Source organism: Salmonella sp. SAL00653, from assembly GCF_046552515.1.
Lineage (GTDB): Bacteria > Pseudomonadota > Gammaproteobacteria > Enterobacterales > Enterobacteriaceae > Salmonella > Salmonella enterica.
This window is the reverse complement of sequence record NZ_JBGDTY010000010.1, coordinates 115344-173014: the sequence shown is the minus strand read 5'-3', so window position 1 is coordinate 173014 and position 57671 is coordinate 115344. Positions and strand designations below refer to the sequence as shown.

Genomic DNA, 57671 nt, shown 5'->3' with positions numbered 1-57671 from the left:
CTGAATTGAGATTAAGCAGCCATTTGTACAGGTTGTTCATATCGCCGATGCCAAGCGTTGGCAACATAATCAAGATAGCGACCAACACTAATGTCAGCAAATAACCGTTAACAGGCGTACCTGAAGCGTTAGTACGACATAAGCGCTGCGGGATATATTTAGTGTCTGCATCACCCAGTAAAACTTTCAGTGGCGCATCAATAGAAAACACCAGCGCGGCGATTTGCCCCAGAGTATTGGCAATGGCATAAATCACCATTAATGAATTACCCATATGGTAATACTCACCCAATTTCTGGAATGCATAATATTGCCCATTGGTCATTAAATCGTCAGGTATATGCCGGGAATCAAACATCATTCCCATCGCCAACGAACCGAGGATAGCGCAGACCGCAACCATGACGGCTAAAAAGAGCATCCCCTTCGGAAATTCTTTTCCTGGATTCCGCGTCTGGTTGACATAAGGCGAGATCTTCTCTGCCCCACCAACCGCAAAGACCAACATAGAGATGGTGGTGATATAGGTAAAATCGATATGAGGAATAAATGACTGCCAGGTGATGTTAGTGGTCGCAATTTCAACGTTTGTAATTGCTGGCGCGGTCACTGCCATCACAACATATAAAATTGACATGATAAACATGGCAATTCCGGCCACAGACCCAACAACCTTTAGCGATTTCATCCCCCGGGAAGCAACCCACATAAAGAAAACAAACAATGCCAGCGTCAGCCCCTGCAAGGCAACGACGGTATATTCTTTTATCAACGAGCCGTCGCCTTTTAAAGCCCATCCCAATGCAATGAGTATCGCCTGCGGCTTTTGCGCCAGGTAGGGAATATGCACGACCCAATAAGTCCATGCCGCAAGGTAAGCCAACCCCGGCCCCATCGTATGCTTAATCCAGGTACTGACGCCCCCTTTTCCCTCTTTGAAGGTTGAGCCCAGTTGCCCCACGATTAAGGCATAAGGAATAAAATAGAGCGCAAAAATAAACCCCCAGGAGAAGACAACCACTAACCCCTGGTTAGCATAGTTATTGACAACATTGCCGAATCCCCAAACGGTAATAAACGACATCAGGGCGATGTTGTACCATCGCAACTGTTTTTCCTGCACATTCGGCATAACGCGATCCTTCGTGAACACAATGCTATTACTATAAATGAAGCGGGGGATTATGCGCGGTAAAGACGAAGAGAGAAAATAGAGGAGCGCAAAATTATAACCTTCGGCACATTTTATTTTTCAGCAAAGCAAGAAAATTATGCAGGTCAATTATTTTACGTAAAACATAAACAAATAGTATGCAAGACTCACGTCCTGCATACGATTCAGAGAACAGTCAGATGTGGGCGACAGGATTAGGCGTCTGGCCGGCGTTACGTAACAGCATCAGCAGATAAATAAACGATACGCTGGCGATCATAATAAACAGCAGATTATCTGAATAATTCTGCATTAACATCGCAGCAAAAGACGGCCCCAACAGGCTCCCTACCGTATAACTTAACAACAGCGCCTGGTTCATTGCCACAAGCTGGTGATGTTCGACTTTTTCACAGGCCCAGGCCATTGCGACGGGATAAAGCGTAAAACCCGCCGCCCCCAGAATAAACAGAGCTGGCGCCATCGCCGCCTGGGTTAACATGGCAATACTACCGAGTATGACAACGAATACCTGTACGCGTAATACCAGCAAGCGACCAAATTTGTCCGCCAGACGTCCCATTGGCCATTGCCCCAAAATGCCGGCGCTCACCAGCACCGCCATCCAGAAACCGATGCTGGCGTTAGCCATCCCCTGATGCTTCAGATATAACGGCATCAGGCCATATAGTGAACCAAGAACAATGCCGGAAATAATGCAACCATTCACGCCAAGACGCGCCTGGCGTAGCTTCAGCATGGCGCTAATAGAAGAGGAATGACGTGTCTGTGTTTGCTGATTTACAATTCGGGTAAAGAGTAGCGGCAGAATTCCCGCCAGAATCATTCCGGTCACCCAGGGAAGGACGTGTAGCAATTCACCAGATACTTTACTGACCAATAATTGTCCAAGGAAGGTCCCCATGTAATAGACCATCATATAGGCAGCCAGCAGGCGCCCGCGATTATGCGAGGTTCCGCTGCACATCAACGCGCTTTCGACAACCACCCAAATCATGGCGCAGCCGATACCGGCAATAAAACGCCAGCTCATCCAGCTCCAGAACCCCACCATCACCCCCAATCCGACACAACCCGCGGCGAAGATCAGCGAGGCAAGATAATAGCTACGGTTAAACCCAATGCGTTTAATTAAATACCCGGTAAATAACGTCCCGACCAGATTGCCGGTAAAATAAGACGAGCTGACCATCCCCACCTGCCAGGTCGGAAGGTTTGCCTGAGCAAGCCACAGCGGCACAAGCGTATTCAGTACCGCAATGGCCAGAGTCAACAAAAGTAGCCCGCACAGCAAAAGCATGACGGGACGGGTATAGGTGGACATGAATAAAAACCGTGAGGAAGTTCAAATTTCATGCGCATCATGCCATCGCCAAAAACATTGTCAATCGGCTCCGCATGGGCGATCCGCAAGTTTTGAGACTATCGATTTGATTTACTTATTCTGCACGTGAATATATTGAAAGGCTAAAAATTCATCCCCTTGTTTTTATTGATCTAACCCGCAAAATCGGCGTTTTGTTCAGTCGAAAAATTTCATGGTTCCTTTAGCTTCGTTTTCTTCTCTATGGATTTATATGCGTCTTCCCCGCCCCGGTTATATTCCTTAGATTGATGGTGGCTAAAGGCGTATTCGGCCTGCACGTTCTGCAGGCCGAATGCGCGTCAACGCGTTAGCTGGCTACCGCCATGCCCACGGTCATATGCAGCCCATAGAATACGCCGCGGCCAATCAATTCCCCCGCCAGCATCAGAATGAAGGCGACAGAGAGTAACGGTACCGCAGGTTGATACCCTTTTAACTGTGGCACAATCCAGCAGCACAACGCCGCCGCAAGCAGCACCATACGCCAGGCCATCAGCGAACCATAATCCGGCACCAGAGCAGACGCCTGCTGAATGGAACTGTGAATCGTCGCCAGTTCCGCACCCTGCATGGCCACCATAATGGCAATAACCACCAGCGCCAGCACCGAAACCGCAGGTAACAGACGCATCGCCCAACCGTTCACGCCCGCGATGCGCAGCAGCAGATAACCCAGTAGCGGGCCACCCATAAAGAGCGTCAGGAAGAAGCCCAGCGGCGTCCAGACGCTATACCAGGTCGGTACTGTATCGATGCTGTTATAGACGCGTACCATCATCCAGACGAAGACGACGCCCAGTACCATCGTGATAATCAGCCAGAGTGTGCGCAGTGCCGGCGGCAGCTTTTTCAGTACCGCCAGCAGCCAGCCGATCCCGCCGACCGCAAAAAACACCGAGCCGCTGGCAATTTCATTGCTCAGTGCGGAAGCACCCACGCGGTTAAGCGAGTTAAACGCGCGCATCGGCGAGCCCAGATGCAGCATCGAGGCGATAAAGCCAATCCCCATCAGCACCCACAGACCAAACATACAGGCGATCACCCGCTGCTGCGTTTCCGCGCGCAGGTCGCCCTTCATCAGCGCCAGAGCCAGAACAATAAAACCACCGGCCACGCACTGACCAAAGACCGTGAAGATCATCAACGGCCATTCATGCCATCCACTTCCCATCTTATACCTCCTTCGGATTGGCCAGATAACCGGTGGTGTCCCCGGTCGGGCGGCTGTTGGCGTTGGGTTTAATCACAATATTCGGCTTCGTGAAATGCGCGCGCGGCAACGGCGCGACGGCAGCCAGCTCACCGTGTTTTTTGCGCAGTTCGTCTATCGGGCCGAAATCCAGCGCCCGCAGCGGACAGGATTCGACGCAGATCGGTTTCTTACCTTCCGCCACCCGGTCATAACAGCCATCGCACTTGGTCATATGACCTTTGGCCGCGTTGTACTGCGGCGCGCCGTACGGGCAGGCCATGTGGCAGTAGCGGCAACCGATACAGACCTCTTCGTTCACCACCACAAAACCGTCATCGCGCTTGTGCATCGCGCCGCTCGGGCAGACTTTGGTGCAGGCCGGGTCTTCGCAGTGGTTACAGGAGATGGAGAGATAGTAGGCAAAGACGTTCTGGTGCCAGACGCCGTTATCCTCCTGCCAGTCGCCACCTGCATACTCATAAATGCGACGGAAGCTGACATCCGGGGTCAAATCTTTGTAGTCCTTGCAGGCCAGTTCGCAGGTTTTGCAACCGGTGCAACGGCTGGAATCAATAAAAAATCCATACTGGGTTGTCATCGGTTACTCCTTACGCCTTTTCAACCTGAACGAGGTTCGTATGTGACGGGTTCCCCTTCGCCAGCGGAGAAGGACGTTGGGTCGTCAGTACGTTAATACATCCGCCCTGATCCACGCGTTTTGCATCCGGGTCATACCATGCGCCTTCTCCCAGAGCGACCACGCCCGGCATCATGCGCGGCGTCACTTTAGCCTCGATATGAACTTCGCCGCGATCGTTGAAGATGCGGACTTTATCGCCATTGTTGATACCGCGTTTCTGCGCATCCATTGGGTTAATCCACATTTCCTGGCGACAGGCGGCTTTCAGTACGTCTACGTTGCCATAAGTGGAATGCACACGCGCTTTATAGTGGAAACCCGTCAACTGCAGCGGGAATTTATCCGTTAGCGGATCGTTATAGTTTTCAAAACCTGGCGTGTAGATCGGTAATGGATCGATCACGTCGCCTTCCGGCAGCTCCCAGGTAGCGGCGATATCCGCCAACGCCTGTGAATAGATTTCAATCTTGCCCGATGGCGTTGTAAGTGGATTCGCTTGCGGATCTTCGCGGAAGTCTTTATAGGCGACATGGTGGCCTTCGGGGTCGCGCTGTTTGAAGATGCCTTGCTTACGGAACTCCTCAAAGGTGGGCAGATTCGGAATGGATTTACGCGACTGTTCGTACAGATGACGCATCCACTCTTCTTGCGTCCGTCCTTCGGTAAACTGTTGTTCCACGCCAAGACGTTTCGCCAGTTCGCTGGTCATCTCATAAATCGTCTTACACTCGAAGCGCGGTTTAATCGCCTGGTCAGTGAAGATAACGTAAGACATGTTCCCGCAGGAGGCATCCAGCGCAAAGTCCATCTGCTCAGAAGCAGTGCAATCCGGTAACAGAATATCGGCGTATTTTGCCGACGAGGTCATATGACAGTCGATAACGACGATCATTTCGCATTTCTTGTCATCCTGCAGGATTTCGTGGGTGCGGTTAATCTCAGAGTGCTGGTTAATCAAACAGTTGCCAGCATAGTTCCAGATCATTTTAATCGGCACGTCCAGCTTATCTTTCCCCCGCACGCCATCACGCAGCGCCGTCATTTCCGGGCCGCGTTCAATGGCATCGGTCCACATAAACATGGAGATGCTGGTTTCAACCGGGTTTTCTAACGTGGGCATACGTTCAAATGGCAGGGCATAAGACCCTTCGCGCGCGCCGCTGTTACCGCCGTTAATCCCAACATTACCCGTCAGGATCGCCAGCATCGAGATGGCGCGCGTGGCGATTTCTCCATTAGCATGACGTTGTGGTCCCCATCCCTGGCAAATATAGGCGGGTTTAGCGCTGCCGATTTCTCGCGCCAGCTTAATAATGCGATCCGCCGGGATACCGGTAATTTGCGCCGCCCACTCCGGCGTCTTCGCGATACCGTCTTTACCCTGGCCCAGAATATAGGCTTTGTAGTGACCGTTTTTCGGCGCGCTGGCAGGCAAGGTTTTTTCGTCATAACCAACGCAATATTTATCCAGGAACGGCTGATCGACCATGTTCTCGGTGATTAAGACATATGCCAGACCATTGACCAGCGCCGCATCGGTACCTGGACGAATCGGAATCCACTCATCTTCGCGACCAGCGCCAGTGTCGGTGTAACGAGGGTCGATAATGATCATCCGCGCGTTTGATTTCTGCCGCGCCTGTTCAAGATAATAGGTTACACCGCCCCCGCTCATGCGGGTTTCGCCAGGGTTATTACCAAACAACACCACCAGCTTACTGTTTTCAATGTCGGATGGACTATTGCCATCCGCCCAGCCGCCATAGGTGTAATTCAGACCCGCTGCGATTTGCGCGGAAGAGTAATCACCGTAGTGGTTCAGATAACCGCCACAGCAGTTCATCAGACGAGCGACCAGCGTTTTTCCTGGCGGCCATGAACGTGTCAAAGTGCCGCCCAGCGTACCCGTGCCATAGTTCAGATAAATGGACTCGTTGCCATACTCTTTGATAAGACGCTGCATATTGGTGGCAATGATATCGTAGGCTTCGTCCCAGCTAATACGCTCAAATTTACCTTCGCCGCGCGCGCCGACGCGCTTCATCGGATACTTGAGCCGATCCGGGTTATAGACGCGACGACGCATAGAACGACCGCGCAGGCAGGCGCGAACCTGATGCAAGCCATCGTAATCATCGTTTCCGGTATTATCCGTTTCTACATATTTGATTTCGCCATCCACAACATGCATACGTAGCGGACAACGGCTGCCACAGTTTACCGTACAGGCGCTCCAGACGACTTTCTCGTCGGTTTTCGTCGGGCTTATCGCCTCTGCGGCGTTAGCGATGCGGGTAAATGGCAGGGTAAATGCGCTACTGGCCATCGCCAGGCCGCCTATCGCGGTGGTTTTGACTAAACCACGACGGCTCACCTCGGCTGCCAGCACGGCATCAGGGATCTTAGTTTTCATAAGGGCTCACTCTGCTGCTCACAATAAAAAAGCAATAAAACGATGTATAGAATTTTATATAGCGACAACTTCGCTATAAAGTCTGATATATATCGAAAAAATAGAAAAATAGTGTTAAAAACTGACCTTCATTCGAAATCAGTATTACCCCTAATAGGGTAGGGATTATTGTCCGGTATCAAACTGGCATAAAAAAAGCGCCCGAAGGCGCTTTTTAGAAGAGGAGAAAGCGAGGATTAGCCGATATATTCCAGTCCGTTCATGTACGGACGTAATACTTCCGGCACTTCAATGCGGCCATCAGCCTGCTGATAGTTTTCCATCACAGCCACCAGGGTACGACCTACCGCCAGACCAGAACCATTCAGGGTATGGACCAGACGGGTCTTTTTGTCGGACTTGCTGCGACAACGTGCCTGCATACGACGCGCCTGGAAGTCCCAGACGTTAGAGCAGGAAGAGATCTCGCGGTAGGTATTCTGCGCCGGAACCCAGACTTCGAGGTCATAGGTTTTGCAGGCGCCGAAGCCCATATCGCCAGTGCACAGAATGATTTTACGGTACGGCAGTCCCAGTAGCTGGAGCACTTTTTCCGCGTGGCCGGTCATCTCTTCCAACGCAGCCATAGAATCTTCCGGGCGAACGATCTGCACCATCTCAACTTTGTCAAACTGATGCATACGAATCAGGCCACGGGTATCACGACCATAAGAACCTGCTTCAGAACGGAAACAAGGCGTATGCGCCGTCATTTTAATCGGCAGCTGATCTTCGTCGATGATTTCATCGCGTACCAGATTGGTCAGCGGAACCTCCGCCGTCGGGATCAAAGCATAATTGCTGCTGTCTGCTTCTTCTTCCAGCGGACGGGTATGGAACAAGTCGCCTGCGAATTTCGGCAGTTGACCGGTGCCATACAGCGTGTCGTGGTTAACCAGATACGGCACGTAGTTTTCGCTATAGCCGTGCTGTTCCGTATGCAGATCCAACATGAACTGCGACAATGCGCGATGCATACGCGCAATCTGTCCTTTCATCACCACAAAACGGGAGCCGGTCAGCTTAACCGCGGCGGCAAAGTCGAGGCCGGAGTGCATTTCCCCTAAGGTGACGTGATCGCGGATTTCAAAATCAAATTCACGCGGGGTACCCCAGCGGCTGACTTCAACGTTGTCGTTTTCATCTTTACCTACCGGCACTTCATCCGCAGGCAGGTTTGGGATGGTCAGCGCGATATCGCGGATCTCCGCCAGCAAGGTATCCAGCTCGGCTTTCGCCGCATCCAGCTCTTCGCCCAGTTTATTCACCTCCAGGCGTAAAGGCTCAATATCTTCCCCGCGCGCTTTCGCCTGGCCGATGGATTTCGATCGAGAATTACGCTCCGCCTGCAGGTTTTCCGTGTTGACCTGCAAAACTTTACGACGCTCTTCAAGAGCGCGCAGCTTATCTACATCCAGCTTAAAGCCCCGGCGTGCCAGTTTTTCAGCGACTGCGTCTGGCTCATTACGCAGCAGATTGGGATCGAGCATGCTTATCCTGTGCTTATCGAATAATAAAAGGAAACGCGATCAATTGATGATCGCCTCTGATTGTATTGATGAACGTAAACCGCGTTTACGTAATAGCGACGTTTTCGCCTTACCTGACCGACGACAGCAACAACGCATCCATTGCGCTATACCCGCAGATCTCATAAGCAACGTGCTATCAGGCATAACGAGGCTCATCATCAACGTCATGATACCTGGAGCATCATATTTAGAGATAACCTTACCGCAACGTTTACACTAGCGGTAGCGTTTTGTGGGGCTATTTTGATCCTGTTCAGCCAGCCAGGCGAGCTTTTCGCCAATCTTGCCTTCCAGACCACGATTTGTCGGATGATAATAGCGCGTTTGCGCGATTTCCGGCGGGAAGTACACTTCACCCGCAGCATAGGCATTGGGCTCATCGTGGGCATAGCGGTACTCCTGGCCATAGCCCATCTCTTTCATCAGTTTGGTTGGCGCATTACGCAGATGGACAGGAACGTCATAATCAGGACGTTCGCGCGCGTCGGCCAGCGCAGCCTTAAAGGCGGTATAGACGGCGTTGCTCTTCGGTGCGCAGGCGAGATAAACGATAGCCTGCGCGATCGCCCTTTCGCCTTCAGCCGGGCCAACGCGGGTGAAACAATCCCACGCGGCAATGGCGACCTGCATCGCGCGCGGATCGGCATTACCCACATCTTCCGAGGCAATCGCCAGGCAGCGACGCGCCACGTACAGCGGATCGCCTCCCGCGGTAATGATACGGGCATACCAATAGAGGGCGGCATCCGGCGCGCTGCCGCGCACTGATTTATGTAAGGCGGAAATAAGATCGTAGAAGCGATCGCCTTTGTTATCAAAACGCGCGCTGCGCTCGCCGGCGATCTCGGTCAACAAGGCGGGCAATAAAACGCGTTTGCCGCTGTCATCCGCCTCCGCCATATCAGCCATCATTTCCAGCGTATTTAAGGCGCGCCGCGCGTCGCCATTGACCAGCTCAGCAATCGCTCGCCGTGTCTCATTCGGTAACACGATATCCTGATCGCCGTAACCACGCGTTTTGTCCTGCATCGCCTGGTCCAGTACTTGCTCGATATCGTCAGTGGTCAACGATTTCAGCAGATAGACCCGCGCTCGCGACAATAGCGCCGAGTTCAGCTCAAAAGAGGGATTTTCCGTGGTCGCGCCTATAAAGGTGATAGTGCCATCTTCGATATGCGGTAAAAAGGCGTCCTGCTGGCTTTTGTTAAAGCGATGCACTTCATCGACAAACAGGATGGTACGGCGACCAGCATTACGATTCTGGCGGGCGCGCTCGATAGCTTCACGAATCTCTTTTACCCCAGAAGTGACGGCGGAAATACGCTCGACATCGGCGCTGGCGTAGCGGGCGATCACTTCAGCGAGCGTGGTTTTCCCCGTCCCTGGCGGCCCCCATAAAATCATGGAGTGCAGATGCCCGGCCTCAATAGCGCGAGGCAACGGCTTACCTGCGGCCAGCAAATGCTGCTGGCCGATATACTGCGCTAAATTTTCCGGCCGCATTCGCGCGGCCAGCGGTTGAAACGTATTATCAGAAAAATCGAGCGACAGATTGCTCACTCATCGCCTCTACTTACGTTGGTCGTCTATCGTTACCCCTTGTGGCGGAGTAAACGTAAATTTTGACGGATCAACAGCGCCGTTTTGCTGGGATTTTAGCTGATAGGCGCTACGCTGATCGTCTTGTTCTACGGCGCTAAACTGGTGGATAGTCCCGTCGCGTCCCACATTGATGGTGAACTGTTTCAGATTGCCGTTGCTGGCTTTCGGCGTCAGCACAAAATTATCGCCATCCTGCTTAATATTATACTGCTGCCAGTCGCTGGCCTGGTTGCGGGCAATCAGCATAAACGGTGTATTTCCGGTGGCATCTTTCAACCACGTGGCGGTAACCTGTTCTACAAACGGGTTATAGAACCATAACGTTTTGCCGTCAGAAACCAGAATACTCTCGTCAGGTTGCGTCATATGCCAGTTGAATAGATTTGGCCGCTTAACCCATAAATCACCCTGTCCCTCCTGCACCGCGGCATCGCTGCCATCGGTGACTTTTTGAGTAAAGGTGGCATGAAAGCTGCTCACTTTATCCAGACGGCTTTTCAGAGAGCTGGCGGCGTCAGCCCATACGCTGCTGGCTACAACGCTTGAAAGTAATGCACAGGCGATTGCCATTTTTTTCATCATTATTCCTCAGGTTTCGACACTCCCGACCAGGAGCTCCTTTTGCTTTCTATTCCAGGCCAAAAATCAGCATGAGGAAAGAAGAAAATACTGAATTTTGTTGCCGGATGGCAGCCTGCACAGCGCCATCCGGCTTACAGGTTTACTCAAAAGGCGGCGGAGCCAGCACTTCACGATTACCGTTATGCCCCTGAGCGCTGACAATACCCTGCGCTTCCATCTGTTCGATAATACGCGCCGCACGGTTATAGCCGATGCGGAACTGACGCTGAACGCCGGAAATGGACGCTTTACGCTTCTGGGTGACGAAATTAACGGCCTGATCGAATAGCGCATCTAATTCTTCGCCGCCGTCAAAACCGCCACCGCCACCTTCGCTTTCGCTGTCGGAGGTAATGCCATCCACATATTGCGGACGACCGCGCGCTTTCCAGTCCTGCACCACCGCATGGACTTCCTGGTCACGCACAAACGCCCCATGGACACGTACCGGCATGGTGGAGTTTGGTCCGGAATAGAGCATGTCCCCCATTCCCAATAGCGACTCAGCGCCACCCTGATCAAGAATGGTGCGGGAGTCGATCTTGCTGGATACGGTAAAAGCGATACGGGTTGGAATGTTGGCTTTAATTAAACCAGTAATCACATCGACCGACGGACGCTGCGTCGCCAGTACCAGGTGAATCCCCGCAGCGCGCGCTTTCTGCGCCAGACGCGCGATCAGCTCTTCAACTTTTTTACCGACGGTCATCATCAGGTCGGCAAATTCATCAACCAGTACCACGATATACGGCAGTTTTTCCAGAACCGGATGCTGAACATCCATACTGTCGCCCGGCTTCCAGTACGGGTCCGGAATCGGACGCCCCATGCGGGCCGCTTCGGCGATTTTCTCGTTATACCCAGCCAGATTACGCACGCCGAGCGCGGACATCAGCTTATAGCGACGCTCCATCTCATTGACGCTCCAGCGTAACGCGTTAGCCGCGTCTTTCATGTCGGTAACAACTTCTGTCAGCAGATGCGGTATACCTTCATAGACCGAGAGTTCTAACATTTTCGGGTCGATCATGATAAAGCGAACGTCTTCCGGCTGCGCTTTATACAGCATACTGAGGATCATGGCGTTAACCCCGACCGACTTACCGGAACCGGTCGTACCGGCCACCAGCAGGTGAGGCATTTTCGCCAGATCCGCCACTACCGGATCGCCCGCGATATCCTTACCTAACACCACGGTAAGCGGCGACGGATTCTCGCGGAATTTGGCGTTATCCAACACTTCGCGCAGATAAACGGTTTGCCGTTTCTTGTTCGGCAATTCCAACCCTACGTAAGGTTTGCCTGGAATGACTTCCACAACGCGTACGGCTACCGTTGACAATGAGCGCGCCAGATCCCGGGAAAGGTTGGAGATACGCGCCGCTTTAACGCCCGGGGCCAGATTCAGTTCAAAGCGAGTAATGACCGGGCCTGGCGAATAGTTCACCACATCAGCTTTAATGCGGAAATCCGCCAGACGCGCTTCAACCAGACGCGCCATTTGTTCCAGCGCAAAGGTATCTACCGGTTCAACTTCGCTCGGCGGCGGCGTCAGAAGATCTAACGAAGGCAGCGGCGTCGTCGGACGCTGTAATGGACGACTGTCGCCATTACGCATCAACAGCGGGTGGATCAAGCTGTCTTGCGGCGCTGTCGGCTGTTGCGGCTGCTGATACTGTGGCTGCGGCGCTACCGGCTGCTGCGGCTGCTGATACTGTGGCTGCAGCGCTACCGGCTGTTGCGGCTGCTGATACTGCGGCTGCGGCGCTACCGGCTGTTGCGGCTGCTGATACTGCGGCTGCGGCGCTACCGGCTGTTGCGGCTGCTGATACTGCGGCTGAGGCGCTACCGGCTGTTGCGGCTGCTGATACTGTGGCTGCGACGCTACCGGCTGCTGCGGCTGCTGATACTGCGGCTGCGGCGCTACAGGTTGCTGAACAGGCGTTGACTCGGGCATGACACCCGGCGTGAACAGCGGTTCGTGCGGACCTTCATCAACCAATACTTTCATTGGCGAGAAATCCAGATCGTCCAGTGAGAACGGCTGCGCGCCAGCGGGTTGCTCGCCGGAATAGCGCTGCTGTTGCGAAGCGGCAAACTGGCGGGCTAATTCAGCTTCCGCAGCGGTATCGTCATCTTCTGCCTGTTGCGTATCATGCTGATACGTCTCACCATAACGATGCTGCTGCGACTGCGCAAACTGACGGGCTAACTCGTCCTGATGCATTGCATCTATTTCTTCATCGGTTAGCTGCGCGCCCGTCTCGTACTGATTGCGCTCCGCCTCGCGGGCTTTTTCTTCTGCAATCCTCTGTGACGGCAGCTTAATACCGTACGATGCCAGTTCCCGTCGGGTCGGCACGCGAACGCGGTTCGGACGCGGCAGTTGCGGACCAATCCCCTCTTTCACCTGCGGACGCGGCGCGCCGCCGGTAGCCAGACTAAATGCAGGCGCAGCGGCCGCGGCGCCTGCTGCCAGGGCGCCACTCTTAATACCTGCGTCAAGCGACGCAGCGGCGGCTACCGCTTCCACTGGCGGTATGGACGGCGCGACAGATACCGTAGATTTGACCGGCACGTTCTCTTTTACCGGCTCCGGAATCGGTTGATACCATGCCGCCAGTTGTTCGCGCTCACGGGCGCGTTTCTCTTCCACCTCTTCAAAATAGTAAAGCGGAGGACGGGCGGGTCTGGTCTCTTCTGTGTTAGGTTCAGGCTCGGTGGCAACCGGCTGTTCGATAACCGGCGGCGGCATGTGGGAAGGTTCAGCCGCTATCGGCTCCGGCTGATAAACCGGCTCCGGCTGATGGGTCGGCTCCGGCTGCCAGTGTTGTTCGGCATCCGGCGCCTGCCATTGCGGCTGTGTTTCCTGCGGCGCAAGAGAGTCATATTCTGCTGCGGTCGCTGGCGTCGCGGCGTATTGCGGCGCGGAAGCGACAGGCACAGGTTGCTGCCACGGCGCACTTTGCGCCTCTTGCGGTTGAGCATATTGCGGATGCGGCTGATACCCCTCCGGCGCAGGCGCGATAACCGGTTCGCCGGTTTGCGGCCCCGGTACGGGCTGCCACTCCACGGTCGGTTGCGCGACAACCGGCTCAGCCCCAGGCATGGGCGGCGTTTGCATTATGGGATCGGCGGACGCTGCCCACGTCTGGGTGACGGCAGTTGCAGCCGCAGCGGCGGCGACCGGTTCGGTGACAGAATGGCCGTTTAACAGCGGATCATATTCATCATATTCCGGCTGCGTCGCACGGTTGCCCGAAAACAGAGCGTCGTCGGGATCGGCAGCGACGCCGCGCGCGCTATACTGAATGTCCTCGTCATCATCCATCCGTTTGCCGGAAAAGAGCGCGGCATCGGTCTGACGGCCCCGTGGATTGCTGAATTTTTCAGCCAGTCGCTTACGACGCGCCAACGCGCCGCGCAAAATACGCGCCCGGCGAGATTCACGCTGCACGCCGTCGGTTTCTTCATCGTATTCGTCATCATACTCTTCGTCGTCAACCCACGTATCATCACGCCGGGTACGGTTGCTGGCGAAGGTCAGTATATTAAGCAGCCAGCCGCCTAATTTTTCGGCGATACTGACCCAGGACCAGCCGGTAAAGAGCGTCAGCCCGGCAGCCCAAATACAGAGAAGCATTATCGTTCCGCCGCTACTATGCAACAACGGCTGCAGCGTGGTGCTTAACAGGCTACCAATTACGCCGCCGGAGGCGAAATACCAGATATCGTCGGCATTAATGGCCGCCAGACCGCAGGAAGTGAGAATCAGCGCCAGCACGCCGATAAGGCGTAGCGACACAGCAAAATAGTCGATGTAATCATCCGTAGACTGATGACGCCACGCAAACCAGCACCCGCCGACAATAATGACAGGGATGGTGTAGGCCATTACGCCAAAAATAAAGAACAGTGTATCGGCCAGCCACGCGCCCGGCGCGCCGCCTAAATTATGGATGGGTTCATGCCAGGCGGTTTGCGACCAACTGGGGTCCGAAGGGTTAAAGCTCAACAAGGCCGCCATCAACCAGACGGCAAAAAGGGCAATAAGTATCAACAACGCTTCCAGAAGTCGGCGCCCGCTGCTTAACTTCGTCAATGTGACGTCTTTGTCTTCAGTATATTCCTGGCTCAAAAAAGGCTCTCCAGGTTCCAGGCTTTTCCCGCCCGATGCTAAAACGGACAACAGCACCGGGTTGCCCCGGCACTGTTGCTGTATGGATTAACAGGAGTGTAATCAAACTACGGCGATTTTGCACCTGTTCCGTGTTAGCGTGTCTTAATAACCAGACGATTACTCTGTTTTACCTCTTCCATCACTACGTAAGTTCGGGTGTCGTTCACACCTGGCAAGCGCAGCAACGTCTCTCCCAATAGTTTTCGATACGCTGACATATCCGGTACACGGGTTTTCAACAGGTAGTCGAAATCGCCGGAAACCAAATGACACTCCTGAATCTCTTCAAGCTTTTGCACGGCGGCATTAAACTGTTCAAACACATCCGGCGCGCCGCGATTTAAGGTAATCTCAACGAATACCAGAAGTGACGCATCCAGATAATGTGGGTTCAGCAGCGCCGTATAGCCCTGGATAAACCCCTGTCGCTCCAGCCGACGCACACGCTCAAGGCAAGGTGTCGGCGAAAGTCCTACTCGTTTAGAAAGCTCGACGTTGGAAATACGCCCATCCTTTTGCAGTTCATTAAGAATGTTACGATCGATACGGTCGAGATCTTTGCCAGGGCGCTTCTTGCTATCTACCATTATTATTGTCTCTCTGTATTCCTTCCCTACTCCTGCCTGACTCTACTCACATCACTGTTCAGAGTCGCTGCCCATCACAATAGACCGAAACCCAGAGGGATTAACGGCGCGCAATGCCTGGTCTATGGTGAGAAGACCGTTGCCTCGCGGCAGCTATCGACATCACGAATGGCGTCTGTCCACGCCATGCGTAGATTTCACTAGCCCGGTAAACATGGTATTTACATGCATGATTATGCAGCACATACATAACACAGTTTTTTTCTTCCTCGAATGTTTTCGCAAAACAGCAGGTGATTGTCAAAGCAAAACATCGATTTTTAGTACAACATGCCAGTTATTCATTAGAGAGGGCGGTAAACTGTCATTTCGTCACCTTATAAGTTACCGATTTTAAGTAAAATTTGTGATGATAATGTCGCTGTCGCGGTCGTTCATCGGTTCATGCTATTACACATATTGTTAACAAAATCGTTATGCTCTTTTTTTACGTCTGTAAATTCCCTACAATTCTGCTCATTGTCTGCCAACAACTATGGGGATCTCATGGGCACGACCAAACACAGTAAGCTGCTTATTCTGGGCTCAGGACCGGCGGGATATACCGCGGCGGTGTATGCCGCGCGCGCAAATTTACAGCCAGTACTTATTACCGGTATGGAAAAAGGCGGTCAACTGACTACCACGACGGAAGTGGAAAACTGGCCCGGCGATCCAAACGATTTGACCGGCCCGCTGCTGATGGAACGCATGCATGAACATGCGGCAAAATTTGAAACCGAGATAATTTTTGATCACATCAACAACGTGGATCTGCAAAATCGTCCGTTCCGTCTGACAGGTGACAGCGCAGAGTACACTTGTGATGCGTTGATCATTGCGACCGGCGCTTCCGCGCGCTATCTGGGGCTGCCATCGGAAGAAGCCTTTAAAGGGCGCGGCGTTTCCGCCTGCGCAACCTGCGACGGTTTCTTCTACCGCAATCAGAAAGTGGCGGTGATCGGCGGCGGCAACACCGCGGTTGAAGAAGCGCTTTATCTGTCTAACATCGCTTCGGAAGTGCACCTTATCCATCGCCGTGACGGTTTCCGCGCTGAAAAAATCCTCATTAAGCGCCTGATGGATAAAGTTGAAAATGGCAATATCATTCTGCACACCAACCGGACGCTGGAAGAAGTGACCGGCGATCAGATGGGCGTCACCGGTCTGCGCCTTCGCGACACGCAGCAGAGCGATAATATCGAGACGCTGGACATCGCCGGACTTTTCGTAGCCATCGGTCATAGCCCAAACACGGCGCTCTTCGAAGGCCAGCTTGAGCTGGAAAATGGTTATATCAAAGTTCAGTCCGGCACCCATGGCAACGCCACACAAACCAGCATCCCTGGCGTATTCGCGGCGGGTGACGTCATGGATCATATTTACCGTCAGGCGATCACCTCTGCAGGCACGGGTTGTATGGCGGCGCTGGATGCTGAACGCTATCTCGATGGTCTGGCCGACGCGAGTAAATAGTTTTTACAAATCAGTAACAAAAGTAAAAAAGGCGACTATAAGTCGCCTTTATTTTTGCGTCGTTGTAACATTGCCCTGCCTGAAATTCCAATAACTCACCTGCTAAGCGTGCAATGAATAAAACCCGTCAAAAAGAGCTGACCCGCTGGTTAAAACAGCAAAGCGTAATCTCCCAACGGTGGTTGAATATTTCCCGCCTGTTGGGGTTCATGAGTGGCGTATTAATTGTCGCTCAGGCCTGGATCATGGCGCGTATCCTGCAACATATGATCATGGAGAACATTCCACGGGAAGCGCTGTTGCTCCCTTTTATCCTGCTGATACTGATCTTTGTCCTCCGCGCCTGGGTGGTGTGGTTGCGCGAGCGCGTCGGTTTTCATGCCGGACAACATATTCGCTTTGAGATCCGCCGTCAGGTGTTGGATCGTCTGCAGCAAGCCGGCCCAGCCTGGATTCAGGGCAAGCCCGCCGGTAGCTGGGCGACGCTGGTGTTAGAACAGATTGACGATATGCATGACTATTATGCGCGCTATCTGCCGCAAATGGCGCTTGCCGTTTGCGTACCGCTCTTAATCGTGGCGGCGATTTTCCCGTCAAATTGGGCGGCGGCGCTGATTCTGCTGGGCACCGCCCCGCTCATTCCCCTATTTATGGCAATGGTGGGGATGGGCGCGGCTGACGCCAACCGCCGCAATTTCCTGGCGCTTGCCCGGCTAAGCGGCCATTTTCTTGACCGTCTGCGCGGGATGGAAACGCTGCGAATTTTCGGTCGTGGAGAATCGGAAACCGAGAGCATTCGCGCAGCATCGCAGGATTTTCGTCAGCGCACGATGGAAGTACTGCGCCTCGCCTTTTTATCTTCCGGCGTGCTGGAATTTTTCACCTCGCTTTCTATTGCGCTGGTCGCCGTTTATTTTGGCTTCTCTTACCTGGGCGAGCTGAACTTTGGTCATTACGGTACCGGTGTGACGCTCGCCGCCGGGTTCCTCGCCTTGATCCTCGCGCCGGAGTTTTTCCAGCCATTACGCGACCTCGGCACGTTTTATCATGCTAAAGCGCAGGCGGTTGGCGCGGCGGATAGTCTGAAGACATTTCTGGAAACACCCCTCGCCCACCTGGCGCGCGGCGAAGTTGAGCTGGCGGAAAACGAACCTGTAACCATTGACGCAGTCAATCTTATTATCACCTCGCCAGAAGGCAAAACGCTTGCCGGGCCGCTGAATTTCTCATTAGCGGCAGGAGAACGCGCCGTCCTGGTAGGACGCAGCGGTTCCGGTAAAAGCTCTCTGTTGAATGTATTATCCGGTTTTCTCTCCTATCAGGGATCTTTGCGTATTAACGGTGTCGAGCTTCGCGATCTCTCGCCGGAATCCTGGCGCCAGCATCTCTCCTGGGTTGGGCAAAACCCGCAATTACCTGCGGCGACGCTACGCGAAAATGTATTACTGGCGCGCCCGGACGCCAGCGAGCAGGAACTTTATGCCGCGCTTGACGCCGCATGGGTAAGCGAGTTTTTACCGCTGCTGCCGCAGGGAGTAGACACCCCGCTCGGCAATCATGCCAGCAGACTTTCCGTCGGCCAGGCACAGCGTGTAGCGGTCGCCCGTGCGCTACTTAATCCCTGTCAACTGCTACTGCTGGATGAACCGGCGGCAAGCCTGGACGCTCACAGCGAGCAACGCGTCATGCAGGCGTTAAAAGCGGCGTCAAAACGCCAGACCACATTAATGGTGACGCATCAGTTGGAAGATCTCGCCGACTGGGACGCTATCTGGGTTATGCAAGATGGCGCGATTGTCGAACAAGGCAGTTATGCCGAACTCAGCGCCGCCAACGGCGCTTTTGCGACGTTATTGGCTCACCGTCAGGAGGATATTTAAATGCGCGCGCTACTCCCTTATCTGACGCTTTATAAACGCCATAAATGGATGCTAACGCTGGGAATTGCGCTGGCAATCCTGACCCTGCTTGCCAGTATCGGGCTGCTGACGCTTTCCGGCTGGTTCCTGTCCGCGTCCGCTATCGCAGGCTTCGCGGGAATTTACAGTTTTAACTATATGCTCCCGGCGGCCGGCGTGCGCGGCGCGGCCATTACCCGTACCGCCGGTCGTTATTTTGAACGTCTGGTAAGTCATGACGCCACGTTCCGCGTGCTGCAACATCTGCGTATTTATACCTTCAGCAAACTTTTACCGCTCTCCCCCGCGGGTCTGGCGCGTTATCAGCAAGGTGAACTGCTGAACCGCATCGTTGCCGACGTCGACACGCTGGATCATCTCTATTTGCGCGTCATCTCCCCGCTGGTCGGCGCTTTTGTAGTGATTATGATTGTCACCCTGGGGCTTAGCGTTCTCGACGTGACGCTGGCGATCACGCTGGGCGGCATTATGCTGTTGACGCTGTTTATTATGCCGCCGGTGTTTTATCGCGCCGGCAAAAATACCGGCCAAAATCTGACGCATCTACGAGGTCAGTATCGCCAGCAGCTCACGTCATGGTTACAGGGCCAGGCGGAACTCACCATTTTTGGCGCCAGCAAACGCTATCGGGCGCAAATGGAAGCCACCGAATTACAATGGCATGAGGCCCAACGCCGACAGTCTGAACTCACCGCCTTATCGCAGGCGTTAATGCTGCTGATTGGCGCGCTGGCGGTGATGTTAATGTTGTGGATGGCCTCCGGCGGCGTTGGCGGCAATACGCAGCCCGGCGCGCTCATCGCGCTGTTTGTCTTCTGCGCGCTGGCGGCTTTCGAGGCGCTTGCGCCCGTTACCGGCGCATTCCAGCATCTGGGGCAGGTTATCGCCTCTGCGCTTCGTATCACTGAATTAACGGAGCAAAAACCGGAGGTGACCTTTCCGCAGGCAGAAACTCCCGCGCCGGAAAAGGTCACACTCACCCTACGGGACATTTCGTTTCGTTATCCCGACCAGCCGATTAATGCGCTCAATGCCCTCTCATTACAGGCTAATCCTGGCGAGCATGTCGCTATTCTGGGGCGTACCGGCTGCGGAAAATCAACGCTGTTGCAGCTACTCACCCGCGCCTGGGACCCGCAACAAGGCGAAATTCTGCTCAACGATCTTCCGCTATCCTCGCTGAGCGAATCCGCCTTACGCCGGACTATCAGCGTGGTGCCGCAGCGTGTCCACCTGTTCAGCGCCACGCTGCGTGATAATTTATTACTGGCGGCGCCCAATGCCAGCGACGAAGCCCTTTCCGACATGCTGCGTCGCGTCGGCCTCGAAAATCTGCTCGAAGATAGTGGGCTTAATAGCTGGCTCGGCGAAGGCGGTCGCCTGCTATCCGGCGGCGAACTTCGTCGTCTGGCCATCGCCCGCGCGCTGTTGCACGATGCCCCGTTGATGCTGTTGGATGAGCCCACTGAGGGGCTGGATGCGACCACCGAGAGCGAAATGCTGGAATTACTTGCCGATGTGATGCGCGAGAAAACCGTCCTGATGGTGACGCACCGTTTGCGCGGCCTGGCCCGTTTTGATCAAATCATCGTAATGGACGACGGGCGCATCATTGAGCAAGGCACTCATGCAGAATTGTTAGCCGGACAAGGGCGCTATTATCAGTTTAAACAACGTCTGTAAGCTATTATTGAACGATCCGACTTGCGTACTGGAGTTTCGCCGTCATGCGTCTGGTTCAGCTTTCCCGACATTCTATCGCTTTCCCTTCGCCGGAAGGCGCTTTACGCGAGCCTAACGGTTTACTGGCGCTGGGCGGCGATCTCAGCCCTGCCCGGTTGTTAATGGCCTACCAGCACGGGATTTTCCCGTGGTTTTCGCCGGGCGACCCGATTCTGTGGTGGTCGCCCGATCCGCGCGCCGTGCTGTGGCCTGAAAAGTTTCACCTCAGTCGCAGCATGAAGCGCTTTCACAACGCATCCCCTTACCGCGTGACGCTCAATTACGCTTTCGATCGGGTCATTGATGGATGCGCCAATCACCGTGACGAAGGCACCTGGATAACGCGTGGTATTGAGGAAGCCTATCGCCGATTACATGAATTGGGCCACGCGCACTCCATTGAAGTGTGGCGCGATCGGGAACTGGTCGGCGGGATGTATGGCGTCTCGCAGGGGGCGCTATTTTGCGGCGAATCGATGTTTAGCCGCCAGGAGAATGCCTCCAAAACCGCACTGCTGGTTTTTTGCGCTGAATTTACCCGTCACGGCGGTAAACTTATTGATTGTCAGGTACTTAATAGTCATACCGCCTCGCTCGGCGCCATTGAAATTCCACGTCGTGACTACCTCGATCACCTCGCAGCCTTACGCCAACAGCCGCTGGCCTCCCGTTTTTGGGTGCCGCGGACATTATTTTTGCCCCGGAAGTGAATGTTTTCGGCACATTTTTTATTGGGGTGTTATAATTGCTGCCGCAGAATTGGTTTAGCTCATTATCCCGCAGCCCGTTGTCAGGTAACGCCCATCGTTTATTTCACCGTTCCCTTATATGTTGCGCTTATGTCGATACATCAGGCGGTAGTATCAGGGAAAAGGTGTATAACGCGGCGTTGTCGTGTGTCGCGGAATCATGTGCTAAACCTGGTTTGCTGTGTTTTAAACGCACAAATCTTTACTTATCAAAAGAAGTTCGGCATTATCTTGCCGGTTCAAATTATGGTAGTGATACCCCAGAGGATTAGATGGCCAAAGAAGACAATATTGAAATGCAAGGTACCGTTCTCGAAACGTTACCTAATACCATGTTCCGCGTAGAGTTAGAAAACGGTCACGTGGTTACTGCACACATCTCCGGTAAAATGCGTAAGAACTACATCCGCATCCTGACGGGCGACAAAGTGACCGTTGAGCTGACCCCGTACGACCTGAGCAAAGGCCGCATTGTCTTCCGTAGTCGCTAATTGTCTCCTCACGCCCTGAAGGGCGGCTGGATAAAAGGTCGGTTTAACCGGCCTTTTTTGCGTCCATTAAGTTGATGAATGACGAGCAGGTTACTCTTCCACCATTCGCGCATACTCTTCCGTCAAAAAATCGACCAACGCACGTACGGAAGGTAATAATCCTCGCCGGGATGGGAACACAGCATGAATAACCTCCCGCCGGGGCTCCCACTCTTCCAGCACCGCGACCAGTTCACCAGCGGCCAGTTGTTCTTTCACCATTAAGACAGGTAACTGCACAAGCCCCACGCCCGCCATCGCCGCCTCGCGTAGCGCCAACATGTCGGTGGTAATCATACGCGGGGTAAAATGGACTTCCGCACGTGCGCCCTGCGGGCCATAAAGTTCCCAGCGGTGAATATGCTTGCCGGATGCAAGACTTAGCCCTGGCCAATGGCTCAACTCCGCCGGCGCGGAGGGGATTCCCATCCGTGCGATAAGATCCGGGCTGGCAAACAGGCGATGCCCTCTGTCAGCCAGGACGCGCATCACCAGGTCGCTATCTTCAAACGGGCGCGGCCTGACGCGAATCGCCACATCCACCCCCTCCCCTACGACGTCCACCCGACGATTGGTCGCTTCAAGCTGTAGCGAAACATCAGGATAACGCGCCATAAACTTCGCCAGCATTGGGCCGATGTGTACATGCAGCAGCGTCACCGGGCAGGTCAGCTTCACGATACCGCGAGGTTCTACCTGCAATGCGGCAATGGCATCCTGCGCCGCCTGAGCTTCCACCAGCATCGCTTTACAGTGCTCATAGAATGTTTGTCCCACTTCGGTAACGTTAAACTGCCGGGTGGTTCGCTGAATCAATCGCACGCCCAGCCGTTCCTCCAGTTGCGCAATACGCCGGCTCAGTTTTGATTTTGGTTCATCAAGCGCACGCCCCGCCGCGGCAAACCCACCCTCTTCGACCACATGCACAAACCACGCAAAATCATTGAGATCCGTTTTTATCATTACATTGTCCTATTAATGGAACGGTATGAGCCATTTTAGCCACTACCGAACCTTTTGTCATGAATATAAGCTTATTCACATCAAGACAACGCCACTGAGGAGAACACCATGAAACAGATTACAGGCGTCTATACCGCACCTCGCCCGCACTGGGTTGGCGATGGATTTCCGGTTCGTTCACTCTTTTCTTATCAGTCACATGCGCAGCAGTTGAGTCCATTCCTGCTGCTGGATTATGCCGGGCCACACACCTTTACGCCGGGTAATGAAAAACGCGGCGTTGGAGAGCATCCACACCGCGGTTTCGAGACCGTGACGATTGTTTATAGTGGCGAAGTCGAGCACCGGGACTCTACCGGTCGCGGCGGCGTTATCGGCCCGGGCGACGTTCAGTGGATGACCGCAGGCGCAGGCATTTTGCATGAAGAGTTCCACTCCGACGCGTTTACCCGTCGGGGCGGCGAACTGGAAATGGTGCAGTTGTGGGTTAACCTTCCCATGAAGGACAAAATGACCACTCCGGGTTATCAAAGCATTACCCACGATGTTATCCCGACCGTTACGTTGCCGGATGACGCCGGAGTCGTGCGGGTCATCGCAGGGCGTTATGAAGAGACAAAAGGCCCAGCGCACACTTTCTCGCCGCTCAATGTCTGGGATATGCGCCTGCAACGCAATCGCCAGCTTACATTAGCACAGCCGGAAGGATGGAGCACCGCGCTGGTGGTACTGAAAGGCAATATCACGGTGAACGGCACGACGCCGGTCAACGAAGCGCAACTGGTGGTATTGAGCCAGCAAGGGAAAACGCTGCACCTTGAGGCCAGCAGCGACGCCAGCGTATTGCTGTTATCAGGCGAGCCGCTGAATGAACCGATTGTGGGTTACGGCCCATTTGTTATGAACACGAAACAAGAGATCGCAGAAGCAGTCCGCGATTTCAACTCCGGCCGTTTTGGCCAAATCTGAAAACATGAAGGAGAACACGATGTCAAGTCCTGCTAATTTTAATGGTTTGCGCCCGGTAATTGATGTTAACGATTCCGTGATGCTTTTAATCGATCATCAAAGCGGTCTTTTCCAGACCGTAGGCGATATGCCAATGCCGGAATTACGCGCTCGCGCCGCGGCGTTGGCGAAGATGGCGACGTTAGCTAAAATGCCGGTCATTACCACGGCATCCGTACCGCAAGGTCCGAACGGCCCGCTGATCCCGGAGATCCACGCTAATGCGCCACATGCGCAGTACATTGCGCGCAAAGGTGAAATTAACGCCTGGGATAACGAAGATTTCGTTAAGGCGGTAAAAGCGACGGGTCGTAAGACGCTGATCATTGCCGGGACGATTACCAGCGTGTGTATGGCATTCCCGGCCATTAGCGCGGTAGCGGAAGGTTATAAGGTATTTGCCGTGATCGACGCATCCGGCACCTACAGTAAGATGGCGCAGGAGATCACCCTGGCGCGTATCGTACAGGCTGGCGTCGTACCGATGGATACTGCCGCAGTCGCCTCTGAGCTGCAAGGCACCTGGAACCGTGAAGACGCCGCCGCGTGGGCCGACGTTTATACTCAGGTATTCCCGGCCTATCAACTGCTGATCGAAAGCTACAGCAAAGCGCAGGATGTGGTGAAAAACAACGAAATGTTGGATTCACAGCGCTAATTTGCCTCCCCGCGCCAGTTTGGGCGGGGATTATGTCTATTGCATGAGCAAACGACAGTGAATATGTAAATTCTGCTTGACCGTTTTAGCGCAACTCCCTATAGTAGCGCCCCGTTGCCCCCCAAGTGGTCAGGCAGCAATACAATATGGTGAGGTGTCCGAGTGGCTGAAGGAGCACGCCTGGAAAGTGTGTATACGGCAACGTATCGGGGGTTCGAATCCCCCCCTCACCGCCATATTTAAGTTGAGAGCCTGTACAGAAGTACGGGCTTTTTGCTTATATGTATCCCCCAAACCAAGGGGGGATGAGAACCACCGACCGGGGTTCGACAACTGGCGCAGCCAGTTGGACAGACCGGGCGCGCAGCGAACGGGCTGCCCGAAGGGCGAGCGCAGCGAGTCAATCCCCCCCTCACCGCCATATTCAAGTTGAGAGCCTGTACAGAAGTACGGGCTTTTTGCTTATATATATCCCCCAAACTAAGGGGGGATGAGAACCACCGACCGGGGTTCGACACAAAAACGCCGGGAGCGTTTTTGAACAGAGCTTGCTCTGGCCCCGAAGGGGCGAGGCCCAGGGATGGGCTGAGTAGCGGCGCAGCCAGTTGGACAGACGACGAGCCTGCGAGAAGACTGCCCGAAGGGGCGAGCAAAGCGAGTCAATCCCCCTCACCGCCATATTCAAGAAAGAGCTCGTACGAAAGTACGGGCTTTTGTATCTAAACTTCTTGTTTTTACTGTGATTTTCCTGATGAAAGGTTTGTTTTTGGACCTTTGGTTGCTACACCAAACTTACTATAGATTGTGTAAAACAGCCCTACTTCCCTACCTGAAACGCTTTAGAAAAGTTTGCATAAGTATCTCTCGGTAGTAAAAAAGCACCGAGTTCCTCTGTCTGATGCTGCTGTTGATTTGTTAAAAGATTTACCACGATTAAAAGATAACAATCATGTATTCCCTGCCCCTCGCGCTGAAACACTTTCTGATATGTCGTTATTGGCTGTATTGAAACGAATGGGATATATCGACTTAACGCAACATGGCTTCCGTTCTACTTTCCGTGAGTGGGCTGGTGAAGCAACGGATTATCAACGTGAGGTTATTGAACATGCGTTGGCGCACCAGTTGGCAGATAAGGCTGAAGCAGCGTATCAGCGTGGGACGTTATGGCCTAAACGGGTGGCGTTGATGGATGATTGGACGGGGTATAGCACTGCCAACAGCTAAGCTACCTGTACGAAAGCATTATCGTTGATAACAACGTAGAAAGTGTGATGCTAATAGCATTCGCTTTCGAAAATGTGATAAGTAATAATTTTATACTGAACTATTTCTTATATAATTATTATCATAATTTGCAAATTACATAACCCACTCAAGGAGAGGTTATGCCCGGACTGATAGGCTACTGGAAGCAACTTCCCACCAAAGATGAATATATTAAAAAACACAATATGAGCAAAATATCCTGCTACAGTTGTGGTCACGAGAAATTCAGCGATGTTGGTTTGATACAGGTATGGGATAATCACAGAAGAATTCTTTGTGCTAAGTGTAAGACTACTCTTTTCAGAGAAGAGGATTAGTTTTTTTGGCATTGGTAACAGCGGCTTCAGCATCCCTTTTCACGCAGCGGGTCGGGCTTTTTTTTCGCATTTGACCCGTCGATTACCGGATGATGACGCAATTTACAAGCGCCTTGTCCGCCTACCGCGAGCACAACGCCATCAGGCTAACTATTAGCCGGCGTAAAAAAACCGGGCGCTAAGGCCCGGTTTGTACGGCAGTGAAACGAAGATTAATGCGCGGCTTCCGGCTTGTGCTTTTGCGCACTCTGGAAGCCATACGTCAACGCATTTTTCTCTTTATCCAGCGCGACGGTGACCTGTCCGCCATCAACCAGCGATCCAAACAGCAACTCATTGGCCAGCGGTTTTTTCAGGTTATCCTGAATCACACGCGCCATCGGTCGTGCGCCCATCGCCCGGTCATAGCCCTTTTCCGCCAGCCAGTCGCGCGCTTCCTGACTGACTTCCAGAGAGACGCCTTTCTGATCCAACTGAGCCTGCAACTCGACGATAAACTTATCGACAACCTGATGAATCACCTCGCCAGACAGATGATCGAACCAAATAATGTTGTCGAGACGGTTACGGAACTCCGGCGTAAACACTTTCTTGATCTCGCCCATCGCATCGGTACTGTTGTCCTGATGAATAAGACCAATAGATTTACGTTCGGTTTCTCGCACGCCGGCGTTGGTGGTCATCACCAGCACCACGTTGCGGAAATCCGCCTTACGGCCGTTGTTATCGGTCAGCGTACCGTTATCCATCACCTGCAGCAGCAGGTTAAAGACATCCGGGTGCGCTTTTTCGATCTCATCCAGCAACAGCACCGCATGAGGATGCTTAATCACCGCATCTGTCAGCAGCCCGCCCTGGTCGAAACCGACGTATCCCGGAGGCGCGCCGATCAAACGGCTCACCGTATGGCGCTCCATATATTCGGACATATCGAAGCGCAACAACTCAATACCCAGCGCTTTTGAAAGCTGTACCGTAACTTCAGTTTTCCCTACGCCAGTTGGCCCGGCGAACAAGAATGAGCCGACAGGTTTATGCTCATGGCCCAACCCCGCACGACTCATCTTAATAGCTTCGGTCAGCGCCTCAATCGCGTTATCCTGGCCGAAGACCAGCATTTTCAGACGATCGCCCAGGTTCTTCAGCGTATCGCGATCGCTTTGCGAGACGCTCTTTTCAGGAATTCGCGCAATTCGCGCCACTACGGACTCAATATCCGCCACGTTGACCGTTTTCTTACGTTTGCTCACCGGCATCAGACGCGCCCGAGCGCCCGCTTCGTCAATCACGTCAATGGCTTTATCCGGCAGATGGCGGTCATTGATATATTTTACCGCCAACTCGACCGCCGCACGCACCGCTTTCGCGGTATAACGCACGTCGTGGTGCGCTTCGTACTTAGGTTTCAAGCCATTGATAATTTGCACCGTCTCTTCCACCGAAGGCTCGGTAATATCAATTTTCTGGAAACGGCGCGCTAATGCACGGTCTTTCTCAAAAATATTGCTGAATTCCTGATAGGTTGTTGAGCCGATCACCCGGATCTTACCGCTGGAAAGCAGCGGTTTAATCAGATTTGCCGCATCCACCTGTCCACCCGACGCCGCGCCAGCGCCGATAATGGTATGGATTTCATCGATAAACAGGATGCTGTTGGTATCCTGCTCAAGCTGTTTCAGCAACGCCTTAAACCGTTTTTCAAAATCGCCGCGGTATTTGGTGCCCGCCAGCAGCGAACCGATATCCAGAGAGTAAATGGTGCAATCGGCCATCACTTCCGGCACATCGCCCTGCACGATACGCCAGGCCAGCCCTTCGGCAATCGCCGTTTTGCCGACGCCGGATTCCCCTACCAGCAACGGGTTATTTTTACGGCGACGACACAAGACCTGGATCGCGCGTTCCAGTTCTTTTTCACGACCAATCAGCGGATCGATGCCGCCCACGCGAGCAAGTTGGTTAAGATTCGTCGTGAAGTTTTCCATACGTTCCTCCCCGCCAGCTTGTTCGTCGCCAGTTGGCTGATTGCCGAGATCGGAAGATTGGCTCGGTTCGTCTTTTCGCGTCCCGTGAGAAATAAAGTTCACGATATCCAGACGGCTCACTTCATGCTTGCGCAGCAGATAAGCCGCCTGTGATTCCTGTTCGCTAAAGATAGCCACCAGCACATTCGCGCCAGTCACTTCACTACGCCCGGAAGACTGAACATGGAAGACGGCACGTTGCAGGACACGCTGGAAACTTAACGTCGGCTGCGTATCACGCTCTTCTTCACTGGCAGGCAGTACGGGTGTGGTTTGTTCAATGAAGGCTTCGAGTTCCTGACGGAGCGCCACCAGATCCACGGAGCATGCTTCCAGCGCTTCGCGAGCCGATGGGTTGCTGAGCAGCGCCAGCAACAGATGCTCGACGGTCATAAACTCATGACGGTGCTCGCACGCTCTGGCGAAAGCCATGTTTAAACTGAGTTCCAGTTCTTGATTGAGCATAGGCACCTCCCCCAATTTTTATACCTGCATTCAGGCTTTTTCCAGCGTACACAGCAACGGATGCTCGTTCTCCCTTGCATACTTGTTCACCATCGCCACTTTGGTTTCCGCCACCTCGGCGGTGAACACGCCGCAGATGGCTTTGCCTTGATAGTGAACTGCAAGCATCAATTGCGTTGCACGTTCTACATCATAAGAAAAGAATTTTTGTAACACGTCAATAACAAACTCCATCGGAGTGTAGTCATCATTGACTAATATCACTTTATACATAGATGGCGGTTTTAGCGCGTCGCGCACGCTATCTTCCACCAACTGATCAAAATCCAGCCAATCGTTCGTCTTACCCATTGTCAGTCGTCATTATCGGTTACGGTTGTCGGCAGGAAAATCTGCCGCTGACCAGAGTCTATGCACACAATCAATCTACCTCAATTGATAGATAACTAACATCTATCAGTACCATCCGCGACATCTGTCACATTCCCGGCAATAGCGTTAACTGCTTCAAATTTTTGATTCATTTTTACCCGATCCCCCCTGCCTGATGCTTGACGCCTCGCCTGATTTCTCTAAATTGTAATGTCGAGAGTTGGTGAGGTTTTGAACAGCCCCCACTCCGTCACCGGTTCATTCCATCTTACTTATATAAGATTTACGAAGGATGTCGAAGCATGGAAACGGGTACTGTAAAGTGGTTCAACAATGCCAAAGGGTTTGGTTTCATCTGCCCTGAAGGCGGCGGCGAGGATATTTTCGCCCATTATTCCACCATTCAAATGGATGGTTACAGAACGCTTAAAGCCGGACAGTCTGTCCGGTTTGATGTCCACCAGGGGCCAAAAGGCAATCACGCCAGCGTCATCGTGCCCATCGAAGCAGAGGCCGTTGCATAGCTCCTCTGTCTCATTGTGTACATCCAGGAGGCAAAATGCCAGCCCGATCGGCTGGCATTTTTATTTAACGCCAGTGCCTGATAGCGACACTGTTGCATCTTATCAGGCCGACAAATGACGTCAGCGAGATTACTCCCTTGCCAGCGCATCCACCGGGTCCAGTCGCGCCGCGTTTCTCGCCGGTAGCCAGCCAAACAGTATCCCGGTAAACGTCGAACATAAAAACGCGCTCGCCAGCGCAGTCAGTGAAAAACCGATCTCCCAGCCGGGCAGGAAAAGCTGTAGCATAAATGCGATGAACATCGACAAGCTAATCCCCAGCGCTCCCCCAACCAGGCAAACCAGCACCGCTTCAATAAGAAACTGCTGTAGCACATCGCTGGCGCGCGCGCCTACCGCCATACGGATGCCGATTTCACGCGTTCGCTCGGTGACGGAAACCAGCATAATATTCATAACGCCAATGCCGCCGACAACCAGCGAAATGACGGCCACCAGCGTCAGAAATAACTGAAGAGTATAGGTGGTTTTTTCAGCCGTTTTCAGAACGCTGTCCATATTCCAGGTGAAGAAGTCTTTTTTACCGTGGCGTAAGGTGAGCAGGCGGGTAAGCTGCTGTTCAGCCTGATCGCTATCAACGCCATCTTTCACACGAACGGTGATCGAGTTAAGCCATGACTGACCCATTATGCGATCTGACATCGTGCTATAGGGCAACCAAACTTGCAACAGATTGCTATTGCCGTACATGGACGGTTTCTCTTCCGCCACGCCAATAACAATAACCGGCATATTACCCGCCAGCACCACTTCCCCTACGACATTCGCTTTATTTGGAAATAGCTGGCGTCGCGTGTTGGCATCCAGCACCACCACCTGCGCGCGATCCTGTTGCTGTACAGCATTGAAGGTGTTCCCCTCCCTAAAGGACATGCCGTAAACGTTAAAATAATCGCCACTGACGCCATTAGCATTTACGGCAATATCAATATTGCCATAGCGAAGACGTAAGCTCTTTGAAACGCTGGGCGTCGCAGAGTTAACCCACGGCTGTTTCTGAATAGCGACCAGATCGTCATATTTCAGCGCCTGTCGATACTGCGGGTTGTCGTCGCCGAAATCTTTGCCTGGATGAATATCAATCGTATTAGTGCCCATAGCGCGGATATCCGCCAGTACCATCTGTTTTGCGGCGTCGCCGACCACCACAATCGATACCACCGACGCAATACCGATAATAATTCCCAGCATGGTCAGTAAAGTACGCATTTTGTTAGCGGCCATCGCTAACCACGCCATTGACAGCGCTTCGCGAAAGCTGCTGGCAAATTGCCGCCAGCCGGGAGCCGTATTAACTACGGCAGCGTCAACGCCCTGTTCGCGTTTCTTTTCCTGCGCGGGCGGATTATGGACAATCTTGCCATCGTGAATTTCAATAATCCGCTCCGCCTGGGCGGCAATCAGCGGATCGTGCGTCACAATGATCACCGTATGTCCGCGATCGCGCAGTTGGCGCAAAATCGCCATCACCTCTTCGCCGGAATGGCTATCCAGCGCGCCAGTCGGCTCATCCGCCAGAATCACCTGTCCGCCGTTCATCAGCGCGCGGGCAATACTGACACGCTGCTGCTGTCCGCCAGAAAGCTGTGAAGGTGGGTAATCGACGCGATCGCTTAATCCCAGCCGCAAAAGCAACTCTCTGGCGCGCGTCTGGCGTTTTTTGCGTTCAATGCCGGCGTAGACGGCGGGGATTTCAACATTTTGCGCTGCCGTTAAATGCGACAACAGATGGTAGCGCTGAAAGATAAAGCCAAAATGCTCACGCCGCAGCTGCGCCAGCGCGTCCGGGTCCAGCGTCGAGACGTCCCGCCCCGCCACCCGATAAGTGCCGCTGGTCGGTTTATCCAGACACCCGAGGATATTCATCAGCGTTGATTTTCCAGAACCGGAAACGCCGACAATCGCCACCATCTCCCCGGCGTGGATTTGCAGGGAGATATCTTTCAACACCGCTACCTGCTCTTCTCCGGAGGGGTAGCTACGACTCACATTGCACAGTTCAAGCAATGCCGTCATGGCGTCGCTCCTGGCCTGCTTTCGCCGATGATCACCTCATCGCCCGCTTCCAGACCTTTAACCACTTCCACGTCTGTATCGTTACGCTCGCCAATGACCACTTCGCGCTCACGTTTTTCGCCGTTACGCAACAGCGCCACTTTATAACGATTGCCGCCCACCGGTTCGCCAAGCGCGGCGAGAGGAATAATCAGCACATTTTTGACATCCATGAGTTGAATATAAACCTGTGCGGTCATATCAAGACGCAAGATTCTTTTGGGATTCGGCACTTCAAACCGGGCGTAATAAAAAATAGCGTCGTTGATCTTTTCCGGCGTCGGCAGAATATCTTTTAAAACGCCTTCATAGCGCGTTTGCGGATCGCCTGCAATGGTGAACCATGCTTTCTGCCCCACCCGAAGATGGATCACGTCCGCTTCCGAGACCTGCGCTTTTACCAGCATAGTGCTCATATCCGCCAGCGTCAGAATATTGGGCGCCTGCTGAGCTGCAATCACCGTTTGTCCTTGCAGGGTAGTGATTTGCGTCACTTCCCCCGCCATGGGAGCAACAATACGGGTATATTCCAGGTTGGTTTTCGCGGTGTCCAACGAGGCCCGATTACGTTTGATCTGGGCATCTATGGTGCCAATACGCGCCTGTTTAACCGCCATCTCCGTCGCCACGGTATCCAGATCCTGTTGCGATACCGCCTGAGTCTTAGCTAACTGCTGCTGGCGCGCCAGCGTAACCCGCGCCAGCTTTAACTCAGCGGCTGCCTGCTGACGCTCCGCGTTCAGCTCCATCAGGGTGGCCTCGACCTCTTTTATCTGGTTCTCCGCCTGATCTGGGTCAATCACGCCGAGTAGCTGATCTTTTTTAACGTTATCGCCAATGGAGACCAGCAGCGTTTTCAACTGGCCGCTCACCTGCGCGCCGACATCCACTTTACGCAACGCGTCCAGTTTTCCAGTCGCCAGTACACTCTGTTCAAGATCGCCTGGCCGCACGATTAATGTCTGATAAGTTGGCAGCGGGGCATTTATCATTCGCCAGCCAGCCATCCCCCCCACTAAAAGAATTAAAATAATGACCAGATAACGCTTTTTAAATTTCTTTCCCTTAGCACGCATAGAAACCCTGACGGCAAAATTTTAACCAGAAAGTAAACCGTATATAAACAAACCTGACGCAATAAAGATAGCGCCGGCTGTATTGACGATTGGTTAATGTTTCCTGTGGTTCAATCTCGACAATCTTATGTCGCGGATTACGATCATGACACAGCTTACAGATAATACCTGGTACACTTCAGATTACATCTCTCCTTTACAATTATTTATTCGTCTGACGCGCGGGCAATTACAGCCAGGAAAATTCTGGCGTAAAGCCAGCTTTCGTCGCAAGTTTTTAATCCGCTCATTAGTCATGCCGCGTGCGACCAGCCAATTACTGACTAATCTCACCCAATGGCCGGAGTTAAATACGTTACTTGCTCGTCAGCCGCGTTTGCCTATTCGGCTACATCGTCCTTATATGGCTGTAAATATTAAACGCGATTTCGCCTTAGACGCTCTGTGTTTTCATTATCAACAGATGCGCCAACTTTTATCGCGGGAACAACAAGTTAGCTATTTAAGTCAGTATGGCCTGAATCTTGCTAAATTTGAAACTAAAACCGGCGAGTTGTTTCAACTTGATTTAGTCAGTCTGGTCTCACTGGATAAAGAAGGTGAAAGCACTATTGTTGTTCGCGACGCACAGTTACGTATTCTGGCAGAGATCACATTTACCCTGTGTCGCTTTAACCAACAACACACACTATTTATCGGCGGATTACAGGGCGCGGCAAACGACGTCCCTCACGAAATTATCCAGCAGGCGACCAAAGCCTGCCATGGTCTTTTTCCCAAACGCATCGTGATGGAGGCTCTCTGTCAGTTTGCGCAAGTCTTTCAGGCAGAAAAGATTATAGCCGTGAGTAACGATGCGCACGTTTATCGTAGCTGGCGATACATGGATAAAAAGACGCAAATGCATGCCGACTATGACGCGTTTTGGGAATCGTTAGGCGGTGAAAGAATTAAAGGAAATTACTATGCGCTACCGCTGGCGATCGCCCGAAAAAGCGAAGCGGAGATCGCCAGTAAGAAACGGGCCGAGTATCGCCGCCGCTATGCGTTACTCGATAGCGTCGTCGAACAGGTTCCGGCCACATTCAAACGTTAATCCGCCCGGCCCCGCGCCAGCCAAACCACGCGCGAGAACATCTTTCTGAACAGCGGCGGCACGGCGTCAATTCCCCGCCGCCCAGCTTCCATCGCGACTTCAATCGCCAAATCCGGCTTTGACGAGCGGTGGATAGCTTTAGTGATAATTTTCCGGGTATTCATCGGCACATTAGGCGGAAGCTGCGCAACCCGGTGAAAAACATCGGCAAAGCCCTGACGATACATAAAATGTTCCATATCCAGCGCAGGCAGCGCCGTGAGATGTTCGCGTTCTTCTTCCCGATCGTTATTAAGCAGACTGCGGACCGTCGCGGCATATTTTTTCCCCGCTTCGTCGCCATCCACCAGGACATGCCACTCGATTCCCATACGGCGGGCGAACTTCACCAGCGGTTTCAGGCCAGACTGAGCAAACTCAATGACTTTAATGCCCTCCGCATCAAAATGATGTCCACACTGACGCGCCAGCTCATTAATAACCCAGGTTTCCGTCTCGCCTTCCACCAGTAGCCAACAACGCGCAAACAGCGACGATGCGCGATTAAAGCGGATATGAAAGGCGATGCGCCGTCCATCTTCCGCGCTTAACCCGCCCGGGCCCAGACGCCAGGCGGCGACGCGGGAAGATTCGCGCACCAACCGTACGACATGCTCCACCGGCGTTAGCGAGAGCAATTCGCCTGAGTTGGTTGTCGCTATCCGCTGTAGCGGTAACAGATTGAGCAATTGCCAGGCGACTGAAAGCATAATGGGATGTAAACGGGTTTCCGGATCTTCCACCAGCAGTAATGGTCGCGCGTCTTTATGTAACCGCAGCGTCCCTTTCGCCTGTAACAGCGTGGAGAAAAGTCCCAGCAGGATCACCCGATGCGACCGGCTGCCCGGTTTGTCGATCATCCGATTAATAATATCCAGATAGCGCCAGCTACGCTGCTCATTTTGCGAACGTCGGCGCATGAGTCGGTGACGCGCCTGTCCTGCGCCCTGCTCTGAGAAATAGTGTTCAAGCAGTTGCACCATCGCGGACAATCCCTGGCGAATCTGCCCGTCGGTTAAATTTTGCGGCCGGGTTGCCAGCTCACGCGCCAGAAAATCCAGCTGTCGGGCCGTGACTTCAACATCCGGCACATTGGGCACCGTACCGTTGCGAATACGTCGCATAAAGCGCGCATCGCGCAAACGTAGCACTGGCATCAGACGAACCAAGTGGCGCACCTGATCGTTAATATTTTCCACCGGTAATGGCTGCCCATCGCTATTGAGAAAACTGCGCAGCGTCATCACGCTGCCATCGGCGCCGCATTCGCCCTCTAGCCGATAAAAAATACGGTGAAAATCATCCTCGCAAGGCGACCAGCATGCTTCCAGCGCTCGATAACGACGTACCCGATGCCGCCCTGGCTGCGTTTCGCGAAAAGTCAGAATAATATGCAGGTGATGCTCGCGTCCTTTTATGTCGCCAGGCGGAAACCAGAAATCCTCACGGACAAAATGGTAGAGATCGAGTTCCGGCGACAATAACAGAGTCAGCGCATCCAGCAGGCTGGATTTTCCCCAGGCGTTTTCCCCAATCAGCACGTTGTTTTGCTCCAGCATCAACGACAGTCGGTTGATACCGCGAAATCCTACTATTTCAACGCGTTCGAGAATCATGCTTCCTCCAGAAAAACGTCATCACTCCATAAAATTCACCGCAGTATAACGGCAAATGCGTCCGCCAGGCGTGATATTCCCCCCCTTTGCCTGGGGCAAATGTCTGATAAATGTACGGCTGACGGTGTCGCTTTACTGATAGTCTGGAATTCGGTAGTGTCATGTACGCTATTCAAACAATAAAAAAGGGCCCGGCTGTTCATGTTTTCAGGACTTTTAATCATTCTGGTTCCACTGATTGTGGGCTATCTCATTCCACTGCGACATAAAGCCGCATTACAACTCATTAACCGGCTACTGAGCTGGATCGTGTATCTTATTCTCTTTTTTATGGGAATAAGCCTGGCGTTTTTGGATAACCTCGCCAGTAATCTGGTGGCGATTTTTCATTATTCCGCCGTCAGTATTACGATTATTTTATTGTGTAATATCGCCGCCTTATTGTGGCTGGAACGTATCCTCCCGTGGCGTCACCATCATCAGCAGGAAAAACTGCCTTCGCGTATTGCCATGGCGCTGGAGTCGCTACAACTGTGCGGCGTAGTGGTATTGGGGTTTGTTATCGGCCTGAGCGGACTCTCTGTTTTACAGCACGCCACCGAAGCCAGTGAATATACGCTGATCTTTTTATTGTTCCTGGTGGGGATTCAGCTACGAAATAGCGGCATGACCTTAAAGCAAATTGTGCTTAACCGCCGGGGAATGATGGTCGCGGTCGTTGTCGTGGCAAGCTCATTACTGGGCGGCGTGATTAATGCGTTTATCCTGGACTTACCGCTAAAAACCGCCCTGGCGATGGCGTCAGGTTTCGGCTGGTACTCTCTTTCCGGTATTTTGCTGACGGAGTCGTTTGGACCGGTTATCGGCAGCGCGGCATTTTTTAACGATCTGGCCCGCGAGCTCTTAGCCATTATGCTTATTCCCGGTCTGGTTCGCCGCAGCCGTTCAACGGCGTTGGGCCTGTGCGGAGCGACCTCAATGGACTTTACGTTGCCGGTATTACAGCGCTCCGGCGGCGTAGAGATTGTTCCGGCGGCTATCGTACATGGCTTTATCCTCAGCCTGCTGGTCCCCCTCTTAATGGCGTTCTTCTCGGCCTGATACCTCTTTGGCGGTAGGCATCTGCCGCCAAAATTGCGCTAAATCAATCTCCTTGCACATTATGGCAGAAATCCCTTTTATCCCTTTGTTCACAGGCATAATCTTAAACATGTATATTAAATATAACTTTAAAAGGTGTGACCATGTTTTGTGTGCAATGTGAACAAACCATCCGTACACCAGCCGGAAACGGCTGCTCCTACGCGCAGGGAATGTGCGGTAAAACGGCTGAAACGTCCGATCTGCAGGATCTGCTGATTGCGGCTTTGCAAGGTTTGTCTGCCTGGGCGGTGAAGGCCCGTGAATATGGCATCATTAATCACGACGTTGATAACTTTGCGCCGCGCGCGTTTTTCTCCACGCTGACCAATGTTAACTTCGACTCTCCGCGTATCGTCGGCTACGCCCGTGAAGCGATTGCCTTGCGTGAAGCGTTGAAAGCGCAGTGCCTGAGCGTGGATGCCAATGCGCATTGCGACAATCCGATGGCCGATCTGCAACTGGTTAGCGACGATCTGGGCGAACTGCAACGTCAGGCGGCGGAATTTATCCCGAATAAAGACAAAGCCGCCATTGGCGAGAATATCCTCGGCCTGCGTCTGCTGTGCCTGTACGGTCTGAAAGGCGCGGCGGCGTATATGGAACACGCGCACGTTCTCGGTCAATACGACAACGACATTTACGCCCAGTACCACAAAATCATGGCCTGGCTCGGCACCTGGCCTGCTGATATGAACGCGCTGCTGGAGTGCGCAATGGAAATCGGCCAGATGAACTTCAAAGTGATGAGCATCCTGGACGCCGGTGAAACCACCAAATACGGTCACCCAACGCCGACTCAGGTCAACGTCAAAGCGACTGAAGGCAAGTGCATTCTGATCTCCGGTCACGATCTGAAAGATCTCTACAACCTGCTGGAACAGACCGAAGGCACCGGCGTTAACGTCTACACTCACGGTGAAATGCTGCCCGCACACGGCTATCCGGAACTGCGTAAATTCAAGCATCTGGTCGGTAACTACGGCAGCGGCTGGCAGAATCAGCAGGTCGAATTCGCCCGCTTCCCTGGCCCAATCGTGATGACTTCTAACTGCATTATCGACCCGACCGTGGGCAGCTATGACGACCGTATCTGGACCCGTAGCATCGTCGGCTGGCCGGGCGTTAGCCATCTTGAAGGCGATGACTTCGGGCCGGTCATTGCCCAGGCGCAGCAGATGGCGGGCTTTCCGTATAGCGAAATTCCGCATCTCATCACCGTCGGTTTTGGCCGTCAGACCCTGCTCGGCGCTGCCGATACGCTCATCGATCTGGTCAGTCGTGAAAAACTGCGCCACATCTTCCTGGTCGGCGGCTGTGACGGCGCGCGCGGCGAGCGTAACTACTTTACCGATTTCGCCACCAGCGTACCGGATGACTGCCTGATCCTGACCCTGGCGTGCGGTAAATACCGTTTCAACAAACTGGAGTTCGGCGACATCGAAGGGCTGCCGCGTCTGGTCGATGCCGGTCAGTGTAACGATGCTTACTCCGCGATTATCCTGGCGGTGACGCTGGCGGAAAAACTGGGCTGCGGCGTCAACGATCTGCCGCTATCGCTGGTGCTCTCCTGGTTTGAGCAGAAAGCGATCGTGATTCTGCTGACGCTGCTGTCATTAGGCGTGAAAAATATTGTCACCGGGCCGACCGCACCAGGCTTCTTCACGCCGGATTTGCTGGCTATCCTCAACGAGAAGTTCGGTCTGCGTTCCGTGACCACCGTTGAAGAAGACATGAAGCAATTGCTGAGCGCGTAAGGAGGCCAATGATGACGATGCCAACCTCACAATGTCCCTGGCGAATGCAGGTGCATCACATCCGTCAGGAGACGCCGGATGTATGGACAATTGCGCTATTATGCCATGACTACTACCCTTACCGCGCCGGGCAGTATGCGCTGGTGAGCGTGCGTAATTCAGCGGAAACGCTGCGCGCCTACACCCTTTCGTCTACGCCGGGCGTCAGTGAATATATCACGCTGACCGTTCGTCGGATTGAAGATGGCACGGGTTCACAGTGGTTGACCCATGACATCAAGCGCGGCGATTACATCTGGCTGTCTGATGCAATGGGCGATTTTACCTGTGACGATAAAACAGAAGATAAATTTCTGCTGCTCGCCGCCGGTTGTGGCGTAACGCCAATCATGTCGATGCGTCGCTGGCTGGCGAAATACCGCCCGCAGGCCGATGTGCAGGTCATCTTTAACGTCCGTTCGCCGGATGATGTGATTTTTGCCGACGAGTGGCGACAGTATCCGGTCACGCTAGTGGCGGAAAATCATGCCACGGAAGGTTTTGTCGCGGGCCGTCTGACCACGGAATTGTTACAGAGCGTACCGGATTTGGCATCGCGCACCATCATGACCTGCGGCCCGGCGCCCTATATGGATTTCGTCGAACAGGGAGTGAAAGCGCTTGGCGTAACGCGCTTCTTTAAAGAGAAGTTCTTCACGCCGGTGGCGGAAACGGCAACCAGCGGCCTGAAATTCACCAAGCTACAGCCAGAGCAGGAATTTTATGCCCCGATCGGTACGACGCTGCTGGAGGCGCTGGAGAGTAATAAAGTACCGGTTGCCGCTGCCTGTCGGGCAGGTGTTTGCGGCTGCTGTAAAACCAAAGTCGTTTCCGGCGACTATACGGTGAGCAGCACCATGACGCTGAGCGAGGCGGAGATTGCCGAAGGTTACGTACTGGCCTGCTCCTGCCATCCGCAGGGCGATCTTGTTCTCGCATAATCGGTAAACGCTCCATTATAGGCCCGGTAAGCGTTAGCGCCACCGGGCGATTTACCACTCGCTTCATCCTTTCGCCCCTCTCTCCGCCAAAGAAAAACGTCATCGTCATCTTCAACTAAACTTGTAACCGTTATCACATTTAAGGAGATGGAGAACCATGAAACAAACCGTTGCTGCTTTTATCGCCAAAACGCTGGAACAGGCTGGCGTAAAACGAATCTGGGGCGTCACTGGCGACTCCCTGAACGGCCTGAGCGATAGTCTTAATCGTATGGGAACCATTGAATGGATGCCAACCCGCCACGAAGAGGTCGCCGCTTTCGCCGCCGGCGCACAAGCGCAGCTTACCGGCGAGCTGGCAGTGTGCGCCGGTTCATGTGGACCGGGCAACCTGCACCTGATCAATGGCCTGTTTGATTGCCACCGTAACCACGTCCCTGTTCTGGCGATCGCCGCCCATATTCCGTCCAGTGAAATCGGTAGCGGTTATTTCCAGGAGACCCACCCGCAGGAGTTGTTCCGTGAATGCAGCCACTATTGCGAGTTGGTTTCCAGCCCGGAGCAGATCCCGCAGGTACTCGCCATCGCCATGCGCAAAGCGGTGCTAAATCGCGGCGTCTCCGTGGTCGTACTTCCGGGTGACGTGGCGCTGAAACCCGCGCCTGAAAACGCCGTCACCCATTGGTACTATGCCCCGCACCCCGTCGTTACGCCGGCGGAGGAAGAGCTGAAAAAACTGGCGCAACTGCTGCGCTACTCCAGCAATATCGCATTGATGTGCGGTAGCGGCTGCGCGGGCGCGCATGAGGAGTTGGTCGCGTTGGCGGCAAAACTAAAAGCGCCAATCGTTCATGCCCTGCGCGGCAAAGAGCACGTTGAGTACGATAACCCTTATGATGTGGGAATGACCGGCCTGATTGGCTTCTCTTCTGGCTTCCACACCATGATGAACGCCGATACGCTGATCCTGCTCGGCACCCAGTTCCCCTATCGCGCCTTTTATCCGAGCGATGCCAAAATCATTCAGATTGACATCAACCCGGGCAGTATTGGCGCGCACAGCAAAGTCGACATGGCGCTGGTGGGCGATATTAAAGCCACGCTTCGCGCCCTGCTGCCGCTGGTGGAAGAAAAAAGCAATCGTAAATTCCTCGATAAAGCTCTGGAGCACTATCGGGACGCCCGTAAGGGACTTGATGACTTAGCCAAACTCAGCGATAAAGCCATCCATCCACAATATCTGGCGCAACAAATTAGCCATTTCGCCGCTGACGACGCTATTTTTACCTGCGATGTCGGCACGCCGACCGTCTGGGCGGCCCGCTATCTAAAAATGAACGGCAAGCGCCGCCTGCTGGGCTCGTTTAACCACGGGTCAATGGCCAACGCTATGCCGCAGGCGCTCGGCGCTCAGGCTACCGCGCCGGGTCGTCAGGTTATCGCGATGTGCGGTGATGGCGGCTTCAGTATGCTGATGGGCGATTTTCTCTCGGTGGTACAGATGAAGCTGCCGATAAAAATCGTCGTCTTTAATAACAGCGTGCTGGGCTTTGTGGCGATGGAAATGAAAGCTGGCGGCTACCTTACCGACGGTACCGAACTGCACGACACCAATTTCGCGCGTATCGCCGAAGCCTGCGGCATTACCGGTATTCGCGTGGAAAAAGCCGCAGACGTGGACGGAGCGCTACAGCGCGCGTTTTCCATTGACGGCCCGGTACTGGTTGACGTGGTCGTGGCAAAAGAAGAGCTGGCGATCCCGCCGCAGATCAAACTGGAACAAGCGAAAGGCCTTAGCCTGTACATGCTGCGCGCCATTATTAGCGGCCGCGGCGATGAAGTGATCGAACTGGCGAAAACGAACTGGCTAAGGTAAAACAGTGCACATCACCTTTTAAAATCCAGGGATGTGCCATGATTGATTTACGCAGTGATACCGTTACCCGACCGAGCCGTGCCATGCTCGAGGCGATGATGACCGCTCCGGTCGGGGACGACGTATACGGCGATGACCCTACCGTTAACGCCCTTCAGCGCTACGCCGCCGACCTTTCCGGTAAAGAAGCGGCGCTTTTTTTACCCACCGGCACCCAGGCCAATCTGGTCGCGCTGCTTAGCCATTGTGAACGCGGCGAAGAGTATATCGTTGGTCAGGGCGCGCATAATTATCTCTATGAAGCTGGCGGCGCGGCGGTGCTCGGCAGCATTCAGCCGCAGCCCATCGACGCCGCCGCGGACGGTACGCTGCCGCTGGAGAACGTGGCGGCGAAGATTAAAGCGGATGACATCCACTTCGCGCGCACGCGCTTGCTCAGTCTGGAAAATACGCATAACGGGAAAGTGCTGCCGCGCGCGTATCTGAAAGACGCCTGGACATTTACCCGCGAACGTGGACTGGCGCTGCACGTTGACGGCGCCCGAATTTTTAACGCGGTGGTTGCCTACGGCTGTGAGTTAAAAGAGATTACGCAGTATTGCGACTCTTTTACCATCTGCCTGTCAAAAGGTCTCGGAACGCCGGTCGGTTCACTGCTGGTCGGCAACCGCGATTACATTAAACGCGCGACGCGCTGGCGTAAAATGGTCGGCGGCGGAATGCGTCAGGCCGGGATTCTGGCAGCGGCCGGACTGTATGCGCTGAAGCATAACGTGGCGCGTCTGCAAGAGGATCATGATAACGCCGCCTGGCTGGCGCAGCAGCTTCGGGAAGCGGGCGCGGAGGTCATGCGCCACGAAACGAATATGCTGTTTGTTCGCGTTGGCGAAGCACAGGCCGCCGCGCTTGGCGACTATTTGCGGGAACGGAATATCCTGATTAACGCCGCGCCGATTGTGCGTCTGGTGACGCATCTGGATGTCTCTCGCGAACAGCTTACCGACGTCGTCGCCCACTGGCGCGCCTTTTTAGCCCGCTAAGGAGAGCAACGTGGCGCAACGCATTCTGGTTCTCGGTGCCAGCGGCTATATCGGCCAGCACCTGGTCTTTGCGCTAAGTCAGCAAGGGCATCAGGTGCGAGCGGCGGCGCGACGCATCGAACGTCTGGAAAAACAGCGCCTCGCCAACGTCAGTTGTCATAAGGTCGATCTGCACTGGCCGGAAAATTTACCCGCGCTGCTTCGCGACATTGATACCGTTTACTATCTGGTACACGGCATGGGCGAAGGCGGCGATTTTATCGCCCATGAGCGTCAGGCGGCGCTCAACGTGCGCGACGCGCTGCGCCAGACGCCGGTTAAACAACTTATTTTCCTCAGTTCACTGCAGGCACCGGCGCATGAGCAATCCGATCACCTGCGCGCCCGCCAGCTTACGGCTGACACGCTGCGCGACGCAGGCGTACCGGTGACGGAATTACGCGCCGGGATCATCGTCGGCGCAGGCTCCGCCGCCTTCGAAGTCATGCGCGACATGGTTTACAACCTGCCAATACTCACGCCGCCGCGCTGGGTGCGTTCGCGCACCACGCCCATCGCTCTGGAAAATTTACTCTACTACCTGGTCGGCTTACTGGACCACCCTGCTCGCGAGCATCGTATTCTGGAAGCCGCCGGGCCGCAGGTATTAAGTTATCAGCAGCAGTTTGAACGTTTTATGGCCGTCAGCGGTAAACGGCGTCCGCTGATCCCGGTGCCTTTTCCGACCCGCTGGATTTCGGTCTGGTTTTTAAACGTCATTACCTCCGTGCAGCCAACTACCGCAAAAGCGTTAATCCAGGGATTAAGGCACGATTTGCTGGCCGATGACGCCGCGTTAAAAAAGTTGATCCCCCAAACGCTTATCACCTTTGATGACGCCGTTCGCCGCACGCTGAAAGAAGAAGAAAAACTGGTGAACTCCAGCGACTGGGGCTACGACGCGCTGGCCTTCGCCCGCTGGCGTCCCGAATACGGCTATTTTCCAAAGCAGGCGGGCTTTACCGCGCAGACCCCGGCCAGCCTATCGGCGCTATGGCAGGTCGTAAATCGGCTGGGTGGCAAAGAGGGCTATTTTTTCGGCAATATTTTGTGGCAGACGCGCGCCGCGATGGACCGTCTGGTGGGGCATAAACTGGCGAAAGGCCGCCCGTCGCATACCTTGCTCAAGCCTGGCGATACGGTAGATAGCTGGAAAGTGATCATTGTCGAACCAGAAAAACAGCTCACGCTCTTGTTTGGCATGAAAGCGCCGGGTCTGGGGCGGCTTAGCTTCACGCTGCACGATAAAGGCCGCTACCGCGAAATTGACGTGCGCGCCTGGTGGCATCCACACGGAATGCCGGGCCTGATTTACTGGCTACTGATGATCCCGGCGCACCTGTTTATTTTCCGGGGAATGGCAAGGCGTATTGCCCGACTTGCAGAACAAATCACAGAAAAATGAGAAAAAGTTGCTGTATTCTTTCGTGTTTCCCATTGCATACCGACGTAATTCACGGAAGAATGCGCACGACGGTTTATTAAACACAGTGGATTGATATGAAGGTACTGGTTACCGGCGCCACCAGCGGCTTAGGTCGAAACGCGGTTGAATTTTTGCGCAATAAAGGCATCAGCGTCAGAGCGACGGGTCGCAATGAAGCGATGGGCAAGCTGCTTGAAAAAATGGGCGCGGAATTCGTCCATGCGGATTTAACCGAACTGGTCTCCTCGCAGGCTAAAGTGATGCTTGCCGGGATCGACACGTTGTGGCACTGCTCCAGCTTTACCTCGCCCTGGGGAACCCAACAGGCTTTCGATCTGGCGAATGTTCGCGCCACCCGCCGTCTGGGAGAATGGGCGGTCGCCTGGGGCGTGCGCAATTTTATTCATATCTCCTCTCCCTCGCTCTATTTTGATTACCACCATCACCGTGATATCAAAGAAGATTTCCGTCCGCATCGGTTTGCCAATGAGTTCGCCCGCAGCAAAGCCGCTGGCGAAGAGGTGATTAATCTGTTGGCGCAGGCCAATCCGCAAACACGTTTTACGGTATTGCGTCCGCAAAGCCTGTTTGGCCCGCACGATAAAGTATTTATCCCACGTCTGGCGCATATGATGCACCATTACGGTAGCGTCTTATTACCGCACGGGGGCAGCGCGCTGGTCGATATGACCTACTATGAAAATGCGATCCACGCCATGTGGCTGGCCAGCCAGCCGGGCTGCGATCATCTGCCTTCTGGCCGCGCTTATAACATCACTAACGGCGAAAACCGCACCTTACGCAGCATCGTACAAAAGTTAATTGATGAACTGACTATCGACTGCCGCATTCGCTCTGTGCCTTACCCGATGCTGGATATGATCGCCCGCAGTATGGAGCGCTTCGGCAAAAAATCCGCCAAAGAGCCCCCGCTAACGCATTACGGCGTGTCAAAACTGAATTTTGATTTTACGCTCAATACGACTCGCGCGCAGGACGAGCTGGGCTACCAGCCCATCATCACGCTGGACGAAGGCATTGAGCGCACCGCCGCCTGGCTGCGCGATCACGGAAATTTACCGCGTTAATCCTGGCCGTACTTCTCCAGTAATGCTTCGGCAATCGCCTGCGTTTCGGCATCTGCGATACCGTTCCATTGCGCCGGACGGAAGTGCATCTGGAACGCCATAATCACCCGCTGTTGCTCGCGCGCCGTCATATCGGCTTTGACTTCATAGCCATAGCGCGAGAGTAACGCAAGCACCGTTGCGGTATCGACTGGCGTATACGGCGCGCGTCCAGCCAGATAAAACGCCACACGCTGGGCGTCAGGCCAGGCGCCAATCCCCTGTGCCGCCAGCTCGCGCCACGGGAAGCGCGGGCCGGGATCGTCTTTACGCTGCGGCGCGATATCCGCATGGGCCACCACATTCTGCGGTTTGATGTCATAGCGCGCGATAATGTCCTTCGCTAACGGAATCAATGCCTGAATTTGCGCGGATTCAAACGGCGCGAAAGATTTCACCCCGCCGGACATTCGCCAGCCGCGATTTTCCAGCTCAATGCCAATAGACGTATCATTGAGACGCGTGGCGCCTCGCCAGAAACTGACGCCCGCATGCCAGGCCTGATCCTGTTCCGGCACCAGTTGCCAGATGCGCGGTTTACCGCCATATAATGGCGGGGTTGCGGGAATCAGGTAATGCGAACTGACGTTGCGGCCCGTTAACGTCGCCAGCGAAACGTCAAAGTTTTCCGCCGTATAGTGAATCACCAGGACTTTAATGCGCGGATAGGCCGCCTGCGCCCGATGTCGGGTATCAAGCTGATATCCCTCTTCATCGATAATTCCTTTTTCGCTCGCGCAGCCTGTTAACAGCAACGCAAGACCCACCAGCCACAGTAGCGCTCTCATCGGCGCGTTTTCACCGCCGTTCCGCTGACGCTGACCATCAGCATACTGCCATCCTTGCCGACAGTTTCGTAATCAATATCGATGCCTACCACCGCATCGGCGCCCAACGCTTTAGCCTGCTCGCCAAGTTCCTGAAAAGCGATTTCACGCGCTTTACGCAGCTCTTTCTCATACGCGCCGGAACGTCCGCCGACGATATCCCGAATGCCGGCGAAAAAATCGCGGAAAATATTGGCGCCTAAAATGGCTTCGCCCGTTACCACACCGCAATACTCCACGATGCTTTGTCCTTCCAGCGTTGGGGTTGTTGAAAACTGCATAGTGAATCTCCCGGGTTAGCTAAGCACACGATCTCAAACGCATTATCAAGCTGATACGCTATCATTGAAAGGATATAATTGATTATCGTAGATCGGTTTTTGCTCGATCGCCTATAAGGAAATCATCATGCGCTATTCTAAACTCTCTTTGCTCATCCCGTGCGCGCTTCTGCTTAGCGCCTGTACGACCGTCACTCCCGCCTACAAAGATAATGGCCCGCGTATCGGCGCGTGTGTGGAAGGCGGCCCGGACAGCGTGGCTCAACAATTTTACGACTACCGTATTCAACACCACAGCAATGATATCGCCGCGCTTCGCCCCTACTTGAGTGATAACCTGGCGAAATTGTTGACCGACGCCAGCCGCGATACGGAGCACCGCCAGTTGATGAGCGGCGATCTGTTCTCCAGCCGCGCTACGCTGCCGGATAGCGCCAACGTCGCCAGCGCATCAACCATTCCGAACCGAGATGCGCGCAACATTCCTCTGCGGGTGGCGTTAAAACAAGGCGATCAAAGCTGGCAGGATGAAGTGCTTATGATTCACGAAGGCTCATGCTGGGTGATTGACGACGTTCGCTATCTGGGCGGAGATGTCCATGCCCCTGCCGGTACGCTGCGCCAGTCGATAGAAAACCGTTAACAGACAGTATTCCCCCGCTTTTGCACCCATAACCCCGTAAATTGTCTGGCATTCTGCCCGGGATGCCGACAATTCTTCTTACCTACTATTCCTCCTGCTATTTTGTGCTATGTTTAGGGAAGAATGTGGGATATATTTAACTTTTAACGCATAAATATTGCATAACTATTCTGCGAAAGGTACTATCTGCGGCTTCAATAGCTATCAGACTGCCAGTATACGAGTGTCAATGAGTATTCAATTAAACGGCATTAATTGCTTTTACGGCGCGCATCAGGCGCTGTTCGATATCACGCTGGATTGCCCCGAAGGCGAAACGCTGGTGTTGCTTGGCCCAAGCGGGGCGGGTAAAAGTTCGCTGCTGCGTGTACTCAATCTGCTTGAGATGCCGCGCTCCGGCACTTTGACTATCGCCGGGAACCATTTTGACTTTACGAAAACGCCGTCCGATAAGGCGATTCGTGAGCTACGTCAAAATGTCGGAATGGTCTTTCAGCAATATAATCTTTGGCCGCATCTCACCGTTGTGCAGAATCTGATTGAAGCGCCCTGCCGCGTACTGGGTCTGACAAAAGATCAGGCGCTGGCGCGCGCAGAAAAGCTGCTGGAGCGTTTACGTCTGAAGCCCTATAGCGATCGTTATCCGTTGCACCTTTCCGGCGGTCAGCAGCAGCGCGTCGCGATTGCCCGCGCGCTGATGATGGAGCCGCAGGTGCTGCTGTTTGATGAACCGACCGCCGCGCTGGACCCGGAAATTACCGCTCAAATCGTCAGCATTATTCATGAGCTGGCGGAAACGAACATTACTCAGGTGATCGTTACGCATGAAGTCGAAGTGGCGCGTAAGACCGCCAGTCGTGTGATTTATATGGAAAATGGTCACATCGTCGAGCACGGTGATGCGGGTTGCTTTGCCCACCCTCAGACCGAAGCGTTCAAAAACTATCTCTCTCACTAAGATTCGGGACAATGACAATGAAAAAAGTTCTGATTGCCGCGCTAATTGCAGGCTTTAGCCTTTCCGCTACAGCAGCCCAGACCATTCGTTTTGCGACCGAAGCGTCCTATCCGCCGTTCGAATCGATGGATGCTAATAACAAGATTGTCGGCTTTGACGTCGACCTGGCCAACGCGCTATGTAAAGAGATCGACGCCTCCTGTACCTTTACCAATCAGGCGTTCGACAGCCTGATCCCCAGCCTGAAATTCCGCCGCTTCGACGCTGTAATGGCGGGAATGGATATCACGCCGGAACGTGAAAAGCAGGTGCTGTTTACCACGCCATATTACGACAACTCCGCGCTGTTCGTGGGTCAGCAGGGCAAATACACCAGCGTTGATCAACTGAAAGGCAAGAAAGTCGGCGTACAGAACGGTACGACGCACCAGAAATTCATCATGGATAAGCATCAGGAAATCACCACCGTACCGTATGACAGCTATCAGAACGCGAAGCTGGATCTACAAAATGGCCGTATCGACGCTGTTTTCGGCGACACGGCGGTCGTGACCGAATGGCTGAAAGCCAATCCTAAGCTGGCGCCGGTCGGCGATAAAGTCACCGATAAAGATTATTTCGGCACCGGCCTGGGTATCGCGGTACGTCAGGGCAACACCGAGCTGCAGCAGAAATTCAATACTGCGCTGGAAAAAGTGAAGAAAGATGGGACTTACGAGACCATCTATAACAAATGGTTCCAGAAGTAATCTTTGATGAACGAATTTTTTCCTTTAGCAAGCGCCGCCGGGATGACCGTCGGCCTTGCCGTCTGTGCGCTGATCATTGGCCTCGCGTTAGCCATGTTCTTTGCCGTCTGGGAGTCCGTAAAATGGCGCCCGATTGCCTGGATAGGCTCCGCGCTGGTCACTATTTTGCGCGGCCTGCCGGAAATTCTGGTGGTGCTGTTTATCTATTTCGGCTCCTCGCAACTCCTGCTTACGCTGTCTGACGGGTTTACCCTCCATCTCGGCTTTACGCAGATCCCGGTGCAAATGGAGATTGAGAACTTTGACGTCAGTCCGTTCCTGTGCGGCGTGATTGCGTTGTCCCTGCTGTATGCGGCCTATGCGTCGCAGACGCTACGCGGCGCGCTGAAAGCCGTTCCGTCTGGTCAGTGGGAGTCGGGTCAGGCACTGGGATTATCAAAGACGGCGATTTTTTTCCGTCTGGTGATGCCGCAGATGTGGCGTCACGCCCTGCCAGGGCTGGGTAATCAGTGGCTGGTGTTGCTAAAAGATACGGCTCTGGTCAGCCTTATCAGCGTTAACGATCTGATGTTGCAGACCAAAAGTATTGCCACACGCACCCAGGAACCGTTTAACTGGTACATTATTGCGGCGGCTATTTACCTGGTCATTACGCTGATCAGTCAGTACATTCTCAAACGCATAGACCTGCGCGCGACACGTTTTGAGCGGAGGCCGGACTAATGCTTGAGTACTTACCTGAACTGCTAAAAGGGCTACACACCAGCCTGACGCTGACCGTGGCTTCTATTGCCGTCGCTTTGGTGCTGGCGTTAGTTTTTACCATTATCCTGACGCTAAAAACGCCGTTCGTGGTGTGGCTGGTGCGCGGCTATATCACGTTGTTTACCGGTACGCCGTTGTTGGTGCAAATTTTCCTAATCTACTACGGACCCGGTCAATTCCCGACCCTGCAAGAGTATCCACTACTCTGGCATCTACTGTCTGAACCGTGGCTGTGCGCACTGATCGCGTTGTCGCTAAACAGCGCCGCTTACACGACGCAGCTATTTTATGGCGCGATTCGCGCGATTCCGGAAGGTCAGTGGCAGTCCTGTGGCGCGCTGGGGATGAGTAAGAAAGATACGCTGGCGATTTTGTTGCCCTATGCGTTTAAACGCGCCCTCTCCTCCTATTCTAATGAGGTAGTACTGGTCTTCAAAAGTACCTCGCTGGCCTATACCATCACCTTGATGGAAGTCATGGGGTACAGTCAGTTGCTCTATGGTCGTACCTACGATGTGGTGGTATTTGGCGCGGCAGGCGTAATTTACCTGGTCGTCAACGGTCTATTGACGCTGATGATGCGTTTGATTGAGCGTAAAGCCCTGGCGTTTGAGCGGCGCAATTAACCCGGCAGGATAAGGCATTCTCGCCTCCGTTCGACAATGGTCAGATGGCGCTGCGCTTATCAAGCCTACGATGCATAATTTTGAATAAATCTGACGGACAAGTGGTTAACCTGTCCGTCTTTTTTATCCATTTTAAAATATTTAATCATTTTTATTGCATATAAATTCAATTAATGGCATTGTAAATCTATGCCGCAGACACGGCGCATAATCATAAGATTACGGGAGTGACATCATGAAAAAGTTAGTTCTGGCTGCATTACTCGCCTCTTTCGCCACTGGCAGCATCGCCGCTGAAAAAATCAATTTCGGGGTTTCCGCCACCTATCCCCCGTTTGAATCCCTGGATGCGAGTAATAAAATTGTGGGCTTCGATATCGATCTGGCAACCGCATTATGCAAGCAAATGCAGGCAGAATGTACTTTTACCAATCATGCTTTCGATAGTCTTATCCCGGCGCTGAAATTCAGAAAATATGATGCCGTCATTTCCGGAATGGACATTACCCCGGAGCGCAGTAAGCAGGTCGCCTTTAGCAATCCCTATTATGCGAACTCCGCGCTGGTGATTGCCAAAAAAGACACCTATAAAACCTTTACCGATCTAAAAGGTAAGCGTATCGGTATGGAAAATGGCACCACGCATCAAAAATATCTCCAGGATAAACATCCGGAGGTCAAAACCGTGGCCTACGACAGCTACCAGAATGCGATTATCGACCTGAAAAATGGCCGTATTGACGGCGTCTTTGGCGATACCGCAGTGGTCAATGAGTGGCTGAAAACGAATCCGCAACTGGGTCCGGCAACAGAGAAAGTGACCGATCCGCAATACTTCGGTACCGGACTTGGCATCGCGGTGCGCCCGGACAATAAGGCGTTGCTGGAAAAACTGAATAATGCGCTGGCCGCCATTAAAGCGGACGGCACTTATCAGAAAATTAGCGATCAGTGGTTCCCGCAGTAAGACATATGTGATTAGCCCACCGTGTTGCGAAATGGCAGTATAAATACCTTATTCAGCCCACGGGCCGCCATCGGAAACTATCCTGGCCTGATAAGCGCAGCGCCATTGAGCATTCTACAGTTTGTCATCAGTCTCAAACGCCTGCATCAACAGGCGATTCGGACTAATACTTGCCGGGTGACGCTGACGCGTACCCGGCTTACAACATTGTTACGTTTTAGATAACATCCAGACCCAGACGGCGATACTGCTCCGCCGGAGCATCATTTTCTTTCATCAAACGGATAAGTAAGTTGATCATCCTTGCTTCGATGGCCTCATCATGAATAGGATGTTGCTGCTGCGGATCGTCTCTGAGATCAAACAAGAGATGACCAAAGCTATTCACACCTTTATATTTTTCCCTGGCCGGAATACGTAATACCTGAAGCCCTTTAGTGAATTTAAACGGAGGCGCCAGAGATAATTTTCCCAGTTCATCCACGTCATAACGCGCATTCATCTTGATCGGCATTAACGTGTAGTTCGCAATGTCATGCTCACGCCCCGGCTGCGCGGCCCGCATATAAACATAGCGTCCGTCGGTAACATTAACATGTCCGCTAAACACGCCAAACAGCGCGCCTTCCCTGACGGGTTCATCACTGGCAATGACTTTCGCCAGCGGTTGGCCCTGCATATCTGCGGGAATAGGTTGCTGAAAATAATCCAGTAGCGTTGGCGCCCAGTCAATCATCTGCACCAGCGACTGCCGTCGCGCTCCGCATACCGCGCTGCGCGGGTCCCAGATAAACAGCGGGTTATTCGCCACCTCGTTATAATAGGGCATTTGATTTTTAGCCCACCAACCGTGCTCCCCCAGCAAGAAGCCGTGATCGGTACCGACAATCAGCATCGTATCGCGCCAGAGATCGTGTTCATCCATCAGATCAAGGATACGTCCCAGATTGCGGTCGCACATGGAAACCAGGGCCCGATAACGACAGCGAATATGCGCTATCGCCTCCTCGCTTTCACTGACTTTGCCGCGCGGCCAGTCATAATGCGGGCCTTGCCACTCATCGTCATAGAGCGATAAATATTCCTCGGTGGTATAAAACGGCTCATGCGGATCGAACGTCTCAACCTGCAATAACCAGTTATCTTCGGCATGATTTTTATGGATAAAATCGCACCCGGCGTCAAAAACTTTCGTCTGGGGAAAATCGGCTTCCTGCTGGATGTATTCGCGGTTCGCCCAGTCATGACGCCATAGCCCGGAAACGCCGCCTCCGGTTTGTTTTTGTGGAACGCGCAGTACTTCCGGAATGGGCGGCTCGCCAACGCTCGCCTTCCAGTGATCGCCCTCCTGACCGCGTACTACGTCCCAGGAGCTATAGCGGTTATGGTAGTTACCGCCGCCGTCTTCCCAGTAATGCAGATGATCGCTGATAAGATGGGTGTAGATCCCCGCTTTTTTCAATAATTCCGGCATGGAATCATCAAAGGGTTCCAGCGGCCCCCACTCACGATGCAGGAAATTATAGCGCCCGGTGTGCAGTTCCCGACGGGCTGGCATACAGGGCATACTGCCGACATAACTATTGTCAAAGGTGGCGGCATGTGCCGCCAGGCGTTGAAAGTTAGGCGCTTTCGTTAGCAAATCGCCATAGGGCGGCAAATAGTTTTTATTCAGACTGTCAAACAGCAGAATAATCGCTTTCATGACTCACCCTCATTTGTTGAGCAGGTGCGGAAAATTTTTCTCTACCACATCGTAAATCTGTTTACCTATTGATTCGCCATCCATGATATTTTCAATGGGAATGAGATATTGTCCGTGTTTAGGATCGAGGCTAACAACATCAAGCAATTTTTTCGAAATCGCATAAATATCTGCCCAGTCGGTAAATCCACCGACCTCTCCCGCTGCCGTATGCTCCATATCAAAAGAGAAGTCATATTTTGCTAACGCTTTTTTAACAACAGTCTGTAACATTACGCTACTGCCTACACCATAACCGCATACGAATAAAATATTTACAGAATCTTTCATAATAAAATCCTTTATATAAACCGAATCAATTAAATGGAATAAGGACCAAGATGGAACGTTGAAGCAATAAATTTCAGTAATTCACAAATTGCAGGCCACAGAGTCGCCCAGTCAAATATTCCTGTCCAGCCCACACCTTCTTTTGCCAGCCCGGTTAAAGGAATGGCCCATACCGTACCGAAAGTCTGAATAATCCCTAACAGGAAAGTACAAATAATAACGGAACGATATCCCCCCATTCGGTTGGCTAATACGCCGATGGGACCGCCGGAAAAGAAGAGCGGAACAAAACCAGGCAGTACCATAATAGGGCTATGGATGAGCAGCAGAATGCCCATGGAAAAAATCGTGCCGAAAGTACAAAAGACGAATCCCAGCGTGGCCGCGTTAGGCGAAAAAGGTAATAAAGCAGCAACATCCACAGCCGGTATGGCGTTAGGAATAAAGCGATCCTGCCATCCTTTAAACGAACCGTTAATTTCACCAACCATCATCCGCACGCCCTGCAGCAAGATGACCATATACATAGAGAATTGCAGGCCCAGATTGATGATATAGATATACCAGGGTTTGCCTTTCGCCATTAACTGTACGTTATCGATCCCTGTCGCCAATAGAAAACCGCCAACGAAGAGCGTCATCACAATGGCGATTGCCGTCACGTTGTGGTTAAAAATGGCTAACCAACCGGGAAGTTTCAGGTTTTCGGCGTCATGCTTTTCCGGATCGCCGAATTTATGCGCGAATTTCGAGAAAAACCACAGTCCCAGCATCTGGTTATGCGCAATGGTAAAACCGGCGTTATTGGTCACTTTGGCGATGGGTTTAACAATAAGTGTAGTTGAAAACGCCCAAAAGACCCCGGTCAATACCCCGGCAATTACAATGGATTGTACCCAACCGAACCCCAGCCAGAAGACGATTAACCACAGTACTGCCTGTGAATGAGAGACCCCGGTATTACCGGTAAGAAATATACCTTTTGCGCCGGTATAACGGCCAAATAAAACTAATAACAGGTTAGTAAAAAACGCCAATACAAAAACGTATCCTACATAGCCGAAATTATCGCCCAGCGCTATTTGCGTCGCGGCTTTCATGGCGTATGAATCCATTAAGTATCCATGCACGCCATAAGCCTTGCTGACTGCCTCTGCAACCGGTTTAAAAGTAGCTGAAAATTGAAAGCCGCCAAATAACACCATCATCAAACCGACCATCGCGCTGATCATACCGGTGATAATTTTTATAGGCGTCTTTTTATCCAGCGCATAGCCAACACCGACTAATATCCCAATTAATATTGCCGGTTCAGTTAAAAACGTTTGAATAACATCTATAAATTTGGCAAACATCGTCTGAACGCCCTCCATAAGCGTGCCTATTCGTTGTCATGATTGACCCCTTTACTGACGTTACGTATTGCTTCGCTGATGCTATTGAAAGTTACCCGATAAACCACCTTGTCTGATTTTGCCTTACACGCACTGTAATAATCAAAAATAGTCATTAAAAGATTTAAAGTGATTATTTGTGATTTGATTTGCAAAAATAGGATAATATATAAATACAACCAATTGAATTAAATAATCAATTGGTTGTATTTATTATTTTTATGAAATAGTTAAGGGATAAAAATAAATACTGTGAATATATTATATTGACCTGCGCAGTAACGCTAAAACCTCATAATGCGCGGTATGCGGGAACATATCGAAAAGCTGAACACGTTGAATACGGTAGTTCGGCAGATGGCGAATATCCTGCGCCATCGTCTGCGCGTTACAGCTTGAATAAATGATAAAACGCGGCGCCATTTGTGCAAGGTAATCGCACAACGGCTTGCCAATGCCGCGGCGGGGAGGATTCACCAATACCAGGTCGGGCGTTTCGCCTTGTGCGATGGCGAATTGGGTGGAATCCAGCGCCTGGAAATGAAGGCGGGTCAATCCCAGCTCGGCAGCGGATTGCTTCGCGCAGGCAATCGCCTCCGGCGCGATCTCAATACCGGTTAATTGCATCTGCGGCGTCGCGCAGTGCAGGCCGAATCCGCCCACTCCGCAAAAAAGATCCCACATATGGCGTACCGGCAGTTGCCCTACCCAATCGCGCGCCGTTGCATATAATCGGCTGGCGACCGTAGGGTTGGTCTGAAAGAAACTTTGCGGGCGAATCCACAGCGGCACATCGTTAAAACGTTCCACCAGCGCCTGCTGATCCGTCAGGTAGATTTCCGTCTCCCCTTCCATAATCGCCATATGTACCGGCTGGATATTTGCGGTGATCACTCTGAGCTGCGGCAGTTGCGCGCGCAGCCACGGTAACGCCGCGCGCAGTTGCGTAAGTTTGGTTTCTGAACGCAACACGAAGCGTAGCATCATACCGCCATCGAACTGGCTTTCCGTCAGCAACAGGTATTTCAGTTCGCCGCGTTTTCGCGCCACGTTATAAGGCGTGAGTCCAGCACGGGCAATAAAAGGTTTTAGCGCGCTGAATACGGGGGCAAAGGAGGCGGGATACAGCGGGCAGCCGCAAAGATCGACCGGCGTACCGTCGCGATGCAGCATCCCGAAGAGCGGTTTTTCTACACTACCGCTCACGACCATTTTCGCTTTGTTGCGGAAATGCTGTTCCGGGCCGCCAATCGGCGCGCACCACTGTTCAACAGGCAGCCCGGCGAGCAAACGATGTAAATCGGCTGTTTTTGCGGAAAGTTGTTCGTTAACCGACTGCGTAATCCATTGACAGGAACGGCAGCGACCCGCGTCATAGAGTGCGCACTGCATACCAAAAAACCTTCATATTATCCGGGGCGACGATTATACACATTATTGCAGCCGGAAGAACCGACGGCTGGGAGCGGGAATAAACAGCAGAAACAGAATTAAAAGATCGGGGAGTTTTTGCATGACCAGGGAATGCAGGATATCACGCTTCGATTCTCCCGCGATGCTAAACAACTCCGGATACCCGTAGCCTAACGACGCCGCCCACAGATACCCACTTACAATAATTTGTGTCGCCAGGTACACCCAACGCGCCCAGCTACGGCCTTTCACCAGCGAAAACGCACAATAAATTTCAACAAAGACCAGCACTAAGCTTGCCAGAAAGACCAGGGTTAAGCTCCACGTCTGCACGCTGCGATGAATAAACTCGCCCATCCCGCGTATGCCGAGGGTATTCATAATCATCAGCACATCGAGACCGCGAATCAAAATAATCGCCATAGCCGCAACCTGCACCAGCGTAGGCACATTTAAACGGGCATGTGATGAGGTTGATTGCTTTATAAATCCCAATGAATGTCTTCCCTGAAAATGATGCCGCGACCCGCGCGGCAACGCATTGCCATAGAGGAAGATTTTAGTGGCTTCAGCCGCGTCTTGCACGCTGGATATCGCGAATCCGCTGTTTTTCCGCTCGCGCCATCAGGTACCAGGCAATAAATCCGACGATTCCTACCACGCCGAGGATTAACGTCGCCAGCGCGTTGATTTCCGGGTTCACGCCCATGCGCACGCTGGAGAAAACCAGCATCGGTAGCGTGGTGGCGCCGGGACCGGAAACGAAGCTGGCAATCACCAGATCGTCAAGGGAAAGCGTAAAGGCCAACAGCCAGCCCGAGATCACCGCTGGCATGATCATCGGTAACGTAATGACAAAAAAGACCTTCAACGGCGCCGCGCCAAGATCCATCGCCGCCTCTTCAATCGAACGATCCAGTTCGCGTAATCGCGAAGCGATCACCACTGCCACGTAGGCGGTACAGAAAGTGACATGCGCCAACCAGATGGTCAGCATCCCGCGATCGGAGGGCCAGCCGATAGCATGACCGAGCGCGACAAACAGCAGCAGCAGCGACAGCCCGGTAATCACATCCGGCATCACCAGCGGCGCGGTGATCATAAACGCAAAGCCGTTTGCGCCGCGAAATCGTCCAAATCGCACCATCACCACCGCAGCAATAGTACCGAGCACCACCGCCATCGTCGCCGCACAGGCGGCAATTGTCAGGCTTAGTCCCACTGCGCTCATCATGGCGGTATCCCGAAAGAGCTCGCCATACCAGCGCGTCGACCATCCCGCCCACACCGTCACCAGCTTCGAACTGTTAAACGAGTAAATCACCAACATTAACATCGGCGCATAGAGAAAAGTAAACCCCAGCACCAGAATCAGAATGCGCCAGGGCGAGCGAACGACCGGTAAGTTATTCATCCGTGCTCCCCCACACTTTTTTGCTGATGTTTATGGAACCACATGATCGGTACTATCAGCAGCAGCAACATAATAATGGCGACCGCAGAAGCCACCGGCCAGTCGCGGTTATTGAAAAACTCCTGCCACAGGACGCGACCAATCATGATACTGTCCGGCCCGCCAAGCAGTTCCGGGATCACGAACTCGCCCACCGCCGGGATAAAAACCAGCATCGAGCCGGCGATGATTCCGCCTTTGGTGAGCGGGACAATGATGCTAAAAAATGTTTTCAGCGGTCGGGCGCCGAGATCCAGCGACGCTTCCACCAGCGAATAATCAATGCGCGTCAATGCGGTATAAATGGGCAGTACCATAAACGGCAGATAAGCATAAACAATGCCGATATAGACGGCCAGGTTAGTGTGCAGGATCGTCAGCGGCTGATCGATAACCCCTAGCCACAGCAACACATTGTTCAGCACACCGTTGTTTTTCAAAATGCCCATCCAGGCATAGACGCGTATTAAAAAAGACGTCCACGAGGGCAGAATCACCAACAGCAGCAGGATATTGCGCGTGGAGGGCTTGCTGTGCGCCACCGCCCACGCCAGCGGGTAGCCCAACAGCAGGCAGCAGATTGTGGAAATACCGGCAATTTGTAACGATTGCAGATAGGCTTCGAAATAGAGCGGATCGTCGGTCAGTTGCAAAAAATTGCCGAGGTTGAGCGTAATCGACAACTGACCGTCAGCCCATTCCAGCAGATCGGTATACGGCGGGATCGCCCGCGCCATTTCCGCCAGGCTTATCTTAAAGACGATAAGAAACGGCAGTAAAAACAGCAGAATGAGCCAAATATAGGGCAAAGCAATAACCAGCTTACGCCCATGTTTCATTTGCATTCGCGCC

Annotated in this window: 49 protein-coding genes, 1 tRNA gene, 1 other RNA gene and 1 pseudogene (2 of these 52 cut by a window edge); 26 read left to right on the top strand and 26 right to left on the bottom strand. The window is 53.2% G+C overall.

Translation table 11 applies throughout. The annotated features are described in order from the left end of the window. From ACLJRU_RS13580 to lrp, 10 genes are all read right to left on the bottom strand, one after another. Nucleotides 1–1132: the 5' portion of an APC family permease gene (locus ACLJRU_RS13580; protein WP_023891372.1), read on the bottom strand. It extends 290 nt beyond the left edge of the window; 1132 of the gene's 1422 nt are visible here — the first part of the coding sequence; the start codon lies at nucleotides 1130–1132; its stop codon lies beyond the left edge, outside the window. A gap of 217 nt (nucleotides 1133–1349) precedes the next feature. Then, nucleotides 1350–2498: an MFS transporter gene (locus tag ACLJRU_RS13575; RefSeq protein ID WP_000109274.1), complete on the bottom strand. Its 1149-nt coding sequence runs from the start codon at nucleotides 2496–2498 to the stop codon at nucleotides 1350–1352. A gap of 349 nt (nucleotides 2499–2847) precedes the next feature. Beyond that, nucleotides 2848–3711: a dimethyl sulfoxide reductase anchor subunit family protein gene (locus ACLJRU_RS13570; RefSeq protein WP_000534681.1), complete on the bottom strand. Its 864-nt coding sequence runs from the start codon at nucleotides 3709–3711 to the stop codon at nucleotides 2848–2850. Between the two features lies 1 nt (nucleotide 3712). Then, complete coding sequence (gene dmsB / locus ACLJRU_RS13565) at nucleotides 3713–4330, bottom strand: dimethylsulfoxide reductase iron-sulfur subunit DmsB (RefSeq protein ID WP_000213069.1); 618 nt, start codon at nucleotides 4328–4330, stop codon at nucleotides 3713–3715. A gap of 10 nt (nucleotides 4331–4340) precedes the next feature. Continuing rightward, a complete protein-coding gene (gene dmsA / locus ACLJRU_RS13560; RefSeq protein WP_000850262.1) occupies nucleotides 4341–6785 on the bottom strand; it encodes a dimethylsulfoxide reductase subunit A in 2445 nt (814 codons plus the stop codon). Nucleotides 6786–7021: 236 nt separating this feature from the next. Continuing rightward, the gene (serS, locus tag ACLJRU_RS13555) at nucleotides 7022–8314 is read right to left on the bottom strand and encodes a serine--tRNA ligase (protein ID WP_000886697.1); all 1293 of its coding nucleotides are present in this window, start codon (nucleotides 8312–8314) and stop codon (nucleotides 7022–7024) included. 258 nt (nucleotides 8315–8572) lie between these two features. Further along, complete coding sequence (gene rarA / locus ACLJRU_RS13550) at nucleotides 8573–9916, bottom strand: replication-associated recombination protein RarA (protein ID WP_000067792.1); 1344 nt, start codon at nucleotides 9914–9916, stop codon at nucleotides 8573–8575. Nucleotides 9917–9925: 9 nt separating this feature from the next. Next, complete coding sequence (gene lolA / locus ACLJRU_RS13545) at nucleotides 9926–10537, bottom strand: outer membrane lipoprotein chaperone LolA (RefSeq protein ID WP_023234773.1); 612 nt, start codon at nucleotides 10535–10537, stop codon at nucleotides 9926–9928. Nucleotides 10538–10679: 142 nt separating this feature from the next. Beyond that, nucleotides 10680–14717: a DNA translocase FtsK gene (gene ftsK, locus ACLJRU_RS13540; protein WP_137075800.1), complete on the bottom strand. Its 4038-nt coding sequence runs from the start codon at nucleotides 14715–14717 to the stop codon at nucleotides 10680–10682. A gap of 134 nt (nucleotides 14718–14851) precedes the next feature. Next, complete coding sequence (gene lrp / locus ACLJRU_RS13535; protein ID WP_000228469.1) at nucleotides 14852–15346, bottom strand: leucine-responsive transcriptional regulator Lrp; 495 nt, start codon at nucleotides 15344–15346, stop codon at nucleotides 14852–14854. A 546-nt stretch (nucleotides 15347–15892) separates the two neighbouring features. Between lrp and trxB the strand changes: the two genes are divergently transcribed. The 5 genes from trxB (at nucleotide 15893) to infA (ending at nucleotide 21742) form a co-directional block, all read left to right on the top strand. Then, complete coding sequence (trxB, locus tag ACLJRU_RS13530; protein WP_000537407.1) at nucleotides 15893–16861, top strand: thioredoxin-disulfide reductase; 969 nt, start codon at nucleotides 15893–15895, stop codon at nucleotides 16859–16861. 113 nt (nucleotides 16862–16974) lie between these two features. Further along, nucleotides 16975–18741, top strand: coding sequence for a heme ABC transporter permease/ATP-binding protein CydD (gene cydD / locus ACLJRU_RS13525; RefSeq protein ID WP_001539597.1), 1767 nt, complete (start codon nucleotides 16975–16977; stop codon nucleotides 18739–18741). After that, complete coding sequence (gene cydC, locus ACLJRU_RS13520; protein ID WP_001202248.1) at nucleotides 18742–20463, top strand: heme ABC transporter ATP-binding protein/permease CydC; 1722 nt, start codon at nucleotides 18742–18744, stop codon at nucleotides 20461–20463. A gap of 44 nt (nucleotides 20464–20507) precedes the next feature. Then, the gene (aat, locus tag ACLJRU_RS13515) at nucleotides 20508–21212 is read left to right on the top strand and encodes a leucyl/phenylalanyl-tRNA--protein transferase (RefSeq protein ID WP_001241650.1); all 705 of its coding nucleotides are present in this window, start codon (nucleotides 20508–20510) and stop codon (nucleotides 21210–21212) included. Between the two features lie 311 nt (nucleotides 21213–21523). Then, nucleotides 21524–21742 carry a translation initiation factor IF-1 gene (gene infA, locus ACLJRU_RS13510; RefSeq protein WP_001040187.1) on the top strand — a complete coding sequence of 73 codons (219 nt, stop codon included), beginning with the start codon at nucleotides 21524–21526 and terminating at the stop codon, nucleotides 21740–21742. A 90-nt stretch (nucleotides 21743–21832) separates the two neighbouring features. On the opposite strand, the gene ACLJRU_RS13505 is transcribed toward infA, so the two are convergent. After that, nucleotides 21833–22744, bottom strand: coding sequence for a LysR family transcriptional regulator (locus ACLJRU_RS13505; protein ID WP_000597928.1), 912 nt, complete (start codon nucleotides 22742–22744; stop codon nucleotides 21833–21835). A 108-nt stretch (nucleotides 22745–22852) separates the two neighbouring features. On the opposite strand from ACLJRU_RS13505, the gene ACLJRU_RS13500 reads away from it, so the two are divergent. The 6 genes and pseudogenes from ACLJRU_RS13500 to ACLJRU_RS13475 all read left to right on the top strand — a co-directional run bounded on the left by ACLJRU_RS13500 (nucleotide 22853) and on the right by ACLJRU_RS13475 (nucleotide 25996). Then, on the top strand, nucleotides 22853–23713 hold the full coding sequence (locus tag ACLJRU_RS13500; RefSeq protein WP_000809969.1) for a pirin family protein: 861 nt from the start codon (nucleotides 22853–22855) through the stop codon (nucleotides 23711–23713). Between the two features lie 19 nt (nucleotides 23714–23732). Continuing rightward, nucleotides 23733–24410 carry a hydrolase gene (locus ACLJRU_RS13495; RefSeq protein WP_000097893.1) on the top strand — a complete coding sequence of 226 codons (678 nt, stop codon included), beginning with the start codon at nucleotides 23733–23735 and terminating at the stop codon, nucleotides 24408–24410. 148 nt (nucleotides 24411–24558) lie between these two features. Continuing rightward, a tRNA-Ser gene (locus ACLJRU_RS13490) sits at nucleotides 24559–24646 on the top strand. A gap of 48 nt (nucleotides 24647–24694) precedes the next feature. Beyond that, nucleotides 24695–24831: non-coding RNA, RtT sRNA (locus ACLJRU_RS13485), on the top strand. 452 nt (nucleotides 24832–25283) lie between these two features. Beyond that, nucleotides 25284–25637, top strand: a pseudogene (locus ACLJRU_RS13480) (tyrosine-type recombinase/integrase); the annotation flags it as partial. 161 nt (nucleotides 25638–25798) lie between these two features. Continuing rightward, nucleotides 25799–25996: a hypothetical protein gene (locus tag ACLJRU_RS13475; protein ID WP_001117984.1), complete on the top strand. Its 198-nt coding sequence runs from the start codon at nucleotides 25799–25801 to the stop codon at nucleotides 25994–25996. A gap of 212 nt (nucleotides 25997–26208) precedes the next feature. On the opposite strand, the gene clpA is transcribed toward ACLJRU_RS13475, so the two are convergent. The 3 genes from clpA to ACLJRU_RS13460 all read right to left on the bottom strand — a co-directional run bounded on the left by clpA (nucleotide 26209) and on the right by ACLJRU_RS13460 (nucleotide 29009). Beyond that, nucleotides 26209–28485: an ATP-dependent Clp protease ATP-binding subunit ClpA gene (gene clpA, locus ACLJRU_RS13470; protein WP_001539593.1), complete on the bottom strand. Its 2277-nt coding sequence runs from the start codon at nucleotides 28483–28485 to the stop codon at nucleotides 26209–26211. A 30-nt stretch (nucleotides 28486–28515) separates the two neighbouring features. Further along, nucleotides 28516–28836 (bottom strand): ATP-dependent Clp protease adapter ClpS, encoded by a 321-nt coding sequence (clpS, locus tag ACLJRU_RS13465; protein WP_000520789.1) that lies wholly within the window; start codon nucleotides 28834–28836, stop codon nucleotides 28516–28518. A gap of 95 nt (nucleotides 28837–28931) precedes the next feature. Then, a complete protein-coding gene (locus ACLJRU_RS13460) occupies nucleotides 28932–29009 on the bottom strand; it encodes a hypothetical protein (protein WP_212742690.1) in 78 nt (25 codons plus the stop codon). Nucleotides 29010–29159: 150 nt separating this feature from the next. On the opposite strand from ACLJRU_RS13460, the gene cspD reads away from it, so the two are divergent. Beyond that, on the top strand, nucleotides 29160–29381 hold the full coding sequence (gene cspD / locus ACLJRU_RS13455; protein WP_000447499.1) for a cold shock-like protein CspD: 222 nt from the start codon (nucleotides 29160–29162) through the stop codon (nucleotides 29379–29381). A gap of 129 nt (nucleotides 29382–29510) precedes the next feature. On the opposite strand, the gene macB is transcribed toward cspD, so the two are convergent. Next, nucleotides 29511–31457, bottom strand: a complete 1947-nt coding sequence (macB, locus tag ACLJRU_RS13450) for a macrolide ABC transporter ATP-binding protein/permease MacB (RefSeq protein WP_000125882.1) — start codon at nucleotides 31455–31457, stop codon at nucleotides 29511–29513. Then, on the bottom strand, nucleotides 31454–32572 hold the full coding sequence (gene macA, locus ACLJRU_RS13445; RefSeq protein WP_023234770.1) for a macrolide transporter subunit MacA: 1119 nt from the start codon (nucleotides 32570–32572) through the stop codon (nucleotides 31454–31456). Before macA ends, macB begins: the two co-directional genes overlap by 4 nt. 145 nt (nucleotides 32573–32717) lie before the next feature. Between macA and ACLJRU_RS13440 the strand changes: the two genes are divergently transcribed. Then, entirely contained in the window at nucleotides 32718–33668 is a 951-nt protein-coding gene (locus ACLJRU_RS13440; RefSeq protein ID WP_023234769.1) for a VirK/YbjX family protein, read from the top strand. Here the strand turns inward: ACLJRU_RS13440 and ACLJRU_RS13435 are convergent. Continuing rightward, a complete protein-coding gene (locus tag ACLJRU_RS13435) occupies nucleotides 33665–35323 on the bottom strand; it encodes an ATP-dependent endonuclease (protein ID WP_000599770.1) in 1659 nt (552 codons plus the stop codon). The genes ACLJRU_RS13440 and ACLJRU_RS13435 overlap by 4 nt on opposite strands. A 201-nt stretch (nucleotides 35324–35524) precedes the next feature. Here ACLJRU_RS13435 and ACLJRU_RS13430 point away from each other — a divergent pair, with 201 nt between their 5' ends. The 7 genes from ACLJRU_RS13430 (at nucleotide 35525) to ACLJRU_RS13400 (ending at nucleotide 44669) form a co-directional block, all read left to right on the top strand. Then, nucleotides 35525–36424, top strand: coding sequence for a lysine exporter LysO family protein (locus tag ACLJRU_RS13430; protein WP_000491118.1), 900 nt, complete (start codon nucleotides 35525–35527; stop codon nucleotides 36422–36424). 143 nt (nucleotides 36425–36567) lie between these two features. Then, complete coding sequence (gene hcp / locus ACLJRU_RS13425; protein WP_000458777.1) at nucleotides 36568–38220, top strand: hydroxylamine reductase; 1653 nt, start codon at nucleotides 36568–36570, stop codon at nucleotides 38218–38220. Between the two features lie 11 nt (nucleotides 38221–38231). After that, nucleotides 38232–39200: an NADH oxidoreductase gene (gene hcr, locus ACLJRU_RS13420; RefSeq protein WP_187790649.1), complete on the top strand. Its 969-nt coding sequence runs from the start codon at nucleotides 38232–38234 to the stop codon at nucleotides 39198–39200. 157 nt (nucleotides 39201–39357) lie between these two features. Beyond that, nucleotides 39358–41076, top strand: coding sequence for a ubiquinone-dependent pyruvate dehydrogenase (poxB, locus tag ACLJRU_RS13415; RefSeq protein ID WP_023234768.1), 1719 nt, complete (start codon nucleotides 39358–39360; stop codon nucleotides 41074–41076). Between the two features lie 38 nt (nucleotides 41077–41114). Then, on the top strand, nucleotides 41115–42116 hold the full coding sequence (ltaE, locus tag ACLJRU_RS13410; RefSeq protein ID WP_000566422.1) for a low-specificity L-threonine aldolase: 1002 nt from the start codon (nucleotides 41115–41117) through the stop codon (nucleotides 42114–42116). Between the two features lie 10 nt (nucleotides 42117–42126). Then, nucleotides 42127–43560 carry an SDR family oxidoreductase gene (locus ACLJRU_RS13405; protein WP_001539589.1) on the top strand — a complete coding sequence of 478 codons (1434 nt, stop codon included), beginning with the start codon at nucleotides 42127–42129 and terminating at the stop codon, nucleotides 43558–43560. A gap of 95 nt (nucleotides 43561–43655) precedes the next feature. Beyond that, nucleotides 43656–44669 carry an NAD-dependent epimerase/dehydratase family protein gene (locus ACLJRU_RS13400; protein ID WP_001539588.1) on the top strand — a complete coding sequence of 338 codons (1014 nt, stop codon included), beginning with the start codon at nucleotides 43656–43658 and terminating at the stop codon, nucleotides 44667–44669. Here ACLJRU_RS13400 and ACLJRU_RS13395 read toward each other — a convergent pair. Beyond that, nucleotides 44666–45496, bottom strand: coding sequence for an N-acetylmuramoyl-L-alanine amidase (locus ACLJRU_RS13395; protein ID WP_001202283.1), 831 nt, complete (start codon nucleotides 45494–45496; stop codon nucleotides 44666–44668). The two genes, ACLJRU_RS13400 and ACLJRU_RS13395, sit on opposite strands and share 4 nt — an antisense overlap. After that, nucleotides 45493–45816: a heavy metal-binding domain-containing protein gene (locus ACLJRU_RS13390; protein WP_001160725.1), complete on the bottom strand. Its 324-nt coding sequence runs from the start codon at nucleotides 45814–45816 to the stop codon at nucleotides 45493–45495. Before ACLJRU_RS13390 ends, ACLJRU_RS13395 begins: the two co-directional genes overlap by 4 nt. Before the next feature lie 127 nt (nucleotides 45817–45943). Between ACLJRU_RS13390 and ACLJRU_RS13385 the strand changes: the two genes are divergently transcribed. The 6 genes from ACLJRU_RS13385 to artJ all read left to right on the top strand — a co-directional run bounded on the left by ACLJRU_RS13385 (nucleotide 45944) and on the right by artJ (nucleotide 50524). Beyond that, nucleotides 45944–46459, top strand: a complete 516-nt coding sequence (locus tag ACLJRU_RS13385) for a lipoprotein (RefSeq protein ID WP_001270724.1) — start codon at nucleotides 45944–45946, stop codon at nucleotides 46457–46459. A gap of 229 nt (nucleotides 46460–46688) precedes the next feature. Further along, the gene (gene artP / locus ACLJRU_RS13380; protein ID WP_000027186.1) at nucleotides 46689–47417 is read left to right on the top strand and encodes an arginine ABC transporter ATP-binding protein ArtP; all 729 of its coding nucleotides are present in this window, start codon (nucleotides 46689–46691) and stop codon (nucleotides 47415–47417) included. Nucleotides 47418–47434: 17 nt separating this feature from the next. After that, the gene (gene artI, locus ACLJRU_RS13375) at nucleotides 47435–48166 is read left to right on the top strand and encodes an arginine ABC transporter substrate-binding protein ArtI (RefSeq protein WP_000756588.1); all 732 of its coding nucleotides are present in this window, start codon (nucleotides 47435–47437) and stop codon (nucleotides 48164–48166) included. A gap of 6 nt (nucleotides 48167–48172) precedes the next feature. Continuing rightward, nucleotides 48173–48889, top strand: coding sequence for an arginine ABC transporter permease ArtQ (gene artQ, locus ACLJRU_RS13370; RefSeq protein ID WP_001001677.1), 717 nt, complete (start codon nucleotides 48173–48175; stop codon nucleotides 48887–48889). Continuing rightward, nucleotides 48889–49557, top strand: a complete 669-nt coding sequence (gene artM, locus ACLJRU_RS13365; protein WP_000895396.1) for an arginine ABC transporter permease ArtM — start codon at nucleotides 48889–48891, stop codon at nucleotides 49555–49557. The genes artQ and artM overlap by 1 nt, the downstream gene beginning before the upstream one ends. A 235-nt stretch (nucleotides 49558–49792) precedes the next feature. Further along, complete coding sequence (gene artJ / locus ACLJRU_RS13360) at nucleotides 49793–50524, top strand: arginine ABC transporter substrate-binding protein ArtJ (protein ID WP_000737538.1); 732 nt, start codon at nucleotides 49793–49795, stop codon at nucleotides 50522–50524. 217 nt (nucleotides 50525–50741) lie between these two features. On the opposite strand, the gene ACLJRU_RS13355 is transcribed toward artJ, so the two are convergent. The 7 genes from ACLJRU_RS13355 to potH all read right to left on the bottom strand — a co-directional run. Beyond that, a complete protein-coding gene (locus ACLJRU_RS13355; RefSeq protein WP_000644018.1) occupies nucleotides 50742–52229 on the bottom strand; it encodes a sulfatase in 1488 nt (495 codons plus the stop codon). A 9-nt stretch (nucleotides 52230–52238) separates the two neighbouring features. Next, nucleotides 52239–52559, bottom strand: coding sequence for a PTS sugar transporter subunit IIB (locus ACLJRU_RS13350; protein WP_000655399.1), 321 nt, complete (start codon nucleotides 52557–52559; stop codon nucleotides 52239–52241). A gap of 29 nt (nucleotides 52560–52588) precedes the next feature. Beyond that, entirely contained in the window at nucleotides 52589–53932 is a 1344-nt protein-coding gene (locus ACLJRU_RS13345; RefSeq protein WP_000399323.1) for a PTS sugar transporter subunit IIC, read from the bottom strand. Between the two features lie 282 nt (nucleotides 53933–54214). Next, nucleotides 54215–55345, bottom strand: a complete 1131-nt coding sequence (rlmC, locus tag ACLJRU_RS13340; protein ID WP_001149779.1) for a 23S rRNA (uracil(747)-C(5))-methyltransferase RlmC — start codon at nucleotides 55343–55345, stop codon at nucleotides 54215–54217. Between the two features lie 42 nt (nucleotides 55346–55387). Next, nucleotides 55388–55861, bottom strand: a complete 474-nt coding sequence (locus tag ACLJRU_RS13335) for a YbjO family protein (RefSeq protein WP_000505788.1) — start codon at nucleotides 55859–55861, stop codon at nucleotides 55388–55390. Between the two features lie 73 nt (nucleotides 55862–55934). Next, nucleotides 55935–56780: a putrescine ABC transporter permease PotI gene (potI, locus tag ACLJRU_RS13330; RefSeq protein ID WP_001061629.1), complete on the bottom strand. Its 846-nt coding sequence runs from the start codon at nucleotides 56778–56780 to the stop codon at nucleotides 55935–55937. Next, a protein-coding gene (gene potH, locus ACLJRU_RS13325) for a putrescine ABC transporter permease PotH (RefSeq protein WP_000105453.1) crosses the window boundary here: on the bottom strand, nucleotides 56777–57671 show its 3' portion. 59 nt of this gene lie beyond the right edge of the window; only the last 895 of its 954 coding nucleotides appear in the window; the start codon falls outside the window, past its right edge — the gene reads right to left on this strand; it ends in the stop codon at nucleotides 56777–56779. The genes potI and potH overlap by 4 nt, the downstream gene beginning before the upstream one ends.

Excerpts from the sequence above, each read along its gene's own strand:
- cspD (WP_000447499.1), top strand. The coding sequence starts at position 29,160 with ATGGAAACGGGTACTGTAAAGTGGTTCAACAATGCCAAAGGGTTTGGT.
- ACLJRU_RS13400 (WP_001539588.1), top strand. The coding sequence starts at position 43,656 with ATGAAGGTACTGGTTACCGGCGCCACCAGCGGCTTAGGTCGAAACGCG.
- ACLJRU_RS13350 (WP_000655399.1), bottom strand. The coding sequence starts at position 52,559 with ATGAAAGATTCTGTAAATATTTTATTCGTATGCGGTTATGGTGTAGGC.
- macA (WP_023234770.1), bottom strand. The coding sequence starts at position 32,572 with ATGCGTGCTAAGGGAAAGAAATTTAAAAAGCGTTATCTGGTCATTATT.
- hcp (WP_000458777.1), top strand. The coding sequence starts at position 36,568 with ATGTTTTGTGTGCAATGTGAACAAACCATCCGTACACCAGCCGGAAAC.
- ACLJRU_RS13460 (WP_212742690.1), bottom strand. The coding sequence starts at position 29,009 with ATGAATCAAAAATTTGAAGCAGTTAACGCTATTGCCGGGAATGTGACA.
- clpA (WP_001539593.1), bottom strand. The coding sequence starts at position 28,485 with ATGCTCAATCAAGAACTGGAACTCAGTTTAAACATGGCTTTCGCCAGA.
- ACLJRU_RS13570 (WP_000534681.1), bottom strand. The coding sequence starts at position 3,711 with ATGGGAAGTGGATGGCATGAATGGCCGTTGATGATCTTCACGGTCTTT.
- ltaE (WP_000566422.1), top strand. The coding sequence starts at position 41,115 with ATGATTGATTTACGCAGTGATACCGTTACCCGACCGAGCCGTGCCATG.
- lolA (WP_023234773.1), bottom strand. The coding sequence starts at position 10,537 with ATGAAAAAAATGGCAATCGCCTGTGCATTACTTTCAAGCGTTGTAGCC.
- cydD (WP_001539597.1), top strand. The coding sequence starts at position 16,975 with ATGAATAAAACCCGTCAAAAAGAGCTGACCCGCTGGTTAAAACAGCAA.
- ACLJRU_RS13395 (WP_001202283.1), bottom strand. The coding sequence starts at position 45,496 with ATGAGAGCGCTACTGTGGCTGGTGGGTCTTGCGTTGCTGTTAACAGGC.
- ACLJRU_RS13575 (WP_000109274.1), bottom strand. The coding sequence starts at position 2,498 with ATGTCCACCTATACCCGTCCCGTCATGCTTTTGCTGTGCGGGCTACTT.
- ACLJRU_RS13435 (WP_000599770.1), bottom strand. The coding sequence starts at position 35,323 with ATGATTCTCGAACGCGTTGAAATAGTAGGATTTCGCGGTATCAACCGA.
- ACLJRU_RS13430 (WP_000491118.1), top strand. The coding sequence starts at position 35,525 with ATGTTTTCAGGACTTTTAATCATTCTGGTTCCACTGATTGTGGGCTAT.
- rlmC (WP_001149779.1), bottom strand. The coding sequence starts at position 55,345 with ATGCAGTGCGCACTCTATGACGCGGGTCGCTGCCGTTCCTGTCAATGG.
- hcr (WP_187790649.1), top strand. The coding sequence starts at position 38,232 with ATGACGATGCCAACCTCACAATGTCCCTGGCGAATGCAGGTGCATCAC.
- ACLJRU_RS13475 (WP_001117984.1), top strand. The coding sequence starts at position 25,799 with ATGCCCGGACTGATAGGCTACTGGAAGCAACTTCCCACCAAAGATGAA.
- cydC (WP_001202248.1), top strand. The coding sequence starts at position 18,742 with ATGCGCGCGCTACTCCCTTATCTGACGCTTTATAAACGCCATAAATGG.
- ACLJRU_RS13500 (WP_000809969.1), top strand. The coding sequence starts at position 22,853 with ATGAAACAGATTACAGGCGTCTATACCGCACCTCGCCCGCACTGGGTT.
- serS (WP_000886697.1), bottom strand. The coding sequence starts at position 8,314 with ATGCTCGATCCCAATCTGCTGCGTAATGAGCCAGACGCAGTCGCTGAA.
- macB (WP_000125882.1), bottom strand. The coding sequence starts at position 31,457 with ATGACGGCATTGCTTGAACTGTGCAATGTGAGTCGTAGCTACCCCTCC.
- clpS (WP_000520789.1), bottom strand. The coding sequence starts at position 28,836 with ATGGGTAAGACGAACGATTGGCTGGATTTTGATCAGTTGGTGGAAGAT.
- dmsA (WP_000850262.1), bottom strand. The coding sequence starts at position 6,785 with ATGAAAACTAAGATCCCTGATGCCGTGCTGGCAGCCGAGGTGAGCCGT.
- ACLJRU_RS13495 (WP_000097893.1), top strand. The coding sequence starts at position 23,733 with ATGTCAAGTCCTGCTAATTTTAATGGTTTGCGCCCGGTAATTGATGTT.
- poxB (WP_023234768.1), top strand. The coding sequence starts at position 39,358 with ATGAAACAAACCGTTGCTGCTTTTATCGCCAAAACGCTGGAACAGGCT.
- ACLJRU_RS13355 (WP_000644018.1), bottom strand. The coding sequence starts at position 52,229 with ATGAAAGCGATTATTCTGCTGTTTGACAGTCTGAATAAAAACTATTTG.
- ACLJRU_RS13385 (WP_001270724.1), top strand. The coding sequence starts at position 45,944 with ATGCGCTATTCTAAACTCTCTTTGCTCATCCCGTGCGCGCTTCTGCTT.
- infA (WP_001040187.1), top strand. The coding sequence starts at position 21,524 with ATGGCCAAAGAAGACAATATTGAAATGCAAGGTACCGTTCTCGAAACG.
- aat (WP_001241650.1), top strand. The coding sequence starts at position 20,508 with ATGCGTCTGGTTCAGCTTTCCCGACATTCTATCGCTTTCCCTTCGCCG.
- artI (WP_000756588.1), top strand. The coding sequence starts at position 47,435 with ATGAAAAAAGTTCTGATTGCCGCGCTAATTGCAGGCTTTAGCCTTTCC.
- artQ (WP_001001677.1), top strand. The coding sequence starts at position 48,173 with ATGAACGAATTTTTTCCTTTAGCAAGCGCCGCCGGGATGACCGTCGGC.
- artJ (WP_000737538.1), top strand. The coding sequence starts at position 49,793 with ATGAAAAAGTTAGTTCTGGCTGCATTACTCGCCTCTTTCGCCACTGGC.
- ACLJRU_RS13390 (WP_001160725.1), bottom strand. The coding sequence starts at position 45,816 with ATGCAGTTTTCAACAACCCCAACGCTGGAAGGACAAAGCATCGTGGAG.
- ACLJRU_RS13345 (WP_000399323.1), bottom strand. The coding sequence starts at position 53,932 with ATGGAGGGCGTTCAGACGATGTTTGCCAAATTTATAGATGTTATTCAA.
- ACLJRU_RS13505 (WP_000597928.1), bottom strand. The coding sequence starts at position 22,744 with ATGATAAAAACGGATCTCAATGATTTTGCGTGGTTTGTGCATGTGGTC.
- artP (WP_000027186.1), top strand. The coding sequence starts at position 46,689 with ATGAGTATTCAATTAAACGGCATTAATTGCTTTTACGGCGCGCATCAG.
- trxB (WP_000537407.1), top strand. The coding sequence starts at position 15,893 with ATGGGCACGACCAAACACAGTAAGCTGCTTATTCTGGGCTCAGGACCG.
- lrp (WP_000228469.1), bottom strand. The coding sequence starts at position 15,346 with ATGGTAGATAGCAAGAAGCGCCCTGGCAAAGATCTCGACCGTATCGAT.
- potI (WP_001061629.1), bottom strand. The coding sequence starts at position 56,780 with ATGAATAACTTACCGGTCGTTCGCTCGCCCTGGCGCATTCTGATTCTG.
- artM (WP_000895396.1), top strand. The coding sequence starts at position 48,889 with ATGCTTGAGTACTTACCTGAACTGCTAAAAGGGCTACACACCAGCCTG.
- ACLJRU_RS13440 (WP_023234769.1), top strand. The coding sequence starts at position 32,718 with ATGACACAGCTTACAGATAATACCTGGTACACTTCAGATTACATCTCT.
- dmsB (WP_000213069.1), bottom strand. The coding sequence starts at position 4,330 with ATGACAACCCAGTATGGATTTTTTATTGATTCCAGCCGTTGCACCGGT.